The following is a 57,671-nucleotide window of genomic DNA, read 5'->3' as shown; positions in this document are numbered from 1 at the left end:
GACACTTTGAACACTTCGTCTTTTACCACCTCGCCCCGCATCCTCGACATCGGTACAGGCTCCGGCTGCATTCCCATCACCCTGGCAAAAAAACAACCCCGTGCTGAACTTTGGGGCCTGGATGTAAGCGCAGCTGCCCTCGCGCTCGCCCAGGAAAATGCTCGACTCAACCAGGTGCAAGTCCATTGGCTCGAAGCCGATATTTTGCAGGAACCCCATTGGCCTCAACATTTTCCGAATCACCCTGCTTTCGACATCATCATCAGCAACCCACCTTATATTCCTGAACAAGAGCAGGAATTGATGCCCGCTCAGGTCACTCAATTTGAACCCCATCTGGCCTTATTTGTGTCCGACGATGATCCCCTGGTTTTTTACCGCCAGATCGCTCGTTTTGCGCAGCAATACCTGCGTGTAAATGGCTACCTGTTTTTTGAATGCAATGAATACAATGCCAAAGCGGTGCTTGCTTTATTAGTGGAAACTGGCTGGAAACAGGTTGAATTGCGCGAAGATTTGAGTGGAAAAGAACGGATGGTTCGGGCTGTTTTTGCTTAGGGCAAGTTTATTGAGCCTATAATTCCTCACTGAAAATCACCAGATTATCAGCATTAAAGTCATTGCCTTAGCCTGCTTCACCTGGTTACCTTGTTGACATTTCAACAAGCCTGTCCGATGATGCAAACACTGAGCGTAGACCACCGCAATCACCAGTACCAACTCCTCCAGCAGCGGTTTGTGGAGCAGTATTCACCTATTTTCACCAATGACCTGGCCGAAAAAACGGTGGTGGTCATCCCCAGTTTGACGCTGGATCAAAAAATTCTGGAAGCCTTACAAGGCGCTCAATTTTACGAAGAAAGGCTCCTGTGTTTGCTGATGCTTTTGCGCATGCCGCGCACCCGGGTAGTTTATGTAACCAGCATGCCCATCGACGAAATCATCATTGACTATTACCTGCATTTGTTGCCGGGCGTCACTGGCTTTCATGCCCGGCAGCGGCTTACCTTGCTCAGTTGTTATGATACCAGTCTGTGTTCCTTGACTGAAAAAATCCTGGCTCGCCCTCGGCTGATCCAGCGGATCAAGGCAAACATCAAAGGCTCGGAGTTGGCCCATTTGGTCTGTTTCAACGAGACGGAATACGAACAACAACTGGCCCTGGCTTTAGACATTCCCGTGTATGGCTGCGATCCCGCTTTGTTGTACCTGGGCACCAAAACGGGGAGCCGGCTGATTTTTAAAGAACTGAACCTCAACTTGCCTTTCGGGATTGAAAACCTCCATTCCGAAGCGGAAATCGCCAGTGCATTGCTGCAACTCAAACGCAACAACCCTAATTTGCAAAAAGCCGTCATCAAGATGAACGATGGTTTTTCGGGGGATGGGAACGCCATTTTTCGTTTTCCAAAATATGTGCTGGATGCGACCAACTCATTGGCGATGATTCAAGAACTTTTGCCCCAACAAACCACGGTGGTAGCGGAAGGCCTGGACTACGCCAACTTTATCCAAAAATTCCAAAGCATGGGAGGCATTGTAGAGGAATTCATTGAGGGACAAATTAAAGAATCGCCCTCGGTTCAATTGCGGATCAACCCACTGGGAGAAAGTGAAGTCATCTCTACCCACGATCAGGTCTTGGGCGGGGAAAGTGGGCAGGTTTTCCTGGGTGCAACCTTTCCCGCAAATCCAGAGTACACTTACGAGATTGCGGCCATCGGCAAAAAGGTAGCCGATGCTTTGCAGCAACAAGGCGTGTTGGGGCGTTTCGGCATTGATTTCATCTCCGTAAAAGAAGGCAATACCTGGAAACACTACGCCATCGAAATCAACTTGCGCAAGGGAGGAACCACCCATCCTTTTTTGATGCTACAATTTTTGACGGACGGAGTATTTGATTGGCAAAAAGGTACCTATCAAATGCCAAATGGGCAAACCCGCTATTACTTTGCTTCGGATAATGTGGTCAATGAAAAATACAAAGGGCTATGCCCCCAAGACTTGATCGATATCGCCCATTGTAACCGCATCCAATATGATGGGGCTACGCAGTGTGGCGTTACGTTCCACATGATTGGGGCGCTGTCTCAATACGGAAAACTGGGCATGGTCTGCATCGGACGATCCATCGCCGAAGCCCAGGCGTATTTTGCCAAAACCATTGACATTCTGGATCAAGAAAGTGCTCGATTATAATTAATTGAGGGTCCTGGCAATTTTTTCAATGTTCAAAGAATTGGCCATGGCATTAAATATACGAAAATAAGTGCCTTCTTTTTCATACAATTCTTCATGCAAGCCTTGTTCTGCCACTTCTCCATTGTCCATTACAATGATGGTGTCGGCATCGATGATTTGGGAGATGCTGTGCGAAATGATGATGACAGTGCGGTCTTTTTTGATGGCATCCAGGCTTTTTTTGATCTGTTCGGTGGCTATGGCGTCCAGATTGGCGGTAGGTTCGTCTAAAAAAATGATGGCCGGGTCCTTTAAAAAAAGCCGGGCAATGGCGATTCTTTGTTGCTGTCCGCCCGATAGTAGGTTCGCATTGGATTCATAACCCTGTGGCAGTTGGATAACTTGATCGTGGATGTAGGCTTGGCGCGCGGCAGCTTCCACTTCCTCCATACTGGCCGCTAAATTGCCATAGCGAATGTTTTCCGCAATACTGCCTTTAAAAATGTGATTTTTTTGCAAAACCAACCCCACTTTGTGCCGTAGCGTAGGGGTATGATAAGCTTGCAGCGGAACCCCGTCCAATAAAATTTCACCAGAAGTGGGCTCGTAGAATTTATCCAATAAATTGATCAAGGTACTTTTGCCCGCTCCGCTCAAGCCCACCAGCGCTGTTATTTTGTTGGGCTGAATGCGCATGCTTACATTTTTCAGGGCCTGAGTACCATTGGGGTAGAAAAAATCGACGTTTTTGACTTCGATTTCCCCTTTGAAATGAGTGGGGATGTAATCGCCACTGGGTTCTTTTTCCTGATCAGCTTCCAGAATGTCAAAATAACCTTCCGAATTGATCAGCGCATCATTGACTTCGTCGTAAATGCGGTGCAACTGCCGGATTGGGGCCGAAACGTTGTTGAACAACAAAACATGAAACATGATGGCCCCAATGGTCATGCTGCCATTCAACACAAAATATGCGGTCAGAATGATGATGAAAACAATGCCATTTTGTTCCACAAAACTTTTGATGCTATCGAAGACAAAACTCAATTGCCGGGTTTGCATTTGATTTTCGGTCATGTCAAATTGCATGGCTTTGTGCTTTTCTGCTTCCAATGGTTCGCGTACAAAGGACTTGATTACGGTGATGGATTCGATCAGGCCAATGATGCCATTGTTTTTGTTTTCCCGGTAGGTACGCATCCTGCGGCGGAACCCACTGAGTTTTTTTGCCTGCAACTGACTGATGTAAAAATAGATCGGCAGGATGCCCAAACCCACGAGTCCTACGTAAAAATTGGCATTGAACATAAAAACCAGCGCAACCATCGAATTGGCGAACAAAGGCAGGATGTCGATGAAAAAATTTTGCACCAGGCGGGTTAAACTGCTGATGCCTAAGTCGATGCGGGTTTGGAGTTTTCCACTTTCATTTTCAGTGGAGGTGTAAAAAGCCATACGATAAGAAAGGATTTTTTCAACGATGACCTGCGACAAATCTCTAGAAACAAAAATGCGCAGTTTTTCTCCGTAAAACTTTTGCCCAAACTGCACCAGGGAATTGACCAACTCTTTGCCAATCAGTACAATGCTGATGAAGGTGAGCAACTGCACGCCGTCTTTTAAGGTTTTATGGGCCAGAAGTAAGGCATTGACTTGATCTACGGTGTAGCGCAACACCCAGGCATTAACCTGTGCCGCCAATGAACCTATCGCCGTGAACAAAAAAGTAGCCCATAGTAATTTCTGGTAAGGCTTGACAAAAGGATAAAGGTGTTGGAATAGACTAGAAACACTCATAGAGTTGGGTTTTGAACTATATTCTAAACACTACTTCAACAGTTTTTGCCAACAATAATGCGCCACGGCAATGTCTTCAATCGCCAAGCCCAGGGATTTAAACAGCGTCTTGCATGATTTATCAACCAGCCCTGGTTTGGTCAATGCCTCATGAATATCCCCTTTGATCAAAGGTCTAACTTTGGATTTGTCACCTACGGCCAGGATCAAATCGCCCGCTTCATTACCCGCCGACTCGTAATTGTCAACAAATACATCGGAGTCAAAAATGACTTCGGGGGCCAATTCCCGATAGTTGGGTGTGCTGGCCCCGACGGCATTGACGTGTGCACCCGCTTTTAACCAGGGATTAAAAACCAAGGGTTCGGAGGAAGAAGTGAGGGTACAAACGATGTCGGCCTCTCTCACCGCAGTTTCTGCGCTGGGACAGGCGATGAAGTCGATGTCGTGATGAGCAGATTGCTCTTGAACAAAGCGCTCAACGTTGGCTGGATTTTTACTCCAAACCTGTACCCGTTTTATGGGGCGAACCAAGCGAATGGCTTCCAAGTGGGTAATCGCTTGAGTGCCCGTGCCAATCAGGCATAAGGTCTCCGCTTCATCCATTGCGAGCAGATCCGTCATCAAGGCGCTGACAGCGGCTGTGCGGATGGCTGTTACTTCATCGGCATCCAGACTCAGCAAGAGCACTCCGTTTTCAGCATCAAACAAGTGAATGATGCCCTGGTGTGAACTCAGTCCTTTTTCGTAATTTTGCAAATACACGCTGATGACCTTGATGCCCATCACGCCGTAAGGTCGAATGTAAGCAGGCATCATGCCGAGGATGCCTCCATTGGGCAGGATCATCTTGGGGCGTAAGGGATTGATGAGGTCTTTTGCTGGGTCTAAGTTGAACAAATTGCGCATGACTGCAATACATTCGGACATAGGCAGGAGCGCTTTTATCTGCGGTTGGTCTAAGTACTTCATGGACTAAAATTACGGAATAATCCTGAAGGTGGGCTTTATGCTTTAGCTTAAATGTTTCTGTTACACATTAGACAAATGCCTAGTCGGTGGAAATAAACGTATACCAAAGCGGCATTTTTATTGCCACAAAGAAAAAAAAGAGGACACAAAGGGCACAAAGTTAGACGTTGACGACGCTTCGCTTTGAGTTCCTTGTGTCCTCTTTTTTCTTTGTGCTAAAAAAGTATAAAATTATCCAGCTTAGTGCCCTGCCTTCACGGCCACATCGCGGTCAAAGTCCAATCCCTGATTTTTCAGGACGGTTTGTACCCGAACACCAAAGAATAGCAGGTAAGCAAAGCAAAGCAATGGAACGGCGTAAGACAACTGGATGCCGATCGAAGGCACATCCGCCAGCGCCCCTTGAGTAACCGGAACCACCGCGCCGCCCAAAATCATCATGATCAGGTAAGCTGAACCTTGATTGGTGTATTTGCCCAAACCAGCAGTGGCCAGCGAAAAGATGCAAGGCCAAAGTACGGAGCAAAACAAACCCCCACTGATGAAGGCGAACAACGCTACTTGCCCAGACGTGAGCATACCCACAATCATGGCCACCCCGCCCAACAAGGAGAAGAGCACCATCGTGCGAATGGGCTTTTCTTGCGCTGCAAAAAACGCGGCAATGATGATCAATACACAGAATGAATAAGTATAAAGTGGAGAAACATCCGATCCACGCAGCCAATTGACAAACAAGACCACTCCGAAGGCCACAAAAGGCGTAACGAAGGTCAAGAGGGTTTTTACCGCAGGTTTGAAGTTAAAATTGCTCAAAGCCGCCGTCCAACGCCCCATCATCATACTGCCCCAAAACAAGGAGATGTATTCAGAAATTTGGGAAGAATCGAGGTTTTGGGTCTTTTTCAAATATTCGCCCAGGTTGCTGCCAATGGTCACCTCCGCACCTACGTAACAAAAAATGGCGATCATCCCCATTACCAACTGTGGGTATTTTAACACCCCGAAACCAATTTGCACGTCTTCATCATTGGTGATGGTCGGCAATTTAGAAAAACGGAAAAACAGGGCAAAAAGGATAAAAATCACCCCAATCACGAGGAAGGGCATTTTTACTGCTTCAATCCCCACTCCTTCAGGCGCTGCATCTCCAACCGAGCCAAAAATGACAAAACTGATCAACACGGGGCCGATGGTTGTCCCCAGGTTGTTGACCGCGCCACCCAGGTTGATGCGGTGTGCGCCCGTAGCGGGATCACCTAAGGCAATCATAAAGGGCTGGGTAGAAGTTTGTTGCAATGAAAATCCAAGGCCAACGACAAACAAGCCGCCCAAAAGCAGGGGGAAAGATTGCAATGAAGCAGCAGGAATAAATAGTAAGGTACCTACTGCAGAAATGATGAAACCGTACATGATCCCTTGACGGTAACCAATGCGGTTGAGGATATCACCCTTGAGCGCGGCAGAAACCAAAAAATAGAGGATTGAACCTACAAAATAAGCGGCATAAAAGGCAAAATCCACCAATTGGGACTGCCATTGCTGTAAGTTGAACTGCTCTTTGAACATCGGAATCAGGATGCCATTAGACGCAGCGATAAAACCCCAAAAGAACCACACGCTCATTAGGGTATACAACGCAGTACGGTTGTTCATTGTGTTGCTATTTTTTTGACCAATAATCCAATACCAAAACTTTGTCCAAATGAGGTTTTAAAACCTCCACAAAAGCTTTGTGCGCAGGGTGCGGGAGATAGACTTCCCGGTCTGCTTCCGAAGCAAAAGTGACGAAAAAACAGTGGGTAAACCCTTGGTTGAGGTTTTCTGGACTGTTGTTCGTGCCCCATTCAAAGCTTTTGACTGCTTTGATCTGCTTGGGCAGGGCCCGAAAGGCGTCCTCCACTTGTTTGACTTCGGCTGGACTACTGCTGTCCTTGAATTTGAACAATACTGCGTGACGTAGGAGCATCTTTTTTCCTGCATTAGGTGATTGGGCCTGCACGGCGGCAGTGAGCCCACAAAGTAGGAAGGCGATCGTTAGTAAGGTAGGTTTCATATTCAAAAATTTGTGAAAAGGTTGAGGAAGGTTGAGGTAGGTTGAGAAGGTTTAGTGTCGATTCCGCCTAAGTCGCTGCGGTAGCCTAAACCTTCTCAACCTTCCTAAACTTTCCTCAACCTCATTAAAGCATTGAAATTGGACTCGGAATGACCCGATAATCTTCGTTAAAGGTAGCCAAATATGCCATATCTGCATCCGTGATGGAAAAATCAAAAAGATCAAAATTACCATTTTTCCAACCCCAGCAACTTTTTGCCTAATGAACTTAATTCCGCAGTCTGGTAACGGGTTTGTTCCCATTTGCGCGGGTCACCCGGGAAAGCGTAACCTTCGGGCGCAATGCGATCCCGCCAGGAGTTGAGGCGCCAGTTCAGGAGGGTTTGATCCTCTTCCTGGGCCGGCATCATGGAAATGTATTGGGCGATGCGCACCTTGTCTTTGCTCAGGTTGGGGCGGATGCCGTGGGCCAGACTGGAGTTGAAGATCAACAAATCGCCCACTTCCATTTTTACTTTCACCAGTTCAAAACCCGTCACATCCGGTTTGAAGTGATCGCGATCCGCGGGTTGGCTCAGTTTCCAGGTATCATAAGTGCGGAACAATTCCGGCACACCTTGAAAGCCCCCCATGTTTTCATCGGTTTGGTCGGCCAGGGCCAATACTCCCTGTACATTTTGGGGTTTGGTCTCGGGGTCGTAATCCCAGTGGATAAAACCTTTGAACTCGTGCCCGGGGCGAGAAGGGAAATTCAAGTTGGCTCGGTCGATGGTCACCCAGAGTTTTTCACTGCCCCAAATGTCTACAAAAGCGTTGTACAAACGTTCGGATTGGCGATTGTCCCAGAGGTATTGGTGGTTGTAAATTTCCACCATGCCGCTGTTGGTCAATTCTTTCATTCGCATTTCAGCGCGGGCGGGGGCATACCAGGTTTCTGGCTCATTAGGAACTTTTTCTTCAAATTCCCAGAGCAGTGCCGCCATTTTTGCACAGTTTTCCTTTGGCACCGCATTTTTGACTACGATGTAGCCATTATGCTGCCAAAACTGCCAGTCTTCTTCCGATAGTACACGTAGCGGCTGCCCATTGGAACGATCACTAAGTCTGGCTTGGCTACTTTTGGCAGTGGAAGGATTGCCGGGGATATCTTCATGGTTGTGGTCGAAGGCCCTGGTTGGCGTCATTGTGGGTGCCATGGTAGGTGTTTCAGGTTGCATGGTATTGGATTTGGTGGTGAAAAAGGAACTTTTAATTGGGTTGAGGAAGGTTGAGGAGGTTGAGAAGGTTTAGGCTACCGCAGTGACTTAGACAAGGGATTGTCAAAATCGCTGCGGTAGCCTAAACCTTCTAAACCTTCCTAAACTTCCTCAACTAACATTACAAAATTACCCACGAAACAGAGCGTTTTCTACCCCTTCAATTGCATTTTTTTGTTCCCCATTGACCTGATTGGACTAAGAAATCAATTTGAAAAGTTATTTTTGAACAAAAAAGCATGAAAATCCAGTTTGAAGACATTCGACCAGATACGGATCGTTCTTTCCGGATTTTGCTCACTCCACGTTTGCACAACACCTTTTTGTGGCATTACCATCCCGAGTACGAACTGGTTTACATCGAAGGAGCCAACGGCACTCGGCACATCGGGGACCACATCTCACGTTATGAGGGCAGCGATTTGGTTTTTATTGGCCCCAATGTGCCACACCTTAATTTTGACTATGGTGTAGAGCATGAACATTACAAAATTGTGATCCAACTCAAGGAGGATTTTTTGGGCAAAAACTTCTTTCAGGCACCAGAGTTGAGCGATGTACGGCGTTTGTTTGAGCAGGGTAGGGAAGGGGTATCTTTTTTGGAGCAGACGAAAACGCAAATTGGTCAGCGCCTCAAACACTTAGCCAGCCTCAGCCATTTCCAACAACTAATGGAGTTACTGGATATTTTTCAAACTTTGGCATTGAGTACCGACGCTCAAAAACTGGGTGCAACGCCCATCCAAAACGAGCAATATTTTCAGGATCAGCAACGCTTAAAGCGGATTTATCATTTTGTAGAAAAACACCATCGGGACAAAATCAGGATGGAAGAAATAGTCGCGTTGACCAACTTGTCCAATGCCGCATTTTGCCGCTATTTTAAAAAAATGACGGGCATGACCTTCACTGAATTTTTGAATCAATACCGCATCAACACGGCTAAGCGCCTATTGCTAAAGCATTGCAATGTATCGGAAGCTTGTTATGAAAGTGGTTTTGAAAACTTATCCCATTTTAACAAGACCTTTAAAAAGTTGACTGGTGAAAACCCGAAGGATTTTCGTAAACGGCATCTTTCGCCCCTCTAGATTGCATTTTTCCCCTAAATCGCAACATTTATCTGGTATTGACTTTTATAATTAAGTACCTTTAAAGCTGTTTTACACCCAAAATTCATCACAATGGCTGTTTATAACCTAAATGTCAATGGGAAAAAAGTAACGGTGGATGTTGAGCCAGACATGCCTTTGCTATGGGTCCTGCGCGATTTTGCAGGGCTGAAAGGGACCAAGTTTGGTTGTGGCATGGCGCTTTGTGGCGCTTGCACCGTCCACTTGAATGGCCAACCCATTCGTTCCTGTCAAACCCCTGTATCCTCTCTGGCTAAAAGTGCCAAACTCACCACGATTGAAGGCATTTCAGATGGAGTTACCCTCCACGCTGTACAACAGGCCTGGATCGAAGAGCAAGTGCCCCAATGTGGCTATTGCCAATCCGGCCAGATCATGTCAGCAGTAGCCTTGCTCAAAACTACGCCCGATCCAAGCGATGAAGACATCAACAGCGCCATGAGCGGCAACCTTTGCCGCTGTGGCACCTACGACCGCATCCGTAAAGCGATCCACCGTGCAGCTGATTTGTCCAAAACCAGCGGTGGTGGCAGCCAAAAAGTAGGTAAAGCCGGTGGCAAATAATCCTCACCTCAACTATTAAGAGCTTATGACACCAAATAATAATAGTCGTCGCGAATTTTTGAGGCTTAGCAGTTTGTCCGGTTTGGGGCTGATGCTGGGGGTCTCGTCCTTCGCCAAAAATGCTTCGATCGTCAAGTTGACGGAAGAAGCCCTACAACTCGAAATCAACCCTTTTATCATCATCGATAATTTGGGCAACATCACTTTGGTCAATCCTCGTCCAGACATGGGCCAGGGCTCAACCCAGGCCGTGCCTTCCCTTTTGGCGGAAGAACTGGAAGTGAGTTTGGAAAAAGTCAAACTCATTCAGTCTGACGGAAAATCCAAATACGGCAGCCAAACTTCTGGCGGTAGCAGTAGTGTACGCGAATTGTGGGAACCCCTGCGCAAAGCGGGCGCTGCTGCCAAAGAGATGCTTACGGAAACCGCTGCCAAACGGTGGGGGGTATCCGTCGATAAGTGTTACGCCGAAGATGCTCGCATTCACCAGCGGAACAGTGATAAAAGTTTCTCCTACGGTGAATTGGCCGACGAAGCTTCCAAATTGCCCATTCCCAAGAATCCTAAACTGAAGGATCCAAAGGATTTTAAAATCATTGGCAAAACCAAACCACGCCTGGATGTACCCGATCGGGTGACGGGTAAGGCCGTTTTTGGGATGGACGTAGATGTACCCGGCATGGTTTACGCAGCCATCCTGCATGCGCCCGCCATCCATGGCAAGATCGTCTCCATCGACGATGCTGCTGCCAAAAAAATTCCCGGGGTCATCAAGGTCATGAAGGCCGAGCGCCCGATGCCGCACCGAACTTCTGAAGCAGTTGCAGTCATTGCGACCAACTGGTGGGCCGCACTCAAAGGCAAAAAAGCCCTGAATGTAACCTGGGACAACAGTGGTCTGGATAAAATGACCACCGACAGTTATTTCGCCAAAAGTTATGAAGCCGCCAAAGCGGAGGGCATCAACTTTGAAGAAAAGGGGGATATCGATCAAGCTTTGGCTCATGCGGAGAAGACTCTGGAGGCGGTGTATGAAACACCCTTCCTGGCGCATGCTCCGATCGAGCCTGAAAACGCAATTGCCCACGTCAAAGAGAATGGCGAGGTGGAAATTTGGGCACCGATTCAAGGGCCAGACTGGGCACTGAGAGATGTGGCTGGTTACCTTAAAGTGAAACCCGAACAGATCAAAATCAACGTCTTTCTGCTCGGTGGTGCCTTTGGCCGCAAAGCTTATCACGACTTTTTGCTGGAAGCCTGCTTCTTGTCAAAAGAATTGAAAAAGCCCGTCAAGGTCATCTGGACCCGTGAAGATGACATTAGCCAGGGGCCATACCGCCCGGGGATGCTGAGCGCTATGCGTGGCGCGGTGAATGGCAAAAGAATCGCTGCCTTCCACCACCATGCCATCGGAGAATCCATCAACCGCCAGGTATTCAATGGTTTGAAAGACCATGAAGTGGATGACTGGATCACCGGTGAATTGAGTGCTGAAAACCACAAGTACAACCTGCCAGTGTGGAAACTGAGTTGGAGCAACGTCAAAACCGACATTCCCATCGTGTGGTGGCGCTCGGTGTATGCTTCCAATTTTGCCTTTGGTCAGGAGTGTTTTATGGACGAATTAGCCCATGCTGCTGGCGTGGATCCCATTGAGGCACGCCAAGGCATACTTCAAGATGCTCGCTTTAAAAAGGTACTGGAAGTGATCTCTGAAAAGGCCAACTGGAAGGAAAAACTGCCAGCGGGTCAAGGCAAAGGCGTTGCCGTATTCAAAAGTTTTGGTAGCATCAGCGCTTGTTGTGTGACCGTTTCCAAACAGAGCGACGGCAGTGTCAAAATTGATAAAGTAGTATCGGTCATCGACTGCGGCTGGCACGTGAACCCTGACAACGTCAAGGCACAAACCGAAGGCAACATCGTGATGGGTTTAACTGCGGCCATCAAACCCGGCATCACTTATGCAGGTGGCATGGCCCAACAGTCCAATTTCCACGATTACCCCATCATGCGCATCAATGAAGCACCAGAAATGGACATCCACATTGTCAACAGTGGAGAAGTTCCCGGTGGGGTAGGTGAGCCTGGATTGCCACCAGTAGCGCCTGCGTTGGCCAATGCCATTTTTGCGGCTACGGGCAAACGTTTGCGCAAGTTGCCGATTGATTTGAATGAGGTGTAAATAATAGAACAAGAACGGAAAGAGTTAGAAGCTTTCCGTTCTTTCTTTTTATCAAGATAGGTCTTAATTTTCCCCCACCTTCTTCTTGCCCGTCGGATTACTCCGATCATAAATGGCGTTCTTTTTGGCGTTCAGCGGTGTTGGCGTTGGCGCTTCATCTAAGATTTGCGTTTCCAACTTATCGAAATACGCCAATTTTCCCTGTTCAATTTTGAAACCTTCGTAGGTGCCATCGGGGACATTCACTGGTCCGGATTTAGCCGTGCCATTAAAAGGGATGAGGTGATCGTAAATGATCATGCCCATGGCTTCGTCCCAGTTCATTTTTACACTGGTTTCGGCGCTGTATTCCAGCAGCAGACGGTTTACTGGCCCTTCATTGTTCATTGTTTTAGGGAAAACGGGTGCACCAAACACGACTTGATCGTCTTTAAAGGTCAAGACATCAATCACTTTACGGCGTTTGAAAAAGGAATAGGTATCCAGGCCAAAAAGCAAATACTTGGGCCCGGTGGGGTCTTTGAGTTTCAGGATGTTGTAATAAATCACCCCGTACCAGTTGTCTGGCCCGTTGACTGCCTGCTGTACGTCTTCAATTTTAGCCGAGCGATCCACCAGCGGATACATCTTTAACTCGGGGCTGTTCATTTGAATGACCCCGTAATAATGATAGGTATTGTCGTCGACAAAGAGCTGCCAGGTAAAAATACGGAAGGTACTGTCCGGCGCGTATTGGATGGAAATCGGCTTGAGCCGTGAAAATTTGTATTGGTAGGAATTGGTAACTTTTAGTGCCTTTTTGAGGGTCAGGATCATCTTCCGGGTAGCCGCAAAACGACTCTCGGGCAATGAATCATTGATGATCAGAAAGGAAAGTACACCCAGGGTGTCTTCGTAGAGCTTAAGTTCCTTTTGAGCCGTACTGCTCAGTTTGACTTTGTTTTGGGCTTGGCCAAAAACTGGAATCAATAGGCTGAAAACGAGCAAGAAAAACAGATTACGCATGGCTTGAATTGATGGTTCTTTTGCCTTATTAACGACAGAAGTACATTTCATTATTGCAAAATCAAGCGCTTATTTAGTTTAACACTAAGTTAAAAAAAAGCGCTTCAGCCGAATGGGCTGAAGCGCGCTCAACAAACACTTAGTAACTTATGAATACAAAACGCTAGGTCAGTAAACAACTAGACCATTATTATTTTAAGTACCAGATCACAATTAATCAATGTTATTTGAAGGGCAAATTTCAACCCATACTGCGTTAAAAAGCCTCGCCGTAGCCCTGCTATGGCTGCGTTTTTTGCCTTGTCTGGATTGAAATTTGCTCCTTCAAATAAACATCATTAATTGTGATCTGGTACTTAGTCTAAAATGCATATTCGTTTGCGTCAATCAATACATCTGCGACCATCCGGCGCAGGGTTTTGACATTTTGAGCAGGATACTTCGTAAAGCGTTTCAAGCCCATTAACATGGTGCGAAGTAAGTCTCCTTCGGCAAAAGAAGCCAGCGCATCGGTGCCATTTTTGTTCATGCGCAGCGTAGCATCATGGATGAACACTCTCAAGATGGCGTCGTATACCTCCTGCTTTACTTTGCCCGTCATACCCGCCAGTTTTTCAACCCGCAGCAACAGTGACTCCGCCAAGAATAAATCGGACAACATATCAGCTACGTTCATGATGATTTCCTGCTCGTTTTTCAGGTCGAGTTTGCCTTCCATTTGCAATTTTGCAGCAGCACCGGCCACCATCAATACGGCTTTTTTGAAGTCTTTGACAGCCTTGCGCTCTTCGGCGTAAGGGCCTTCCTCCTTATCAAAACCGGGCATGGAAGCCAACTCTTTTTGTACCTCCCAGGCTGGTCCAACGATGTCGAGGGTACCTTTCATCGCGCGTTTGAGCAGCATGTCGATGCTCAGTAGGCGATTGATCTCGTTGGTGCCTTCGTAGATGCGGTTGATGCGCGCATCGCGGTAAGCGCGTGCAGCGGTGCCTTCTTCGGAAAAGCCCATTCCGCCGTGTACTTGCAGGGTTTCATCCACTACAAAATCCAGGGCTTCGGAACCGGTTACTTTTAGAATAGAACATTCGATGGCGTATTCTTCGGCAGCTTTGAGTTTGGACTGGGCGAAATCCGCTCCTTTGGCTTCGTACTCTTGTTTTTTCAGTTCCAGCAAGTTGGAAACCCGATAGAGAGCAGACTCGGTGGAAAAAATGCGGATGCTTTGTTCCGCCAATTTGTGCTGGATGGCCCCAAAACTGGCAATCGGCACTCCAAACTGGATGCGCTCATTGGCATAACGAACTGCGGTAGTTACGCTGTATTTTGCACCGCCCAAGCTGAGTGAGCACAATTTGAAACGCCCAATGTTCAGGGCGTTGAAAGCGATCAGGTGGCCCTTGCCGATTTGACCCAAAACATTGTCGACAGATACTGGTGTATTTTCAAAAAACACCTGACGGGTCGAAGAACCCTTGATGCCCAATTTCTTTTCTTCCGCACCCAGGGTCAAACCTGCGGAATCCCGCTCTACGATAAACCCGGTGAATTTATCGCCATCAATTTTGGCAAAAACGATGAACAGGTCGGCAAATCCCGCATTGGAGATCCACATTTTTTGACCATTGAGCAGGTAGTTTTTGCCATCGGCGCTGAGATCAGCGCGGGTTTTGGCAGCTAGTGCATCCGAACCAGAACCTGGCTCGGTAAGACAATAGGCTGCTTTGAGTTCGCCGTTGATCAGACGAGGCAGGTATTTCTGTTTTTGTGCTTCAGTACCAAAATACAAGATGGGCAACATGCCGATGCCGATATGGGCCGCAAAAGAAACGGTAAATGCTCCAGCTGGGCCAAGTGCATCACCAATCAGGGTGTTGGTATTGGTATCCAATTCCAGCCCGCCATAGATTTCGGGCATATGTGTACCCAGAAGTCCTAATTCGGCCATTTTTTCCAACAAACGTGGCGCGAGGTTGTCCTCCTGGTTTTCGATTTTTTCAATGTTGGGGAAAATTTCATTGTGCAGGAAATCCCGAACGGTCTCGTGGATCATCCGTTGCTCCTCGTTCAATTCTTCGGGGATAAAAATGTCTTCGGCCAGGGAGTCTTTGATTAAAAATTCACCTCCCTGTAGCGCGGTTTTGCTCATCACAGCTTCCATAAGTATATTGTGTTTGTTCGTTCAATGAAAGAATTAGCGAAAATTCGCTACAAAAATAAGCGCAAGTTTTGGATTTGTAAAGCCTTACAATGATTTTTTAGCGAATTTTCGCTAAAAATATTTTTTCAGCTAAAAAATTAAAGGAACTTTAAGTGCGTTTAATCGATTCAAAACAATCCAGTCATGAGAAAACACCTTATCCCTATGGCCATTGGCCTCAGCTTTTGTACTTTCCTTCAGGCTCAGGTAATGGGCAATTATGCTGAACAAAAAAAGCAAAGCAATGAGTACCAGCAGGTACAATCGAACGCGAATCTCAATGCCCAGTACCGCTCCATTCCCCGCAGTGCCAAATTGCAGGACGACAACAGCATTGAAATCACCATCAATACCATGTCCAATCAGCGAGCCAGTTCTTATACGGCAGTGTTCACCATGTTGCAAGTAGCTAAAACAGCCGATGAAACGAATACTTTACTCAACAATCGTTTGAATAATTTCCTGAACGACCTCAAAAATCTGGGCATTTTAGAAACGGATGTGTACGTCGATATGGTCAATTTTTTGCCCAAGTACGAGTATGATGTGAGCAAAAAGATGTTTTCCAAAAAGACCCTCACCGAGATCCCCAAAGGTTTTGAATTGCAAAAAAACATCCACATTCGGTATACCAAACCTTCCATTTTGGACCAGATCGTTACGGCTGCCGCCAAGCAGGAAATTTATGACATCGTGAAAGTGGATTACTTCATCAAAGACCAGCAGCAAGTGTATCAGGAACTGCGCACCCTGTCCTTTGATTACCTCAAAGACATCAAGGAATCCTACGCCAAAATGGGCATTAAACTGGATTCGGCTTATACTATCACAGCGGAGAATGCTTGGGTGGCTTACCCCACTAACCGTTACGAGAGCTACCAGGCGTTTAGTACCCAATCCCTGGATGCTTCGGAAAAAAACAACTCGGTGGTACAGCCAGCAGATAAACCTACGCTGCGCTTCTACAACGCTGTAGCTGCGAATGATTATGACATCGTGGTCAATCCAGAAATTTTGGAGCCAGCGGTACAGTTTTCGTACAACCTTGCGGTGCGGTTTAAAATGCCGGAGGCTAAGCCGAAGGTGAAAACTGAAGTGAAAAAGGAGTTCATTTTGGTGACCCCGACTGGGGAAGTGAAGAGTTTGAAAATCGAATAATAATGCTTGTCTTAGGTGTACCTTAAGTGTCTGAGGTTTCTTAGGTGGTGAAAGTATGTTTTTTTTACACCTAAGAAACCTCAGACACTTAAGATACACCTAAGGTTAGAAGTTCATTTTGCTCAAATTCACAAATGAATTATAAAAAGTCACCTCTAGCGTAAGCTTCAAATACCTTTCCAGACAAAAATGTTCCACGCCAGATTTTTGCCCAGCCTATCTTGGTTGTAGCACACCAAGCTTTTCGTCGAACATATCGTTAAACCCATCTTAAAGTGTTTGCTTCCTGCCATCCTTTTTTCTTTTTTTCGGTTCCTTTAAAAAACCTCGTTGTATATGCAGAAATTTACCCTTTTCCTCCTATTTACCCTGGGTTGTACTGGATTGTTCGCTCAATTGTCGGGCAAGTTGACGGATACCGAAGGAGCCCCTTTACCATTTGCGAGTATTTACATCAAAGGCAGCACCAATGGCACCACCAGCAACGTCAATGGGGAATACAGCCTGAGCCTCAGTTCTGGCAGTTATGAAGTGATCTTCCAATACATTGGTTACGAATCAAAAACGATCCGGGTGAACATGACCCGGGAGCCACAAAAACTCAATGTATCACTCAATGAAGCGGCAATAGAACTCAGTGAATTTGTGGTGCGTTCCAATGCTGAAGACCCTGCCTATCCCATTATTCGGGCCGCCATCAAAAAACGGGAATTTTACCGCGATCAGGTGGAAGAATACCGTTGTGATGCTTATGTGAAAGGCAATATTGGTTTTGACAAAACGCCTAAAAAGATCATGGGCCAGGAAATTGGGACCATGGGTGGGCTTTTGGACAGCACCGGTAAAGGCATCATTTACCTTTCGGAATCGCGCTCGACCTTGTTTTTCCGTCAACCCGCCCAATACCGCGAGGAGATGATTTATTCCAAAGTTGCGGGCAATGACCAGGGTTTTGGTTTCAATCGGGCGCAGGATATGGATTTCAGCCCCTACGATCCTTATTCCAATTTGGGCCGTCGCATCGTTTCCCCCATTGCCGACAATGCCTTTTTTTACTACAAATACAAACTCATCGGCACCATCACCGACGATCAAGGGCAGGTGATCAATAAAATTCAGGTCATTCCCAAACGCAGCGAAGACCCCGTTTACCGTGGGTACATTTACATCGTAGACCAGGATTGGGCGGTGCAGTCGGTGGATTATATATTGCTACAATCAGCCATCAAACAGCCAGGCCTGGATTCCTTGTGGATCAAACAACTCTTTTTTCCAGTTCCCAATGTAGAAGATGTATGGCGGACCTTTTCGGTCAACATCCGTTTTAAGGCTGGAGCCCTGGGTTTTAAACTGGTGGGTAGTTTTAACTCAGTTTTGAGCAACTACGACATCAAGCCAGCTTTAGATAAAAAGTTTTTTGGCAAAGAAGTATTCATCGTCAAAGAAGGGGCCAACGATCAATCGCAGGCATTTTGGGATACCCTTCGACCAATCCCCCTTACCGCCGAGGAATCGCGGGACTACGTCAAAAAAGACAGCCTACAAACCATCTGGAAATCCAAGCCTTACAAAGATTCTATCGACAAGAAAAACAACAAATTTACTATCCTGAAACTCTTCACGGGCTACAGTTACAACCGCTCGTTTTATCGGGAGTATTTTAGTGTGGGCTCACCCCTTGGCACCATTCAGTACAATACCGTGCAGGGCTACAATGCGGCGCTCAAGCTCGGTTACAACAAGGATTACGACGAATACAACATGAAATGGTACCGTTTGAACGGAGAACTGAGTTATGGGTTTTCCGAAAAGAAGCTGCGCGTTTGGGGGAGTTACCTGCGGCAATTGGAAGGTACGCGGCGCACACAGATATCGCTCAGTGGCGGACAACAGGTGGCACAGTTCAATGCAGCTGAACCGATCACACCCATGGTCAATTCGGTTTATTCTTTACTGGCCCGCCACAACTACATGAAATTATACGATAAGGTTTCAGCACGTTTTGGTTTTAGCCGCGAGCTTGCCAATGGCCTTCGGATGAACACCGCCTTGGAATGGGCCAATCGCAGCAGTTTGCAAAATACCAGTGATCAGAGTTGGTACCAACGCGATGCGCCGGAACGCCGTGCTTTTACGCCCAATCTGCCCACGGCGGCTCCCCGCAGTTTTGACCAAAGCCGAGCGCTGAGCTTTGACCTTAATATTAGTTACCGCCCTGGCCAGAAATACTATGTGTATCCTGGTCGTAAGTACGCGGCTGAAAACAAAGCCCCAGAGTTTTTTCTCAATTATCGACTTGGCGCTGGTGATGTCAACTATCAGTTGCTCAGCGTCGCCATCGAAGAAGATGAGCTGCCACTGGGGGCCTGGGGCTTTTCCCAATTCAGGGTTCAGGCAGGTACGTTTTTACAACGCAATGAGCTGGAATTTATGGACTTCATGCACTTCAACGGCAACCAAACCATTCTGGGTGATCAGGATCGCTACATGAACAGCTTTTTGCTTTTGCCTTACTATGATTACTCTACGGATCGATCCTATTTCCAGGCGCACTGGCAGCATCATTTCGAGGGGGCTATCCTGGATTGGATTCCGCTGGTCAAAAAACTTGGTTGGAAATTGGTCTTGAGCGGTCATTTGTTGCAAGTAGAGCAAAAGAAAAACTACCTGGAATTGGCTGCGGGTATTGAAAATGTAGGTTTTGGGGTATTCCGCTTGTTCCGATTTGACATGGCCGTTTCGCGGCAGGCAGGCGGGAAATGGAATGTGGGGCCAGTATTTGGGATTAGTTTGTAGTTTTTATTTTTTTATTAAAAAAAATGTTGTAATTTTGAAAACAACTTGATCGGTCACTGAGCGAAGCCGAAGTGCCGATCAAGTTGTTTTCAAAATTACAACATGCCAGAAACGCCCTACTTCAAAGGCCGCGGAGCCCAAATCAATACGCCCAATCCGTACCACAAACTCGTGTACGATAGCGCGCCAATTCCTGCGGAAGAATGGGAGGAAAACCTGCAATTGCCCACCGAGTACATCGAAGTATACCCCAAAACCATCCTCAACAAGGTCGAAAGTGAAGATGTAGGCATGGGCTTTTCGCTCAATCCCTACCAAGGTTGCGAACATGGCTGCATTTATTGTTATGCCCGCAACACCCATACTTATTGGGGCTACAGCGCCGGAATGGATTTTGAGCAAAAAATACTGGTCAAAAAGGATGTGCCACGCTTATTGACCGAAGCCATCCGCAAAGCTACCTGGAAGGCGGTACCGCTCATGTTGTCTGGCAATACTGACTGTTATCAACCCGCCGAACGAGAATATAAAATCACTCGCCAAATTTTGGAAGTGCTTTGGAAATACCGCCACCCGGTAGGTATGATCACCAAAAATAGCCTCATTTTGCGGGATTTGGACCTCTTGAAAAAACTGGCTTCGGAAAATTTGGTACATGTATGCCTGTCGATTACCACCCTGGATGAAGACCTGCGCAGGGTACTGGAACCGAGGACGGCTTCGGTGAACAGTCGATTCAAAACCCTAAAAACGCTGGCTGATAACGGCATTCCGGTGATGGCCATGTTGGCCCCAATTATTCCGGGATTGAATGACCATGAATTGCTGCCGATGGCGGAAAAAGCGGCGAAAATGGGGGCGGGTGCCATCGGTTATCAGGTGGTTCGCCTCAATGGGGATGTTGGCCCCATCTTTGAAGACTGGATCCACAAAGCCCTGCCGGATCGGGCCGAACGGGTGCTCAACCGCATTCGTGATTGCCACAATGGCCAACTCAACGACAGCCGCCCGGGTGTCCGCATGCGGGGCGAAGGCAAGATTGCAGACATCATTGCGCAGCAGTACCAATTGGCGAAAAAGTTGTATTTCAAGGACAAAAAACTGCCTGCTTACAACCTGGAGCTGCACCAACAATTCAAAAATGGACAGTTGAGTTTGTTTTAAAAAAGACTTAACTTGTGCTGATAAATTCCGAACCATGACGATTGCGGCAAGTCAAATTTTCACCATCGAGGAATACCTGGAGTTAGAAGCACACAGTCTATCTAAGCACGAGTACCACAATGGAAAAATAGTTGAAATGTCTGGAGGAACGGTTGTACACAACCAGTTGGGAGGTAAGGTTATCACCCAATTGAACAATGTAATAGATGCTCATGACGCTCCCTTTCAGGTGTACAGCAGTGATATGAAAATCCGCATTGAATCAAACAATCGCTTTGTCTATCCCGATGCTGTGGTCGTAACACTTAATCCTGAATTTTATAAAAAACGCAGGGATATCATCACCAATCCTTTGCTGATTGTGGAGGTGTCTTCTAATAGCTCAGCCGCATTCGATCTGGGGGATAAATTCAATATGTATCGAAGTCTTTCGGCATTTCAAGAATACCTGATTGTGAGTCAGGAAAAGTACCATGTGTCTCGTTTTTACCGTGAATCAGCGGACCTGTGGCGTACTTCTGATTATTACAACCTGGAAGACATGATTCCCTTACAATCTATGGGTCTGGAAATCCCGATGTTGGGCATTTACAAAGGAGTAGATTTGAATCCTTAATTATCCCTCAAGCCTTGCCATGGCCTCCCCGGCAATCCAACCGCCTGTCCAGGCAGCCTGAAAATTAAAACCGCCCGTAATTGCATCAATATTCAGCACTTCGCCAGCAAAAAACAGCCCTGGAAACAACTTGCTTTCGAAGGTTTTAAAATCCACCTCTTTCAAATCTACGCCACCTGCCGTCACAAACTCTTCTTTAAAAATACTTTTACCATTGACTTGAAAACGCCCTTGCGTCAATTCCTCAGCTAAGGCTTGAATTTCTTTTTTACTCAAATCCGCCCAACGTTTGTCCTCGCGAATGCCTGCGGCTTGCACCAGACGTTTCCATAGGCGGTTGGCCAGACCGAATTGGGGATTGGCCATTACCATTTTGCGGCCATCCTCTTGTTTTAAGGCTTCCAGGTCTTCGCGGGTACTTTCCGTTTTAGCCATGATCCAGTTGACGCGGACTGTAAAACGGTAGTTCAGTGCGGCCAATTCGCGGGCACCCCAGGCTGACAATTTCAGAATAGCGGGTCCACTTAAACCCCAATGGGTGATCAGCAAAGGGCCGGAACTACGCAACTTTTGCCCTTCTATTTGTACTTCGGCCAGTGGAACGGATACGCCCAAAAGGTCACTCAATCGGGCATCTTTGATGTTGAAAGTGAATAGAGACGGAACTGGGGGTACAATTTGGTGTCCCAGTTTTGCCAACATATCCCACATGCTTGGCGAACTGCCCGTAGCCAGCATCACTTTGTGCGCGTGCAGGGTTTGGTTGTTGGTTTCAATGACCCAGGTTTTGCCTGCCTGGGTGGGCGCTTTGATGTTTTTGAGCGGGGTATTGGTGTACACTTTCACCCCGGCTTTACGTGCAGCGCTCCAGAGGCAATCGATCACAGTTTGGGAGTCGTCGCTGGTGGGGAACATGCGGCCATCTTCTTCAATTTTGGTGGGCACACCTCTTTTTTCAAACCAGTCGATGGTATCGCCACAGGCAAAACGATTGAAGGGGCCGAGTAGTTCTTTTTCGCCACGTGGGTAAAATTTGCTGAGTTCTCGCGGGACAAAACAAGCGTGGGTCAAGTTGCAACGCCCACCACCGGATACTTTTACTTTGCCCAGCACATCCTTGCTTTTTTCCAAAATGACGACCTGCGCGCTTGGATCGCATTCGGCTGCTCGAATGGCCGTAAAGAACCCGGCAGCGCCGCCACCGATGATGATGATCGTTTGACTCATGTAAGAAATGGAAAATGTTGGGGTAAAAGTAGGCACAATTTATCACATAGGGTTTATTCGAAGAGGTGAAACCAAAGCGACGACATTTTTTTTCACAAAGAAAACACAAGGGGGCACAAAGGACACAAAGTTGGACGTTGACGACGCTTCGCTTTGAGTTCTTTGTGCCCCCCTTTGTGTCCTTTGTGCTAATAAGTCGCTTTAGCAGCCTTAGTTAGGCACTTTAGCCGGATTCAGCAGGTCATAAAACTGATCCAGCTTAGGCATGATGATGATGCGGGTACGGCGGTTGGTAGAACGGCCTTCCTCGGTAGTGTTGGTAGCCAAGGCATTGAATTCACCACGACCAGCGGCGATCAATTTGTTCGGGTCAACTTTGTGGACAACCTGCAGGGTCCGAACTACGGCAGTAGCGCGTTTTACGCTCAGGTCCCAGTTGTCGTCGATACAAGCGGTTTTGATGGGCTTGTTGTCGGTGTACCCTTCAACCATTACTTCCAAATCAGGGCGAGATTGGAGGATTTTGGCAATTTTACCCAATACTTCATTGGCCTTGGTGGTCATGGTTGCGCTACCGGATTGGAAAAGCATTTTGTCGGACAAGTTGACAAACACTACGGTTTTATCCACTTTTACGTCTACATCTTTGTCATCCAAGCCCTCTTTCAGTACCCCTTTCAGGTTGACGGCGAGGGCCAGGTTGATGGAGTCAGCACGGGTACGGGCCGCTTGTAGCAAGTGGATGTACTTGTCCTTTTTCTCCAGCTGTGACAAAGTTTCTTTGATGTTGTCGTTGGCTGAAGAAGAGATTTTGGTTAAGTCAGTTACCGTATTCAGTTGTTTTTCCCGTTGAGACTTCAGGTCGGCGATTTGCGCTTTGAGGTCATTGATTTGCTCCTCGCGCAATTGCATGGAGCTCTGGTTGGTACGGATGTCACCGCCCAGTCTTTCTTTTTCCCTTTCGCAAGCGGCCAAACGGCTCATGTACTCATTGAGGCTGACGCCCAATTTGCCCAGGTCTTTATTCGCGGCATCCAGCTGGGTTTTTAAGTCGGCTTGCATGGCGAGGTACTCTTTTTTCATGACACAGGAAGAAAATGTCAGGCAGAGGAAGCAAATGAAAGCAAGATTTGTTGCTGTCGATCTCATCGTTGTATAGTTTATTGAATAAGTTGAAATCGTGGATTAAAATACCAACTTCCCCAAAGACAAAAAGTTTTTGCTTTGGTAAAGTGATTTTAGTCGGCTTGTTGCGTGAGAGTCGGAGTGGTGAAGATAAGGCTGAGTTGTGGAACGGGCAAATAATTTGCGAGGAGGTGTAGAAAATTAGCGGTTTTTCTTTAATAACTCGTTCTTTTTGTGGTCTTGCACTTTCGTTCTCGTTCCTTACCTTTGAAATCACGATTTGTTAAAAATTTACTTGCATATGGATTTTATCACTTTCCAAACTTCACTCCAGTCGGCTACACCACCTAGTTTTTCCAATCTATTGCTCTTGGCCTTATGGCACGAAGGCCGTGGCGATTGGGAGGCTTCGCACAACATCGCCCAGGATGTACATTCCAAAGAAGGTTCCTGGGTACACGCCTATTTGCACCGCAAAGAAGGCGACATCTGGAATGCTGACTATTGGTACAATCGGGCGGGGCGAAAGCGGCCACCGTATGGTTTGGAGCAGGAATGGCAGGAAATGGTGGAGTGGTTTTTGGAGCACTAATTTTTTAAATAAACATTCGGCACATTTCTAACCACCTCCTCTATTCCATACGCCGCTTTCATCAATATCCCTACCACCTCGGCAATCGTCTCCTCATCCCGATGCATCTGTGGCAATAGCCCCATCATCGCATAACTGATCGGGTTGACCGCAGGAATCAAGGTTTCCCAGGGGGAGCCTTGGCCCCAAATCAGCCCTTTGACTTGATACTGCAAATTTGCTCCGGCATTCAACAGCAGTTCAAAAACCGCCTTGGACTGGTGGCCATTTTGATTGACGGTGTGAAAAATTGGTGTTTGGCCCCCCAAACCATGCTCATCAAGGCCAGCAGGTGTATCTACACTAAGCCCAGCTTCGATCAACACCTTTGCACAAGCCAGGAGATTGTATTCGGCGCAGAGGTGCAATAAACTAGCTTCGAGCAAGGGCGTATAGGCACAACGTAGGGTGTGTTTTTTATGCAACAAGCCTGGATCGTTTTGTAACATTTGTGCTAAACCCACTGCATCATCTTGTAAAATGACGGGCAAAAGGGAGTCTTCCAGAGCTAACCCAGCGTCCACAAACGCTTTTGCACAAGCCGTAAAACGGGCCCCACGCGTGTATTCGCTGGTGAGCTCAAAGATTAAGGGTTCACCACGGAACAGGCTGTTTGGGTCTAACCCGTTTTTGAAGCTGTTTTGGATGGACATTACATCGTGAAGCTCGATGTAACCTACAAAGTCATCTATACTTGCCATGATGTAAAGCTATGTTGGGATAAAAAATAAGGGCATAAGGAAATTCAAGACTTTTAAATCTTGTTTGCTTTCCTTATGCCCTTTTGATCAATTGGTTTGGCTACAAATATAGTTGTAAAGCATTTTAAAATCAAATTTTTTATTTTATCACCCCTAGCTCACCCCCCACACTCGTAAACGCCGCTACCGCCTTTTCCAAATGCTCCAATTCATGCGCAGCCGACAGCTGCACCCGAATCCGCGCCTTTCCGTGCGGCACCACCGGATAAAAGAAGCCAATCACATAAATGCCTTCTTCCAAGAGCCTTGCCGCGAATTGTTGCGCTAGTTTGGCGTCGTACAGCATGATGGGCACTATCGGGTGCTCTCCAGGTAGGATGTCAAAGCCCGCAGCGGTCATGGCAGTGCGGAAATATTTGGTATTGGCCTCCAGTTTGTCGCGCAGCTCGGTAGAGGAACTTAGCAGATCCAGTACCTTAATCGAAGCTCCTGCGATGGACGGTGCCAGGGTATTGGAAAACAAATAAGGCCGGGAACGCTGGCGCAGCAGCTCTACGATCTCTTTGCGTGCAGCCGTAAAACCGCCCGATGCACCACCCAGCGCCTTGCCCAGGGTACCCGTGATGATGTCGACGCGGCCCATCACGTTGCGGTATTCGTGGGTGCCTCGGCCGGTTTTGCCCAAAAAGCCGGTGGCGTGGCATTCATCGATCATGACCATGGCGTTGTGTTTTTCGGCTAGGTCACAAATTTTATCCAATTGACCAATCGTGCCATCCATGGAAAAACAACCATCGGTAGAAATCAGGATACGACGGGCACCTGCACTTTTTTGGAGTTTGTCCTCCAGGTCGTTCATGTCGTTGTGGCGGTAGCGATGGCGTTCGGCCTTGCATAGCCGGATGCCATCGATGATGGAGGCATGGTTCAGCTCGTCGGAAATGATGGCGTCTTCAGCACCCAGCAGGGGTTCAAACAAACCACCATTGGCGTCGAAGGCAGCGGCGTAAAGGATAGTATCCTCCATACCCAGGAATTGAGAGATTTTTTGCTCCAATTCCTTGTGGATGTCCTGAGTGCCACAGATGAAACGCACGGAAGACATCCCAAAACCGTGGGTATCGATGGATTCCTTGGCGGCTTTGATCACTTCGGGGTGCGCAGATAGCCCCAGATAGTTGTTGGCACAAAAATTGAGCACTTCACTGCCGGTATTGAGGGCTATTTCGGCCCCTTGAGGACTGGTGATGATGCGCTCGGATTTGTAAAGGCCCGCGTCGCGCAGGTCTTGTATTTCTTGTTCCAGGCTGGTTTGAGCAGTGTACATGGTTGAAATGTTGAGGGTTGAAAGGTTGAAGAGTAGTAGAAAAGTCGAGGTGTGAAAAGATCAAATTTGGGCGACCAAATTTTTCAATTTTTCAATCTGCAACATTTCAGCTAAATGGCTCAGCATGTCCGTAGTCATGCGAGCCAAATCGAATTGAGGTTGCCAGTTCCAGTCATGACGGGCCTGTTGATCGTCGATGCTTTGTGGCCAGGAATCGGCGATGGCCTGGCGGAAATCGGGGGCGTAATGGATTTTAAAATCGGGGTGATGTTTTTGGATTTCGGCACTGATCTCGGCAGGAGTGAAGGATACCCCAGCCAGGTTATAGCTGGTACGCACGCTGAGTTTGTCACTGGTCGTATCCATGAGTTGCAACACGCCTTGAATGGCATCATCCATATACAACATCGGCAGGCGGGTGTCGGCTTGTAAAAAGCAGCTAAAATCCTCACCCAGAATGGCCTTGTGGTAAATGTCAACCGCGTAATCGGTAGTGCCGCCGCCCGGGAGCGATTGGTAGCCGATGATGCCGGGGAAGCGCACCGAACGTACATCGAGGCCGTATTTCAGGAAATAATACTGGCACCAGTTTTCACCCGCTGCTTTGCTGATGCCGTATACGGTAGTAGGTTGGGTGATGGTCTCCTGTGGAGTGTTGACTTTGGGGGTATTGGGCCCAAATGCCGCGATGGAGCTCGGGAAAAACACCTTGAGTTTGCGCTCTTTGGCAGCGTCCAGCACGTTGAAGAGGCTGTCCATGTTGATGTCCCAGGCTATTTTGGGGTTTTGTTCCCCACGAGCAGACAGGATGGCAGCCAGGTGGTAAATTTCCGTGACCCGGTAACGATTCACCAATTCGTGTAAACGATTGCCGTTCAGCACATCCAGCAACTCGAAGGGGCCATCGCCCAATTCGGTGCTACGGATGTCGGTAGCAATTACCGAGTTGGGACCATAAGTATCGCGCAGTGTTTTGGTCAATACCGAGCCGATCTGCCCTCCGGCCCCGGTAATCAGGATGGTTTTTTTGGTCATTTTTGGTTAGGCTACAAAGTAATGGAGCAAAGTAACGCAGAAAAATTAACTTCCCGATTTGGGTTTTGAATAGGAAGTCGAACGGTTCATTTCAAGTGAGTTTCCTATTCAAAAGCCTCAAAAAAAATCAGGAAGTAATTTTTGCGTCATACAAAGGTATAATGTGGAAGGCTTTATGGCAAGTCTTGGAGGAGGGTATATTCCTGATTTTCGACATCAATTTTGCAAATATAACTCGCCCCCCCATTGCTCATCATCAGGTGGGGTACGCGCAATTGCATGTTGTACACGGCCATTTGGTGAAAAACATTGGCATCGAGGGGGATTTCGGGGGCTTTACACTCGATCAGCAGGAAGGGTTGCATGTCTAGGTCGTACACGAGGATGTCACAACGTTTGGCCAAGCCGTTGACTTTGATGCCGCGCTCAATGGCGATACGGTTGCGGTTGTAGCCTTTGTTTTGGAGGAGGTATTGGACGATGAGTTGGCGGACAAATTCTTCGGGTTGCAGCACCATCCATTTTTTGCGGATGGGATCAAAGATGTAGCGCTTTTGATCTTGAGTTTTGATTTGTAGGGTATCGGTGTAGGTCAAGAAGTCCATTCTGGCGCTGTTTAACACGAAAATATTTTGGACATAGGCTTTTCCAAGAGCGGCATTTTTTATCACAAAGAAAACACAAAGGGGCACAGAGGACACAAAAATTCGTCAACGTCTAACTTTGTGTCCTCTGTGCCCCTTTGTGTTTTCTTTGTGATAAAAAGTCGCTCTTGGCTCTACAGTAATGAATAATTGCTGCTGGCCTTAAAATCTTTATTGATTTTTGGGTTACTGCACCACCGCTTGTCTGGTTGCAAACTGCCCATCCACCTGCAAACGTACGAAATAAAGCCCTTTGCTGCTCAATTGTTGGCGATTCAGTTGGAACTGATGCTTGCCAGCAGGCAAATTGCCGCTGAAAATGGTAGCGACCACTTGGCCTTTGATGTCAAAAGCTTGCACCAATACGTTTTTGCCCGCCTTAGGTAGGCTGAACTCCAGGTTGGCTTTTTCCTGAACGATATTAGGACTGATGGTATATCCGGCTTTCAAGGCTTGGTTTTCCACCACACTCGTCGTTACATTGCTGACCTGATCCGTCCAGTTGGCATTGACCATGCTGTAGGTGGTTTCCCCGGTTTTTTGCCACAGGATGCTGGCAATGATGATATTGGCGGAGTTGATTTTGGTAGCCAAGGTGGTTTTTGTAGAGATCGTTTTGAAAAAGCCACTTGACATGGTGCCAGAACCCACCTCAAAGCCAAATTCACTGGTGCCAAAATGGGTGCGCAGCACGTTGAGGTGATCCGCCATTGAACCCCGATTGGATTGTTGTTCGATGACCGATTTTTCAATCAGATAGATTCCTGTGAAGTAATTACCCGTAGCCGTTTTAAAAAACTCCGTTTTGGCCGTCACTTCCAAATCGCGGGTAGTAGGATTGAACTTGACCGCCAAGCCCGTTTGGGCAACTGGTGTAGCTACGGCAAAATTATCCACGGCCTTTTGCATGTCAGCTCCGGTAGTTCCATCACCCTCCCCAATCAACTTGGTATTGAAAAAGAAATAAGGCTGATAAAAAACGGGCTCGTAGGCATTCAACACCTTCTCCGCAGTTGCGCTGTACAAACGGCTGCTGGTGCTGCGATGCGCCACCATAACCAATGACTTCGAACTGAGGTCACTAACCATGGTTTTATAAGTATCCCAGGCCATACTGCCACAAAACGGACACCAGGTGGCCGCGAGCTTGGTCACTACACCCTTTTGGGTTTTGGGAACGGTAATATTGGTCGTCTGACTGCTTGCTACAGTGGCGATACTCAGAAAAATGAGCGAGTAAATGATCTGTTTCATAATCGGTGGGTTGATTTTTGCTTTTCCAAAATTAGTTTATTCTTTTGATAAATCAAGCTCGGGTATAAGTTGAAATTGGGCGAAGTGGGTGGTGTCCTCCCGAATTTTGAAGCGATCGTCCACCCGAAAACCGAGTACCCAAATGATCCGTCCGTCGCCATTTACCAGCAGCCAAATGCGATCTTTGGCAAAACGATCGATCTTTTCATCGGTGAAATAATCCTGAATTTTCTTAGGTTTTCCGGACATTCCCAGGGGGTAAAACACATCACCTGCACGCCAGTGCCGTAGCTCCAGGGGGAAGCTCAATTCGGCAGCATCCACCCAGGCAATATCGGGTTGATGAGGGATTGATATTGGGCCTTTTGTATATGTAGAAATTGTTATTTTTTGTCCGTGCAGCGACAGGCTAAACGCCTCTACTGGCCACAGTTGAGGGGGGGCAGGACTGGTATTTTGGGTTTCGATTATTAAGGTACCCTGGTGGATGAGTGCTTTATGGCTTTTGCTCAAAAATAACTTGCCTTGCTTTTGCTCCAAAACCGACGCATGTATGCCGCTGATTTGTTCCGCCACGAATCCAAATCCTTGCAACCAGTGAAACAACAAAGTTAATAAGGCTGGATGGCCTTGGATAGAGCTGAGTTGTAGGGTATGGCGGAGGGGCTCGGTATGCCATATTTTGGCCTTGATTTGTGCGGCCTCTTGTTCAAACCAAGTGTTAATCTGTTGCCAATAAACGAGATTGCGGCTCACGGTTTGTTCAAAAGAGGGATTCAATTTTTGCAGGTTCGGGACCACTTGGTGTCGAATCCAGTTTCGGGCATAGCCCGATTCAGCATTGCTGGAGTCTTCGCGGTGAACCAACTCCTCCTGGGTGTAGTAGGCGTCGATTGTAGTGCGGGTGGCAAACAACAAGGGGCGAATTACCCGACCATTCACTGCTGGAATGCCCAGCATACCTTTGATGCCGCTGCCTTTGGTGAAGTTGTAGAGGATGGTTTCTACCGAATCATTCAGGTGGTGGGCGGTGACGATATAGTCGAATCCTTGTTCTTGACGGATTTTTTCAAGCCAGCTGTAACGCATGGTGCGGGCGGCCATTTGGGTAGACAATTGTTGCTCGGCAGCATAAACTTTTGTATCCACCGCCGTAGTAAAACAGGCTACGTCGCAGCGTTGGGCGAAGGCTTGTACAAAACGTTCGTCTCCATCCGATGATTCGCCGCGCAATTGAAAGTTCATGTGGGCAATGCCAAAAGGAATGCCAGAACAATAAAACAGATCTCCCAAAACAATGGAATCCTTCCCGCCACTGGCGGCTAGTAAAAAGCGGTAATTGCCGGGGTTGTCCTGAAGCAAATGTGATAAATATTCCTGAAATGCTTTTAACATGGTCCATCAATTGTACAGAATTGTGCAAAGGTCGTCACTGAAATTGATTTTGAAAAAAAAATTACAATCCAATCCTGAACTAGCCCCAAACGCTTTTGTTATGTTTGTCGAGCCCAACACCAGTACAAAAAGGAAGATTGACTATGAGAAGAAGAGCCATTGTGTGGTTTCGGCAGGATTTGCGCTTGCACGACAACGAATCCCTTCAAGACGCATTGCGCAATGCCTATGAGGTGATCCCGGTATTCGTTTTTGACGAGCGGGTTTTTAAAGGCCAAACGAGTTTCGGGTTCCCTAAAACGGGTAAATACCGCGCGAAATTTATTCTAGAAAGTGTGGCCGATTTGCGCCAATCTTTACGTCGACTCAATTGTGAATTGATTGTAAGGGTGGGCAAACCCGAAGAGGTACTTTTCGATCTAGCGGCAGAGTGCAAAACTGGCTGGATTTTTTGCAACCGGGAACGCACCACAGAAGAGGTGCAGGTGCAAGATACGCTTGAACAAAGATTGTGGAGCATTGGCCAGGAGATGCGCTACAATCGTGGTAAAATGTTGTACTACACGGCCGATTTGCCCTTTCCGGTGCAACATACCCCGGATGTATTTACCCAATTTCGCAAAGAAGTAGAACGAATTGTACCGGTGCGTGAGCCTTTGACTCGGCCCGATAAAACCTTCAATCCCTGGAGTGTCGAATTGGAAGCTGGGGATATTCCGACTTTGGCTGATTTTGGCCACGAGGAGTTTGAACTGGACTCCCGAGCGGCTTTAACCATTAAAGGTGGGGAAACCGAAGGTTTGAAACGATTAAAATACTACCTCTGGGAAAGCAACTTAATCAAAGAGTACAAAGAAACACGCAACGGATTGCTGGGCGGCGATTATTCCTCCAAGTTCAGTCCCTGGTTGGCGCAAGGTTGCCTTTCTCCCAAAATGATTTACCACGAGCTGAAACGCTACGAAGCCGAACGAGGTGCCAATGAATCGACTTATTGGTTGTTTTTTGAACTCTTGTGGCGGGACTTCTTCCGCTTTATGGCCAAAAAACACGGCAGCAAAATTTTCCAGATTGGCGGAACCCGAGGTGTTGCCGATCCCAAATGGAAAAATGACCAAGCCTTGCTGAATACCTGGATCGAAGGAAAAACGGGTATCCCTTTCGTTGATGCCAATATGCGGGAACTCAAACACACGGGCTTCATGTCCAACCGGGGCCGCCAAAATGTAGCCAGCTACTTGGTCAAAGACCTGCATGTGAACTGGCAAATGGGTGCGGAATATTTCGAATCGGTACTCGTCGATTACGATGTGTGCAGCAACTGGGGCAATTGGAATTATGTGGCTGGCGTAGGTTCTGATCCGCGCGAAGACCGCTATTTCAATATGGAAACCCAGGCCAAACGTTATGATCCAAATGGGGAGTATGTGCGGCATTGGTTGCCGGAGGTGGCGTATTCGCCAGTATAGATCTGTGTAAAAAACCAATGCGACATGGCAGATATTATTGGTTACTTCGGCGTAGGGCTCATCCTGCTGGCTTACTTCCTCAATTTGTTCAACAAAATTGACAACGACAGCCGAGGGTACATGTGGATGAATTTGATCGGAGCTGGTCTGGCTTGTGTGTCCTCGGTGCTGATCAAATCGATTCCATTTACGATTTTGGAAGGGACTTGGGCGTTGGTTTCTTTGGTGGCGTTGGTAAGGAAAAAGAAATGAGGAATTAGAGGTATACTAAACCATAATGACGGAATCTAGGGATATTTAATTTATGGTCTCAAAATTGTTGATACCCGATTAGCCAGACTGAGCCGACTAGCGGCACTAGCCGCTTAACGTCTGTAGCAGTCAGACACAGCGAGGTATTTAAGGTGCGTAGCACCGAAACAAAGGATGAAATGTTCCGGTGCTACGCACCTTAAATACCCATCTCCGTTCCCCTATCTACAGACGTTAGGCGGCTAGCGCCGCTGGACGTAAGCAAAAATTATTACGATTGATTTCTCTACTTGCTTGGAATTATTGATCGAAATACTGAATCTTATTTATCAATTAGACTTCCATCGCTCCAACCCATCACCACTTCATCAACATCACCGCCGCAACCGTCTCAATCCCCTCCCACAAACACCCAATCCGCAGGTTTTCATTCTCCCCGTGTTGGTTATTGTCGTAATTCACCACTGGAATCGTGATTGGCGGCACACTCAAGACCTCTTCGAACAAATAAAGCGGCAAACTCCCGCCCGCCGAAGGCATCAGCACAATCTCCTGAGTGCTAGTCCCACGCACCGCTTTGATTACAGCTTGTGAAATGGGCAAATCCATCGAGGTGCGTTGAGCATTGTAGCCTTCCCCATGGCGGATCACCGCAATGTTGGCGTGTTGCAGGCGTTCCTCCTCGGTGGGTTCACTATCCAGCACGTAATAACCCTGCTTTTTGACGTGGTCGATTACCTTTTGAATCTGCCGCTTGGTGTCGTTGCCTTTCACCAGCCGCAAATCCAGGGTAACCGTCGCCAAAGTTGGGATGATGTTGCTGGCCAGTCGGCCCACGTTGGCACTTTCAATGCCGTTGATGTTCAGGGTGGGTAGGGTAGTGATGGATTCCAGGTAGCTCCGTTGCGGATTTTCTGAGGCGGCGAACGCCAATTCTTTTTGCATGATGGGCGCAGGATCGGGGATCGCTGTCAAAGCCTGGCGTTCACTTTTACTCAAGGGAATCACATCGTCGTAAAAACCTTTGATCAGCACTTTGCCTTTGTTGTCTTTCATCGAAGCCAGGAGGTGTACCAGTTTCAGGGCCGGGTTGGGTGCCCAGTTGCCATAATTGCCACTGTGCAGCGGGCGTTTGGCCCCAAATACGGTCAGGTTCATGTTCACATCCCCTCGTACCCCAAAGGTGATTTGTTTGCGCCCCGAGGCGTGCATGGGGCCATCCACGATGATCCAGGCATCGGCTTTCAGCAAGTCTTTGTTGGCGGCTAAAATGGCCCCCAGGTTGGTTGAACCCCGTTCTTCTTCGCCCTCAAAAAAGAACTTGAGGTTGATGCCGGGATTTAAGCCGCTGCGGCGAATGGCATCGTAGGCATTGAGGAGGGTAAATACCCCGGCTTTGTCGTCGGCGGTGGCCCGGCCATAGAGTCTCCAATCGTCGTTCAAAGGGCTATTTGCGGGGGGCAAATCAAGAAATTTTCCTCCCTTATCCAATGCTGAGGTGGCCAATTGCGGTTTGAATGGTGATAAACCTTCCGCCCATTTGGCCGGATTGACGGGCTGGCCATCGTAATGGGCGTAAAACACCAGGGTGCGGGTAGCGCCAGGACTGAGGATTTCGCCATAAACCGCGGGGATCGCTCCGGGTACATTGGCTTCGATGGTGCGGGCGTTGCTGATGCCACGTTTTTTCATCATCTCCACGATGAAGGTGGCGTTTTGGCGCAGTTGCTCCGGGTCGTTCCAGGTGTTGGGCAGGGTGCAAAACTGGACGTACTCGTTGAGGAGTTCGTGGTGGCGGTTTTGGTGGCTGGCGCGGATTTTTTGGATGTCCTCATTTTGCCCAAAAGCAAATAACCCCAAGCCAACAAAGAATACTATAAAAATCAGTTTTTTCATTTTGTTTGATTGTTTGATGGAACATGCACAGCCTGCCAAATGAAGTATCCCTTAGGTGACTCTTTGGTGTCTAAAGTTTCTTAGGTGGTGAAATTTTGCCCCGCTACGCGAGGCTTTGTTTTTTTCACCACCTAAGAAACTTTAGACACCAAAGAGTCACCTAAGAAGAGCGAGCGCTATTGCTTAATACTCTTATAAATCGCATCCCCAATCCCCGTCCGAATGTTCAAACTACTCACTTTCCCATTGTCCCGCGTCGGATACACCCGGTTGCACAAGAACACGTACACCGTTTGCGTCTTCGGATCAATCCAGGTAAAAGGCCCCGTAAAACCCGAGTGCCCGTAACTATCTGGCGAAGCCAAACGCGGCCCATTGCTGACACTGGGGTTCAAATCCAGTTTGTCAAAAGCAATGCCCCGGCGGTTGTTCAACTCCGGGAACTGATAACGCGTGCAAGAATCCATCACTTCTGGTTTGATGAATTGTTTGCCGCCATAATAGCCTTTTTGCAAGTACAATTGCATCAATTTCATCAGGTCGTTGGCGCTGCCGAACAAACCAGCGTGCCCCGATACACCGTTCAATTGCGCGGCAGCCTCATCGTGCACCCGACCGTGTACGAGGGTGTTGCGGAAAAGGCTATCGATTTCCGTGGGGGCGATGCGGCTTTTATCATAAAAACGCAGTGGATTGTATGTCAAGGTATTCGCCCCAATGGCGTGGTAGGTTTGTTTCAGGAAACTTTCCCATTCCATGCCCGCGATTCGCCCCATCATGGTTGGGTAAAGCATGTAGTGCAAATCGCTGTATACATACCCCTGCTCGGGTTTGATGGGCGAATTTTTGATGGCATCAAAAATGCTTTGCTCGTAGTTTTTGCGCAGCCAGAGCTTCTCCGTGATTTGGATCGGATATTCCTCAGCTGCTGTTTCGGAATAAACGCCCGGTTTCCAGGTTTTTGAAGATGCGTTGATGCATGCTCGCCACATGGCCTTGTCGGTCCGAATGGCGGTCAAAATTTTTCGATCCAGTTTCTTTTTGCCGCCAAACAAGCGCTGGAAGAAATTCAGGCGGAGTTGCGCTGCATACTTTTCGCGGTAAGCCAGGCTATTTTTGATCGTTTGGACTGAATCAATGTCGGATGTCCAAAACGGGATAAATGGGCGGAGGCCAGCCCGGTGGGTCAGCATGTTGCGGAAGGTGAGGTTGGCCTTGTTGGAGTTGGCAAATTCCGGGTAATAATCGGCAAAAGTTTTGTCCAGGTCAAATTTGTCTGCACTCATCAGTTCCATAACGGCCAGGGCGGAGGTGCTGATTTTGGTGACGGAAGCAAGGTCATAAAGGTCAGAGAGTTGCACGGCTCCGTTTATGGCGCCTTTACCATTGGAGAGGATGGTACCTGTACTGTTGTTCAGCACCACCTTTTCGTCCATTACATCGTTTTTGTTGCTGACCTGAAAGCTGATGCCCTGGGTAGTAGTGCTTCGGGCTTTGGTGGCGGCTTCATAAGTATGGTAACCGTAATTTTTTTGGTAAATGACCCGGCCATCCTTGGCAATTTGTACCACTGCACCGGGATAGGCTTTTTCGCGCAAGCCCAGGTTGATGATCGAGTCCACGCGCCCAATCAATTCTTTGCTATTAATGCCGACCATCTCCGGAATGCCGTAAGACAATCGTCCAATGGCCGGACTGGTGATGCCCATGGCCAGTGGGAATTTTTCGTTGACCGTCACTGGCAATCTACCTTTGAATGGAATGGCGCCAAACACCGCTTGCGCAGCGGCGTCTTCCAGGTAATTGGTGAATTGGTAAGCCATCACCACCGCCTTGGCATTGTCCAGTGCGGGGATTTTATCCAAAGTATAAGGGTTGCCAAACAGCACCACGATGCCCTTGCCGCTCCCGCACAGAACGTTCAAGGCTTTGAGGTTGCTCTCCGTCAAGCCGTATTTGGCACCGGGGCGGATGTTTTGCAGATGCACTCCGATCACAAGGACATCGTGGTTCTGAGTCGCTTTTTGTATGTTCAAAATGCTGGTATCATTCGCATTGATGGGGATCAAAAAATGGTCGACATTGGTGTAATTGCTGGCCATTTTTTGGAAAGCCGTGGTTTGGCTGGCGTCGATGGAGACGATGGCAATTTTTTGGGTCAAATCGCGGATGGGCAAGGCCTCATTTTGATTTTTGATCAAAGTCAGGGCTGCTTCGGCCATTTGCCGATTCAACAAGTCCGACTCGATGGTATTCAGGTCTTGAACCAGGTTTTTGAGTTGGATGGGTCGGTATTTGTCGAGCCCAACCCAGGATTTGGCCATCAGGATGCGGCGCACTCGCTGAGTCAGGTCCGCTTCTTTCAACAAACCATCAGCAACGGCTTTTTTGATGGCTTTGAAAGCATTGGGTACGTCTTCAAAGGTCTCGATCAGTTCATTGCCCGCCAATACGGCTTTGACCAGCGCTTCTCCATTGGGGAAATATTTCACTGCACCCTGCATGTCCATGGCATCTGTGAACACGAGGCCCTGGAAACCCAGGTCTTTGCGCAACAAATCCGTCACGATGCGGGAGGAGAGGGTAGAGGCCAGGTTTTTGGTGGAATCCAGCGCGGGAATGCTCAAGTGGGCGGTCATGATGCCGGATAGCCCATTTTTGATCAGTTCCTGATAGGGGTAAAGCTCCAGTTCTTGCAGTTGCTGCTTGCTTTTGTTGATCAGGGGTAAGTCGTAGTGAGAGTCGACTCCGGTATCGCCATGGCCGGGGAAGTGTTTGGCACTGGCCAAAATGCGTTGGCTTTGCATGCCGCGCATGTAGGCGAGGGCTTTGCGGGTGACGTTGTATTTGTCTTCGCCGAAGGAGCGGAAATTGATGACCGGGTTGTTCGGGTTGTTGTTGATGTCGACCACCGGGGCGTAATTGACGTGGACGCCCATCCTTTTGCACTGGCGGCCAATCTCGCGACCCATGGCTTCGACCAGCCCTTCGTTCAGCTGCATGGCCCCCAGGGTCATTTGGTAGGGAAAACGCACTGTGCTGTCCAGACGCATGGCCAGGCCCCATTCCAGGTCTTCGCCGATGAGCAGGGGGATTTTGGAAGCGGCCTGGAGTTCGTTGGTGATGCGGGCTTGTACGCTGGGTTGGCCGGCAAAAAAAACGATGCCGCCCAGGTGGTATTCCTTCACCCAATTCAACAGTTTTTGTGGGTCATAACCCCGGCCGCTGGTATTGCCCCGAGGCATGAACAGCTGACCGATCTTTTGGTCGAGACTCATGGTAGCAAGGGTACTGTCGACCCAACGGGCATTGTGGACGCTCAGGAATTCGGGGGCTTTTTGGCCGGAAAGGACGCTAGCCAGCAACAGGCAGCCAATGCTCAGGATAATGCGCATGATGGAAGAATGGTTTGGTTGTTGAAATGGTGGGGCGGTCTTGGTAGAGATAACTATTTGCTGGCGATAAATTATTTGATTTCGGTCAAAATTAGTGATTTTTTATGATTTGAGCTCACATCACCCAATTCTGAAAAAAGAAGAAGAATTTTAGGTGCCAACCAGCGGCGTAGCCGCGCAATGTCATTAGAAAAAAGGTAAAATGTCAGGTCAAAGGTATGCTCCACCTCCATCCAAAATCCGTGCATTGCCCCTAGTGACGTTTCGCGGCTATGCCGCTGGTCGGTTTCCTGAAATTCATACAATGAGCCCAAAATTAAGTGAAAAGCGAATAGCAGGAGCTGAAATCAGCTCTTCACTTTTCACTTTTCACTCTTCACTCTTCACTTTTCACTCTTCACTTACTCCACTTCCCACTCATGCACCCCTGCCGACACCCTCTCCTTCAACTGCATTTCAATCTTCAGCGCCGTTGTTTTCACCGCATCAAATTTCACCTCATTCCAGGCATCCTTGGTGGTGGTATAAGATAGGCTGGTCGTGACTGGTTTCCATTCCCCATTGTCGAGGTACAGCACCCGCCAGGATAGCGGTACCCGGCAACCGCCGCCCGTAGCACCATCGTCAAACCAATAGACCCGCACTTTGCTGACCTGCTGTGCATCCGGGAAGGTGTATTGCAACCACTCCTGCGTGCCAAAATGAGGCCACCAATGCACGAAGGTACTTTCGCCATCCCCCGAAGTTTTGGGCGCAGATTGGTCGCTGGCGGCGGTCAGCGCACCTTTGAGTTCGGGCGAAGCAGTCAATTTACTTTTGGTCGCCAGGGTAGGTTGGGCGATGGACTTGGCCACGCTGACCTCGTGAGGCAGCCAAACCAACATGTTGTCGCGGCCCCGGTTGGCCCAGGTGTAGTAAGGAATGGCTTTGAGCGATATGGGTTTTAGTTCGGCGCTGGTTTCGCTGAGTTTTTTGGTCAGCAATTGACCTTCAAATTGCAAAGTAGCCTGACCGCCCAACAGACCTGGTTCAAACTGGCGGCTGATCTTGGCGTCTTTGCTCACCAGCATATTCAAAACCCGATCATCGGCCTGATCCCGGCCTTCGATGCAGTACACAAAAGGGCCACTTTTCAGGGCGTAGCGTTTTTCATCTGCTTTCACCAGGGGGTGAGCGGCTACCCGTTGTACGTCCATGGGCAGTTCAAATTCTAGCACATCGCCTTTTCTCCAGCTGCGTTTGATCGTGGCATAACCACCGCTGATGCTGGCCGGGAACACCACGCCATTCACCTTGAAGACAATGCTTTGGATTTTGGCATCCACAAAATTGTATAAGCCCAAAGGGATGGCTTCGCCACGCGCCCAACCGGGAATACGTACCTTGAGCGTGAAGGCATTCGTTTGGGCAGGATTGACCCGCACTTTGATCAGCCCATTGCTGGGGTATTCACTTTCTTGTTGGATGTCAACTTTGATTTTTTTCTTGCCTTTTTTCGTTTCAAAACTGGTTTGGCTGGCCGCAAATAGATTCAGGTAGAGTTCATTATCTTTTTGGGCATAAAACAAACCAGCAAGTGAACTGTAAAAACGCACCAGATTAGGAGGGCAACAAGCACAGCTGAACCACTCGGTACGGGCTACATTTTTGCGGCTTTCCAGCGGATTGGGGTAAAAAAAATGGTCGCCAGACAAGGACATGCCCGCATTCAGGGCATTGTACAAGGTCAGTTCCATCACATCCAAGTAGCGGGTGTCGCCAGTGAGTTGAAAGAGTTTATGGCTCCAGTTGACAAAAGCAACGGAGGAACAAGTTTCACAATACGCGCTGTAATTCGGCAAATCGTAAGCCCCACCAAAACCTTCGTTGCTGCCCGTGGCACCTACGCCGCCAGTGATGTAGATTTGTTTGCTCACGATGTCTTCCCACACGGCTTTTAGGGCAGTACTGTATTCATCGGTGCTGGTCAGCGCGCTGATGTCGGTGACGGCAGCGTACATGTAGGCCAGGCGTACGGCGTGACCTTGGGCGTCGCGTTGGTCTTTGACTTTGAGGTGGTTTTGGCTGTATGGCTCACCGTATCCGCGTACATCGATGAAAAATTTGGCCAAATCCAGCCAGCGTTTTTCACCCGTGGTTTGGTACAATCTGACCAAACCGAGTTCGATTTCCTGGTGTCCGGGTGCCTTTTGCAATTTGCCAGGGCCGAATGACTGGTCCACCAGATTGGCATTTTTGAGGGCAATGTCCAGCAGGTTACGCTTCCCGGTAGCCTCATACCAGGCTACTGCCGCTTCATACAAGTGACCTGCGTTATAGAGTTCGTGGCTGAGGTCGTCTTCTTTGGCCCAGCGGGGGCCACTCAGCCAGCTCAGATTGGCGCCACGAACATCTACGTCGGCGACCAAGTTTGGATTTTTGCGGCGCTCAACGATGGTGCGAAAGGTATAGAGGTAGCCATCGGGTTCTTGTGCTGCGCCAATGATGGTGATGAGGCTGTCTACTTTGGCTTGCAGTTTTGGATCAGCTTTGTTCTGCAAGGCATAAGCAACACCCTCGATCAATTTGTACAAATCGGTATCGTCAAATGGGAATACCGAGCATACCCGGTCAGGATTGTTGGAGGCGGCCACCTCAAAGTTTTTCACCCGTCCCGTTTCCTGGTTTTTGCGAAAAACGTGTGGAATGGTGGAGTTGCGCACTACTTCGATGCGTGGTGCCCAAAGTTTGTCTTGCAGCTTGACTTGGTGAAACGGGATGGCTTGGATAGGGTAGTGGTGGGCATGGTCATGTTGGGCAATCAGACCGCTTACGCAGATCGTGAGCAGGAGGGTATACAAGAAGGTTTTCATGGTTAGCAGCGATACGGTTTATGGTTATCGATGGGGCTAAGTTAGGAAACTTCGATAATTGTGAAAGCGACAATTATAAAAGATGTGGTATCCCTTTGTTGGCCCAAAGCTACTAAGGTGCCCCTTGGGTGTCTCAGGTTTCTTAGGTGGTGAAAAAATAAACACCTGCGAAGCAGGTAAAAACTTTACCACCTAAGAAACCTGAGACACTTAAGGAAACACCTCAGTTACCTTGCCCAAAAATTTTAAAATTTTATCCTAGGTTTTTGTTGACCAAAATCATCACATTCCCTGAAATACCTCTTTTTCCATCTCAAATTCTTGCCTTTTTTTTAACCTTGCAAACAAACCAAATTGCAAGTCCTACTCGCTTATGAAAACCGACATCGAAATCGCCCAATCTGCTACCCTGCGCCCGATTGCCCAATTGGCCACCGAATTAGGCATCAATGAAGAACAAGTCGTTCCCTATGGCCGCTTCAAAGCCAAAATACCGTACGAAAATATTGACGAAGCCAAAGTAGCCCAAAGTAAACTCATTCTGGTAACCGCCATTACCCCAACCAAAGCGGGGATTGGCAAAACCACGGTGGGGATCGCCCTCGCCCAAGGCTTGCACAAACTGGGCAAAAATGCCATTCTGGCGCTGCGTGAACCCTCCCTGGGCCCTTGTTTTGGCATGAAAGGGGGGGCTTGTGGAGGAGGTTACTCCCAAGTACTGCCGATGGAAGACATCAACTTGCACTTTACAGGCGATTTCCACGCCATCACCAGTGCCAATAACATGATTGCTGCTTTGTTGGACAACTACCAGTACCAGAATAAGGGGACCGACAAAGCCCTGAAACAAATCACCTGGCGACGGGTATTGGATGTCAATGACCGTTCCTTGCGCTACATCGTTTCTGGATTGAATGGTACGAACAATGGCATTCCGCAGGAGACGGGTTTTGACATCACCGCTGCTTCGGAGATCATGGCGGTGTTTTGTTTGGCAACGAGTCTGGAGGATTTGCGCCAGCGTATTGACCAAATCATTTTGGGGTATACGGTTCAGAATAAACCCTTCACCATTGCAGATTTAGGGGTGGGCGGCGCCATTACGGTTTTACTGAAAGATGCCCTTGATCCCAATTTGGTACAAACCCTTGAAGGGGGCGCGGCATTTATCCACGGCGGCCCTTTTGCTAACATCGCTCACGGTTGCAACTCGGTTTTGGCCACCAAAATGGCGATGACTTATGGTGACTATGTGATCACGGAAGCGGGTTTTGGTGCGGATCTGGGTGCGGAAAAATTTCTGAACATCAAATGCCGCAAGGCTGGTTTAAAGCCCAGTGCAACGGTCTTGATTGCGACCTCCCAAGCGCTCAAACTACACGGAGGCGTTCCGCTGGAGGCTATCAAACAACCCAATCTAAAAGGTTTGCAGGAAGGGTTAAAAAACCTGGAGCGGCACCTGGAAAATCTGCAAAACTTTGGACAAAGTGTGGTAGTGACCTTTAATCAATACCATTTTGATACGAGTGAAGAAATGGATTTTACCGCCGAGTGGTGCCGAGCGCGTGGCGCTGATTTTGCGCCCAATAACGGTTTTGCCGAGGGTGGGGAAGGGGCTAAACCTTTGGCGCAAAAGTTGATTGAGGTGGTGGAAAAGCGACCTTCACAGGCAATTGCACATACTTACGCACTGGAAGACAAAATTCCAGAAAAACTGCATAAAATTGTCACCCAAATTTATCGGGGCAGGGGAGTGGACTTGGGGAAAAATGCCCAGACGGCTTTGAAAAAGATCGAATCGCTGGGCTTGACCCATTTACCCGTTTGTATCGCCAAAACCCAATATTCCTTCAGCGATGACCCCAATCAAATCGGTCTGGCGACGGATTTTACCCTGCACATTGAAAACCTGATCATCAACCGGGGTGCGGGCTTCATCGTGGCCGTAGCCGGAGAAATGATGCGCATGCCTGGACTACCCAAGGATCCGCAGGCTTTGCACATTGATATTGTGGATGGAAAAATTACGGGATTGAGCTAATCACCCTTTTTTCAGAACCTCATCAACAGTCATTACAAAATCGGATAAGACGGGGGCAGCCGAGCAACGCATTTCACCCGAAAGCACCGTCATGGTTCGCAAGTCACCACCTGTGAAAACATGTATTTCTTCGGTAAGGGGTAAAATATGCCAAACTACCTGGACTTCGGCTGCGCGATAGTCCTTCATCTTCAGGAATACTCGATTGACCGCATCGTGAGTTGAAATGATTTCAATCACAAACATAGGAACTGGCCGGACTCCTTCTGCTGCTGCTTCAATTTGAGCGGAACTAAAAAAGGCAATATCTGGTCGACGATGTTTGCTTAAAAAAAACACATCACCTTCCGTAATTAATGCCCCATCTACTAATCCCTGAGCCTTTAATTGGTAGAAGAATTCCTGTAAATTTTGAATGATGTAGAATTGAGTGTAATCCACAGTGCGCTTGGTTTTTTCAACTACACCATCCAGCCATTCATATTTATAACCATCTTCACGCGTGAGGTATTTGCGCTGGAATTTTTCCCAAGAGATGCCTTCATCTTTGGTTTGATTTGCTTTTATTGCTGTATGTGTAGCACTACTGTTGGTCATTTATGGTTCTTTACTTGATAAACAAAAATAGTCATTTTTATTCAACGAAGCAATCTAGGCTTTTTGTGGACAAAGTTTGCATGGGATAAAAAAACGCTTAACTTTGTGTTTCAAAGTACTTCAAAATGACCCAACCGCAGCACCAACAATCTTTGGATACCCTCAAAGAGATCCGTTCCTTGATGGAGCGCTCATCTCGTTTTATTTCACTCAGTGGGCTGTCTGGGGTCAGCGCTGGGATATTCGCGTTGATTGGAGCGGCTTTGGCGGGGCTTTATTTGGGGCGTTTTGACCGCCATGAGTTGAGTTACGAGCACCTTGCTGAACTAGAACGCTGGGGCCTCAAAGCGGGGGTGTTTTTTGCTTTGGATGCCCTCTTTGTTTTGGTTTTTGCTATTTTATCGGCCATTTATTTCACTACTCGTGAGGCCAAGAAAAAAGGGCAAAAAATCTGGGATTCCCTGACGCGCCGTTTGATTTTAAGTTTGGCAGTTCCAGTAGTGGTTGGGGGAATTTTTGTCCTGGCTTTGTTGTACCATGGACTTGTGGGTTTGGTGGCACCTAGCACCCTGGTGTTTTATGGCTTGGGCTTGGTCAATGCCAGTAAATACACCCTGGACGATGTGCGACAACTGGGGTATGCGGAAATTATCCTCGGACTGATCACCTGTTTTAACGTAGGTTATGGACTGGAGAGCTGGGCCCTGGGTTTTGGAGGTTTGCACATTGCCTATGGCCTGTACATGTACTACAAATACGAACGCGCTTAGCAGTGGGGCAAAATGAACACTTATTTTTTCATCGCCCCTTAACGAGAAAAGCATGAAAGTACTCATTGAAGGTTTGAGCGATACATTTGACAATCGGGTGCGGCTGGGGGTGATGTCCATGCTTATGGTCAACGATTGGGTGGAGTTTACAACTTTCAAAACGATGCTGGATTTGACTGATGGGCGTTTGGCGAGCCACCTCAAAGTGCTAGAGGCGGAGGCTTACATTGAAGTGCAAAAGCAGTTCATCGGGCGCAAGCCGAATACTTCTTACCGGGCAACGGCATTGGGTAAGAAGGCCTTTAATGACCATTTGGATGCCCTGGAAAAATTGCTCAATCTGCGCAACCAAAATGGGCCAGCAGCAGTCGAAAAAAAGGAAGAGTAAGGGGCGATAAAAAATGAATTGTTCATTTTGCCAAAGGATTAGATGAGTAAACGTTTCATTTCAAGTGTCTTATCTAATCCTTTGGCTCAAGAAAAATGAACATTTATTTTTGCCCCACTACTAAGAGCGCCAATTTTTTTTGACCTAAACTTTGAAATTCAAAGTACTTTAAAAATATGAAGAATCTAATGATCAATGAAAACCTGAGTTGGCCAGTGCGCAGCCTCAATGGCCAATTGTGGATCACCCTTCTGCTGGGTGGGGGCGCGAGTTGGTACACGCTGTTGTTCTGGAAAGCACAGTTGGGCCTCAACGCGCTGTTGTTCTCCGGCTTTTTGTTGCTGGCGGTGTGGTTGTTGTACCCGGAAATGAGGTCAGCCCGACGCATTTGGCTGGCGATGGCCGGTGTGCTGCTGAGCGCCATCGCCGTGGTGTGGCAACACTCCGTTTTAGCCCAGTTGACGCATGTGGTGTCGATTTTTCTGCTGCTGGGGTTTGCCCAAGCGCGTGAGTTGCGTTTTTTGGGTTTTGCCATGATCTTGGCCATTAGTAGTTTGCTGAGTATTCCGGTGACCTGGTGGCGACGCTGGGAGAAGCAATACGAAGCTACTTTTCGCAGCCTGGGCACCTGGACTTATTTGGCCATCCTGCCACTGTGTTTGTTGAGCTTGTTTTTCACCATTTATTACTTTGCCAATGCTGAGTTTTCGGGTTTGGTGGATACCTTCCTGAGCTGGTTGCCGAAGATCAGCCCCTGGAAAAGCCTCGCATTATTTATACAAGGTTTATTGTTGATCAGTGTATTGATTTGGTCTTCGGTATGGACGCCCGATTTGCTGGAACAAGAGCAGCGCTATTCCCTTTGGAAAGTGCACAAAAGACCCAGGCTAAAAGCGTTTATCCCAACCCTGGCCTTGCGCCGACATTATTATTCTGGCGTATTGAGTTTTGGGCTGTTGAATGCCCTGTTGCTGGTGGTGAACATTACCGACATCAAAGGGGTTTGGCTCAATCGTTACCAGCACAGCGCAGCAGAGTTGAGTGAATTTGTGCACCAGGGTACTTATTTGTTGATTGCCGCCTTGGCCTTGGCAATGGGGGTCATCGCCTTTTTTTTCCGGGGAAACCTGCATTTTTTGCAAAAAAATCAAAGCTTAAAAATTCTGGCTTACACCTGGATCGTCCAGAACACCATTCTGGCCTTGTCCGTAGCCTGGCGCAATTACCACTACATTGCTGAATATGGCCTGGCGTACAAACGATTGGGCGTATTGTGGTTTTTGATTTTGGTCATTTTGGGGCTGTATTCGCTGTATGTTATGATTCAGGAGCGGCGCTCTTTGTACTACCTTTGGGTGGTCAACGCCTGGTTTTTGTACGCCAGTTTGTTGCTCACGAGTATGGTCAATTGGGATGTGCTCATTACGCGGTACAACCTGCATCAGGCGCGGCATGCTACGATTGACAGTGCGTTTTTGTTGCTGGAAGTTTCGGATAAAAATTTGCCTTTGTTGTTGAATGAACATGATCTGCTACAACGGCGAAGTAACCTGGATCCTCGTTTGGTGGATCGGAAATTGCAGGCTAAAATTAAACGTTTTGAACAACGACAGGCCAAGTTGGATTGGCGGGGTTGGAACTGGGCGGATGTCAAAACGGCCAGGGTACTTTAATTTTTTTTCGAAGGCGTAAAATCTTAAGCTGAAGTAGCTAAGCCTAATTAATGCATAACGCAGCTTCGCTGCTTGGATATAACCACGACGGCCAACGAAACGACGACACGACGAATGGCTACCGCCACATCCCAACGCCAAGCGTTGGGGACACTCAGCGCGCAGCGCTGAGGACGTCGTGTCGTCGTTACGTTGTCGTCGTCGTGTTGAAAAGGTTTGGCGAAGCCGAATCCATTATCGTAGTATTTATGCCTATTAGATGTAGAGATAAACAGTATAAAATGCACTAAATTCTATACAAACTGGCTATTTTTGTAGCAAAAAGCTGTCACCCTTTGAGCCAACTTCGCTACTTCGTTCTGCACAAACCTTATGGTTACCTGAGTCAATTCACCCCGGAAGAAGCTGGGCAATTGACCCTGGCCGATTTGGGCCCTTTTCCGCCGGATGTTTATCCCATTGGCCGCCTGGATCAGGACAGCGAAGGGCTATTGTTGCTGAGCAATGATGCTAAACTCAACGTGAAATTGCTCGACCCACGCCATGCCCATTGGCGAACTTATTGGGTGCAGGTAGAAGGGAATCCAAGCGCCGAAGCCCTCCAACAACTCCGCAACGGCGTTGACATCCGCATCAACAAAAAAACATACCACACCATTCCCGCCCAGGCGCAGGTGGTGCAACCTCAAACCAACATCGCAGAACGCAATCCACCCATCCGCTACCGGGCGAATATTCCTGAGACTTGGCTTGAACTGTCTTTGCAGGAGGGAAAAAACCGGCAAGTGCGGCGCATGTGCGCCAAAGTAGGATTCCCGGTACTGCGTTTGTTGCGCGTAAAAATTGAAAACCTTGCCTTGGGTGAAATACCGCTGGGTGCCCACCAGGAATACAGTCAATCGGAAATTTATCAGGCCTTAAAAATCAAATAAGCCCATGTTTTTGAGAATTGAAACCCTACCCAGTAAAAAATTAGTGGGGAAGCAGCTTCCCATGAGTTTTAGCCAGGATCGCACGGGGATGTTGTGGGGCAGCTTTATGCCACTCCGAAGACACATCCTCAATAAGTTAGACAACAATTTATACTCCATGCAAATTTTCAAGTCGCCGCCAAGTTTCCAGGAGGATGTTGAATTTGTAAAATGGGCGGCAGTGGAGGTGACGGATTTTGAGGTGATTCCAGACGGGATGGAGACGTATGTCCTGAATGGTGGTTTGTATGCCGTATTCCAGCACATTGGTCAGGCGAGTGCCTTTCAAAAAACATTTCACTATATTTTTCAGGAATGGATGCCAAATTCAGGATACGTACTTGACCATCGTGAGCATTTTGAATTATTGGGGGAAAAATACAAAAACAATGATCCGGAGTCAGAGGAGGAGGTTTGGATACCGATTAAAACGAAAGTTTAAATGGGGTTAAATCGTCACTTTGGATAATTCGGAATGTTCAAGCCCAAAACAATATCGTGCTTGGCCACCCACAACCCATTCCCGTTTTTCACCAAGTTCAAAATGCCATTTCCCCCACGATTTTGATGGCCTTTGCGCCGTTCGGGCGTCATGAAGGGATCATCGTCGAACAAAAATTCATCAATGTAATAAGGCTCTTTCAACTTGGGTTCTTTGATGGTTACGTGGATATGGGCAAGGAAATCCGTGCCAGGATAAGATGCTGGGCGAATGGTATAAATGGCATACTGCCCATTCTGGTCACTTTTTACCCAGCCCCGCAGGTACCCATGGCGCTCAGCTCTCTTGGGCACAGATGCGTTGGGGGTGTAATGCCCTTTGGTATCGGTGTGGTAATAATAAACAACTACGTTTGGGGCAGGTGTTTTGCCATCTTGCTGGTAAACGATGCCTTTTATCAGGATTTTGCTGGTTCCCTTTTCCTCCCAACCTGCGCTGGTATCTATGCTGTTCATGGCTTTGGGGATACCCGAAAACAACAAGTTGCAACCTTCACAAGGGCCGCCAACTTTAGGCCTGGCTTTGGTTTGCGCCTGTGTAGCAATATTGATGCTTAAAAAAGCCAATAAACAGAAGTAGAAGATATTGCGCATGATGAGGTGTTTTTAGGAAGGACAAGCCCCCAGTCAAATCGTTGCAAACTATGCTCTATCAATGGGCAAAATCCACTTCAAAATTCCCTTTGATCCGCTCCATCGGTGGATTGTAATAGCCGTATTTGATCTCCGGAAATTCTTCCTTGATCAACTCCATCAGCTGCTTGATCCCCAGGATTTCCCCCGAGTCCGGCAAATTGATGCGGCCCAGGTACCAGTCGGGGTCAATGTTGAAGTTGCGCCACTGGATCATTTTCAGGCCGGTGTCTTTGATGAAAGCGCGCAGGGCTTCGTATTCCTCCACCGAGTCGGTTTGACCGGGGAAGGCAAAGTAGTTGATGCTCGTCCAACCGCCGTAACGGTTCACAATTTTGATCGATTCCGCCAGGGCGTCAAAATCGTAGTTGTTGGGGCGGTAATAAGGCGTGTAGATGTGGCGTTGCAAGGAGTTGGTGCTGACCCGGATGCTGTTCAGGCCCACTTTGCATAAGGCTTCTACAGCATCGGGCTTGCTGCCGTTGGTATTGATGTTAATAGAACCCTTATCGGTGAACTTGCGGATTTCAATGATGGCATCCCGAATGGTCTCCCACATCAGCAGGGGTTCTCCTTCGCAACCTTGCCCGAAACTGATCAGCGGATAAGGTGCTGATTCGAGGTGGGGCACGGTAAATTCGATGATTTCCTGTGGGGTAGGTTTGAACTGCAAACGATCCTGGTTCGACACCACCGTTTCATCCTCAGGTTGCTCCGAAATACATCCGATGCAATTCGCATTGCAAGCCGGAGAAACCGGAACCGGGCATTCCCAGCGGCCCATGAAGTAGTTGCGGGCAGCAGGACAAGTATAGGTCAAAGCGCAATTTTCGGCCAGGTGCTCCACGAGGCGATTGTGCGGATAGGCTTTCCGCAGTTCATTTACCCCTTGTTGCACCACATTGTGGTCAAAACCCGCACATTCCTGGCGAATGTCGCTTTCAACGCGAACCGCAGGCACAAAAAACTTGCCGCGATACCAACCCACGGCAGTGTAACAAAACAGCGAAAGAGTAGGGGCTTCAGGCTGGTTTTCGTATGCGGCCAGGTACAAACCGGTATGAGCAGGTGGCACGAAGGCTGCGACAGCAAAACCCAGGTCGCAGAGGCGCATTTCCCCGGTTTTGACATCAATGCCCAGTGGGATGCGATTGGGCAAGTTGTATAAAGAGCCTCCATCGGGCAGTTCAATCCAGTCCTCATCGGGAATGGGGTCACAATACCATCCCGAACGGCCAACGGCGTATAAGCTCTTGTCCTCAAAAACGTTCCCTTCAGTATCTGCGTATAGCACGTATGGCGAGTGCTTGAGTGTCATGTTGTTTTGTTTAAGGGCGCAAAGATAGTGAAAAAATGGCACATCGTTGGGGCAACCCTCGCGGTTGCCCCAACGATGTGATGGTTATCACAGACATGGGGAAACCGCAAGGGTTGCCCTACACCGGCATCACTTCCCGATCTTCCTCCGCCCACATCACCACCTTCCCATTCCGCACCCTTACCCATTTCCAGGCAAAACCCTGCCCACACTTCACCTCAAACCGTACCTTCCAATGCGGATAATCCTGTGGATCAGCGGCCAGGCCTTTGCTCCAGTCCCAGTTGCCCAGCTCCGGCAAACTACCCGTTACATAGATTGCTTCACCGTATTCAGCAGGTATGTACATGCTCAGTTCTATAGAGGTCGTTTTGCTGGACTCCAGGAGCAACGCTGGTTTTAACCAATACACCCCATAAGGCCCAATCAACAAATGATCATTGACAAAACTTAAACCTTGTTGGCGCAGCGCATTGTAATAGATGCCATTTTGCCATTCTGCGGGTAAGCCCGAAATGCTCAAGTGCTGCGGGTTACGGCTCAAATTGGCGACCAGGAGCATTTTTTGCCCCTCGTAATTGCGTTCACAAACGAAGAGGGAATCATTGTCGACAATGATGATTTGGTCATAAGAGCGCCCATGCAGCGCTGGGTTTTCCCTCCGGGTTTCGATGTAGCGACGGTGCATCGAAAAAACCCGTTCTTCCGGCGTACCAGCCTCGTGAATCCGGGCGGCTTTGGCCCAGTTCATCGGAGGGCGGTGCACCCAGCGGTTGTCGCCTGCCTTCAAGGGATCGAGCAAGTAGTGGTAATCATTCAGCTGGGCCACCTCGTCACCAGAGAAAATCAAGGGGATTCCTTTCATAAAAAAGATTACCCCGTTCAATACCTCCAGGCGTTTGATGGCCAGGTCGATTTTTATTGAATCCGCTTCAACCAGGGCTTTTTGCAAACCGGTCAGTGCAGCGGCGGTACCCGAGGTACGCGCTTCGCCAGTTTGGCGGTCGCGTTGAAAAACGTAACCTTCGGAGTAACTTTGTGGTAGTACTCCGGCATAAAAATCGGTGCAAAAGTTGCGGGTTCCCCGGCCACTTTGCCCCACCGCAGCAGCATTTTCATCCGAAATTCCCCAACCAATGTCGTCGTGGCAACGGATGTAATTGATCCAGGTGGCTTCCTTGGGGATGGGAGGGAGTTGTGACAAAGTATTGCGCAACAACTGGGTGTTTTCAGAAGCCAAGGCATGCCAAAGGTGATTCATCATTGTGGCATTGTAGCCGATCTCACAAGCTTTGCCTTCCAGTCCACCACTGCCCAGGTAACGAATGATGTCGTCAGGAGCAACGATGGCTTCGGATTTAAACAACATGCCCGGTGCCACCATGCGCACCAGGGCGCGGTAAGCGGCCAGAATATGGATGGCTTCCTGTTGGTTTTGGCAGTTGGTGCCCCTATTTTTCCACAAAAAAGGTACCGCATCCAGCCGTAAAACGTCTACACCCACATTGGCCAGAAATAGCATTTCTTCTAACATGGCCTCAAACACGTTGGGATTGCGATAGTTGAGATCGAGTTGAAAATCGTAAAAAGTGGTCCAGGCCCATTTTTGGATTTCAGGCTGCCAGGTGAAGTTGCCGGGGGCAAAATCGGGGAAAACCTCGGGCAAGGTTTTTTCGTAGGCATCGGGCAAGGTTCTATCTTCAAAGAGTAGGTAAAAATCCTGAAAAAAAGGATCCCCTTGCAAGGCAGCCTGTGCCCACTGGTGCTCACGGGCGGTATGGTTCATCACGTAGTCGATCACCAGCATCATACCTTCCTCGTGCAGGCGGGTAGCGAGTTCGCGCAGTTGCGTCATGGTGCCCAAGCGGGAGTTGACTTCCCGGTAATTGGCCACGGCGTAGCCCCCGTCATTGGGGCCAGAGCGAGGCTGGAGCAGGGGCATCAGGTGCAAATAGGTAATGCCCAATTCCTTAAAATAATCAATGCGGTCAATCAGTCCCTGAAGGTTGCCGGCAAACAAATCCACATACAGCATCATGCCGACGTGTTGGGGTTGCTGAAACCAATCGGCTTTCCATTCCCGGTCTGCGTCAATTTGTTGGAGTGCGGCAGGACGTTCCTTGTCCACCTGGGCAAGGATGTCCATCAAGCGTTGAATTTGTGCTTGACTGGCGTCAGGATACAATACGCGGTAGTTGCTCAGGAAATCGTCCATGTACAGACGAGTCCTGCGCTCAATTGTTTTTGCTAGTTTCATACATTATTACAATACAACCCAGATGGGCCAACAAAATTAATAACCCGACTGAGTTGTGGAAATTTTTTTGAATCATTTGTGTACAGAATTTTCTTTGGCAAATTTTGAAAATAAAGCCAGTGAAGCAGTTTTTGGTCGATAGTATGGTTTTTATGCGCCTAAATACCTTCCCTCATTGTAGATTTATGCCCTTATTCAATTTTTAGCCAATACCATATGACTCGTCGTTTACCCGCAGAATGGGAACCCCAAAGTGCCGTGCAATTCACCTTTCCACATGCTGAAACGGATTGGGCAAATAGTATGGAAGAGGTGTTGCCCTGTTTTGTGGAAGCCATTGAAATCATCAGTCGTTACGAAAAAGTGCTGGTGGTATGCCGGGATCAAAACGAGGTTCGACCCCATTTGAAAAATGCTGTACAGGAAAATTTGATCCTCGTGGATATTCCCAGCAATGATACCTGGGCCCGCGATCACGGCGGCATCACTATTTTTGAGGACAGCAAGCCCCTAATTTTGGATTTTGTATTCACGGGTTGGGGCTTGAAATTTCCAGCTTTTTTGGACAACCTTATCACGGGGCGATTGCAGCAGCAGGGGATTTTTAAAGCGCCGCTTCAACATGGAGGCTTGGCGCTGGAAGGAGGGGGAATCGAAAGCGACGGGCAGGGCACTTTGCTCACCACTTCAGAGTGTCTGTTGTCACCCAACCGCAATCCACATTTGGATCAAGCGGCTACGGAAGTTAAACTAAAGGAACTTTTCGGCCTGGAACGAGTGCTTTGGTTGCACCACGGATACTTGGCTGGCGATGATACCGATTCACACATTGATACCCTGGCGCGTTTTTGCAGTGTAGATACCATTGCTTATGTGCAGTGTCTGGATACCCATGATGAGCATTATGAAGCTCTGCGAGCAATGGAAAAAGAATTACAAGCCTTTACTACGGTAGAGGGCAAACCCTACCAACTGATTCCGCTGCCCATGGCCACGGCTTGTTTTGCTGAAGATGGCCACCGCCTGCCCGCTACTTACGCCAATTTTTTGATCATCAATCAGGCTGTTTTGGTGCCTACTTATCAGGTGCCGGAGGATAAACTGGCATTGGTACAAATTCAAAAAGCATTCCCTAACCATGCAGTGATTGGGATCAATTGTCGGGCTTTGATCGAGCAGCATGGGTCTTTGCATTGCATCAGCATGCAATATCCTGCAAATTGCATATAATCCATCAATTCCGCACACAACGGCAGGAAAGTGCATATGCCCGCTCAGCAATTGCTTTAAAGGTCCGTTTTTCCCGGCCTAAAAAGACGATTTCATAGGACTCCAAGCCATTGGCTGGGCTGCCCGTCCAGTATGCAGCATCAAAATAAACTCCAATGTAACCTCCTTCGGGAGTGAAATACCCACCGCCACGGGCTTCCAGGCCACTTTTTCCACCTTTGAGCAGAGCGTGGAAAACTTTGGTGCTGCCTTTGTCCAAATTGCCCTCGGGGTCGTAGTTGAGGCATAATGTTTCCCATTCCTCCAGACTGGGGAGTCGCCACCCTTCCCCCAATCGTGCGCAGGCATCTTGTGCGCCGAGCCAGTTATACAATTTGCCGAACCGATCGCAATAAGCTTTGCTGTCTAAAAAACAGAAAGAAGCTTCATTGATGTTCAAATTGAGGTTATCGGCCAGCCAGGTAAGCCCTCCGATTTGAATGCTGCGATAGCTATGCCCCTCCGCATCAACTACTTTACCGTAGTTTAAGCTAGTCAAACGTTTTTGCTCATTGTGGTAAACCTTGGCAGAAATGCGCAAACGATTGACGTTGAAGCCCTCCGCTTTGGCTAGCCCACCTTCCGGGTATTGTTTGAGGTATTCTGCATAAACAGCAGGATCACGAAGTTTTTTAGCAGCAGACCACAAAGCCAATTCATGTTGAGGGTGTTTAGGGAAATCGGCAGCAAAATCAAGGTACAAGGCTGGGTCATTTTTCAATTTGGCCCGCCGCCAACTGGCTTGCTCGAGATAGGGACCTTTTGGATAATTTTGGATGTACTGGTCGTAACCTTCCGCTGAGTTGACCAAAGTGCGGGTGATGAACCACTGGCTTTGACTAGGAAAACTCAAGAGCAAAACGATGAACCCCAAAAGAATACCGAGCCAGAGTACGAGGGGACGTTTCGAAACATGTTCAATGCTGGGCATAGTTGTTTTTTGATTAGGAAATTAGTACAAAACCCGAGCAGCAGGAACTTTTTTTAGACTAAATTCCTTTTCTCCTTGTTTTTTCCCAGGAAAAGCTGCTAAAACTAAACCCCAGTGTGTATTTTTGTTCCCCGCTAGGAGGTGTGCCAGAGTGGTTGATCGGGCTTGACTCGAAATCAAGTGTACTCGCGAGGGTACCGGGGGTTCGAATCCCTCCTCCTCCGCTAAGCCGTCGAAAACCCTTGATTTTATTGGGTTTTTGGCGGCTTTTTTGTTTGTGTACTTGACTGACTGAAACAACTCAAAAAAGATCAAGGAAACACCAGAGGCATGATCAGCGTTGTGAAAGGTAGCGCCTAAGCTGGCGATAGAAAAGTAGACAACCATGAACACGACCAAAGAGCCAAAAAAATACCCAAGCTGGATCCTATATGTACTGATAGCACTAGCACTAATCCTTACCTTTTTTTACCTCAGACCAAACAAACCAAGTCAGAACATTCCTACCCCAGAAGTCACATTCGATACCACCAGTACTTCAAGGCTCAAAAAAGCTTATGATGAAGAAGCCAAGCAGATAGAAGCAGAAAAAGCGGCCAAGCAGTTGAAAGAGATGGCGGAATACATCGAATTTTTCGGCAAAAATTGGGAAACGCTAATCCATGCAACGCTCGTTAAAGGGGAAAGACGTGGATTGGGGGGTATGAAAGGATTGGTAGTGGAAGTGAGCAATGATTCAAAATTAATTGTAGATGAGGTTCTCGTAGATGTCTACTATATCCAAAGCAATGGAGACGTTTATAAAACGGAACAACTGAGGTTGGCAAGTTTTGATCCAGGTGAAAAAAAGCAAAAAGTAGCACCCGATAGTGAAAGGGGGCGGAGTGTTAAAATGAAGGTGGTTGGGGTAAAAACCGAGGATACCGGTTTTTTGACGAATAAGAATTAATTTTATATCCCAAAAGGCTACGCTTATTTTTTAATTTCACCACCATTTTTATACAACTCCACTTTAGTCCTGCCTCCGGTGATGCTACAGGAGAAAACCAGCTCATCTGCTGTGGGCTGGTAGTCATATTCGACCTCTTTACACAATTTTCCATCGGTGCAGATGTAGCGAAACCAGTTATCGCTTACATTGTCCGGCATGCTTTCGAAAAGGTAATAGCCCGTTACTAGGTTTTGATAGGCAGAAACGTCCATGTTGCTTTTTTTGAAGATTGATTGATGATAAAAATTGCATTAAGTTAATCTTTTTATGTTTATGCTACCTATTCTGCTCACTTTTTCGCGCCTTATGGTTACATTTACCTACCACAATAACCTGTAAACCCATGCCATGCGGACGATTTTTACCACCTTCCTTATCGTTTCAAGCGTATATTTTTGTGCGGCTCAGGTAAAGGTAGACGCCATCACCCACGTCACCGTCCTGCCCATGACCTCGGAGGAGGTGCTCAAGGACTACACGGTACTGCTCAAAGATGGTAAAGTGTTCAAAATGGGGCCTTCTAGCAAATTGAAAGTCAAGAAAAAAAATCAGGTGATTGATGGAACCGGAAAATACCTGATGCCTGGTTTGACAGAAATGCATGCACATATTCCAACCCCTGAAAATGGGGACGATACCTGGGTGCGTCAAGTCCTGTTTCTGTACGTGGCCAATGGGGTGACTACCATTCGCGGCATGCTGGGTGATCCATACCATTTGACTCTGCGGAAAAACGTGGCTAATGAAATGCTCATTGGGCCCCGCATTTTCACCTCTAGCCCTTCGATGAATGGCAACACCATTAAAACACCCCAGGAAGCCCGCGAAAAAGTAATCCAGTACAAAAAAGACGGTTATGATTTTTTGAAGATTCATCCTGGCGTAAAACGGGAAGTATTTGATACCATGGTCAAAACGGCCCAAAGCCTAAATTTGCCTTTTTCCGGCCACGTTCCGGTAGAAGTGGGGATTCGGCACGCATTGGCTTCAAAATATGCCTCGGTAGATCATTTGGATGGCTACCTGGAGGGAACGGTTTCAGCAGAAGCTTTGGCTCAAAATCCCAACGGAGGCTTTTTTGGGTATAGCTACGTTCCCCAGGCCGATGAAAAAGGATTGGCTGCCCTGGCTGCTGAATCCAAAAAACAAGGGGTCTGGGTGGTGCCTACCCAAAGTTTGTTCACCCGTTGGTTTTCACCCACCGATGCCAATGCGCTGGCCAATGAGCCCGAGATGCAGTACATGCCGTCCAAAACATTGTTTCAATGGCGGCAAAACAAAAGCAACCTGACTGGAGCGAATTATGGAGAAGTGTTGTGGCAACGCTTTATTTTATTCCGTCACAAAATCTTGCAAAGTTTGTACAAAGCTGATGTTGATTTTTTGTTGGGATCGGATGCTCCCCAGGTGTTCAATGTACCGGGATTTTCTTTGCGGCATGAGTTGAAAAGTATGGCCGACGCCAATTTGCCAGCTTACGTTATTTTGCGGAGCGGGACGGCCAATCCAGCGCGCTTTTTTGGACAAAGTGGGATGTTTGGCACTATCGAGGCAGGGGCTTCAGCTGATTTTATTTTGCTGGAGGCCAATCCGATGGAAAACCTGGAGAATACCTGGAAACAAGTTGGCGTGATGCTGCGGGGTAAGTGGTTGTCGAAGGCGTTTATTGATGCAGAATTGAAGAAAATCGCGGAGAAGAACAAGTCTTAAAACCACTATTTTGGAATTTCATAATAGATGCCCCAAAGCGACATTTTTTAGCACAAAGGACACAAAGACAGCACAAAGATCACAAAGTTAGACGTTGACGACGCTTCGCTTAATTATTCCTTTAACGAAGACAGTCGAGCGTGTTTCAATAACTGAGGTACCAAAGTCTGATTGTCGTCCTGTATCACAATGATCTCCGCTTGCCCATAAAACAACTCTCGCTGCTCCAACCGTTCCGCAATGTAAACTTCCAATTCCAGTTCATTGAATCCTCGAATCAGTGGCCGGTGTTCCTGGCCTTTTTTCAGGCGTTTGGCCAGTAAGGGTACACTAGCTTTGAGGTAAATGCTCAAGCCGTTGGTATTGATCCAGTCCATGTTTTGGTGAAAACAAGGCGTGCCGCCCCCACAAGAAATTACCGCTGGATCATCGGCCAGGGTTGCCCGGAGCAATTGGGCTTCGAGGGTGCGAAAATAATTTTCTCCCTCCGATTCAAAAACCTGTGCAATGCTGCGTTTTTCAGTTTGTTCAATCCGTTCATCCAAATCTACAAATGGCAGGTGTAAGGCCGCCGCCAATTGCTGACCCGTAAACGATTTGCCAGAACCCATAAAACCGATCAGGTAAATATTCATTGGCATTTTGCTTTTAAAGCCAGGGTTTGTTAATTTCGCCCCGCAAAGCTCTTAAAAAAACAGTTCCATGCGTTACATTTCACTGTTCATTTTTCTGTTCTTGCTGTCCGCTTGCCAAAACAACACCCAGGAGGATCAACGGGCCGTGGAAGAAATAACCGACCCTGAACTGATTTACAATTCAGAGATCATCCGCAACCCCGTATCGGCTCGCCCCGAACCGATAGATACGGTGAACGTGGCCAAAATGACCTTTAAAGAGCACCATTTTGATTTTGGCGAAGCACCTGAGGGGAAGATTGTTGTGCACGAATACGAGTTTACCAATACCGGGAAAGTGCCGCTGGTGATCACCAACGGGCATTCTACCTGTGGCTGTACTGTGCCCGAGTGGCCCAAAGAAGCCATCAAACCGGGAGAGAAGGGCACAATCAAGGTCAAATTTGACACCAATGGGAAAGCTGGGCCACAAGCTAAACCCATCACCATTGTGGCAAACACTTACCCCTCACAAACCATGCTGGAATTGGTAGGTATTGTGGGCGCTCGAAATTAACACTCAACAGTAACTATTTAGCAGCCGCCTTCGGCGGCTGCTAAATATGAAAATAAAAAGTATCTTAGGGCATCAAAAACATTGAGTTGGAGCTACCAAAAACAGTCGAAGGCTGCCACGTTGTGATCAATCAACTGCTGTTGATTATCG

General features: G+C 48.0%; 47 protein-coding genes and 1 tRNA gene (1 of these 48 running past the window's edge). 23 read left to right on the top strand and 25 right to left on the bottom strand.

Annotation, left to right across the window (positions count from 1 at the left end; all coding sequences use genetic code 11):
• Nucleotides 1-558: the 3' portion of a peptide chain release factor N(5)-glutamine methyltransferase gene (gene prmC, locus ACEW9O_RS24860; protein ID WP_373552928.1), read on the top strand. The gene continues 300 nt to the left of window position 1, outside the view; only the last 558 of its 858 coding nucleotides appear in the window; the start codon falls outside the window, past its left edge; it ends in the stop codon at nucleotides 556-558.
• A 117-nt stretch (nucleotides 559-675) separates the two neighbouring features.
• Complete coding sequence (locus ACEW9O_RS24855; protein WP_373552927.1) at nucleotides 676-2,199, top strand: ATP-grasp domain-containing protein; 1,524 nt, start codon at nucleotides 676-678, stop codon at nucleotides 2,197-2,199.
• Here ACEW9O_RS24855 and ACEW9O_RS24850 read toward each other — a convergent pair whose 3' ends face one another.
• The 5 genes from ACEW9O_RS24850 to ACEW9O_RS24830 form a co-directional block, all read right to left on the bottom strand.
• Nucleotides 2,200-3,978 (bottom strand): ABC transporter ATP-binding protein, encoded by a 1,779-nt coding sequence (locus ACEW9O_RS24850; RefSeq protein WP_373552926.1) that lies wholly within the window; start codon nucleotides 3,976-3,978, stop codon nucleotides 2,200-2,202.
• A gap of 30 nt (nucleotides 3,979-4,008) precedes the next feature.
• Nucleotides 4,009-4,950, bottom strand: coding sequence for an ornithine cyclodeaminase family protein (locus ACEW9O_RS24845; protein ID WP_373552925.1), 942 nt, complete (start codon nucleotides 4,948-4,950; stop codon nucleotides 4,009-4,011).
• 240 nt (nucleotides 4,951-5,190) lie between these two features.
• Nucleotides 5,191-6,606 carry an MFS transporter gene (locus ACEW9O_RS24840; protein WP_373552924.1) on the bottom strand — a complete coding sequence of 472 codons (1,416 nt, stop codon included), beginning with the start codon at nucleotides 6,604-6,606 and terminating at the stop codon, nucleotides 5,191-5,193.
• A gap of 7 nt (nucleotides 6,607-6,613) precedes the next feature.
• Nucleotides 6,614-7,006: a Dabb family protein gene (locus ACEW9O_RS24835; protein ID WP_373552923.1), complete on the bottom strand. Its 393-nt coding sequence runs from the start codon at nucleotides 7,004-7,006 to the stop codon at nucleotides 6,614-6,616.
• Nucleotides 7,007-7,233: 227 nt separating this feature from the next.
• Complete coding sequence (locus ACEW9O_RS24830) at nucleotides 7,234-8,223, bottom strand: phytanoyl-CoA dioxygenase family protein (RefSeq protein ID WP_373552922.1); 990 nt, start codon at nucleotides 8,221-8,223, stop codon at nucleotides 7,234-7,236.
• A 278-nt stretch (nucleotides 8,224-8,501) separates the two neighbouring features.
• On the opposite strand from ACEW9O_RS24830, the gene ACEW9O_RS24825 reads away from it, so the two are divergent.
• The 3 genes from ACEW9O_RS24825 to ACEW9O_RS24815 all read left to right on the top strand — a co-directional run bounded on the left by ACEW9O_RS24825 (nucleotide 8,502) and on the right by ACEW9O_RS24815 (nucleotide 12,141).
• Nucleotides 8,502-9,353, top strand: a complete 852-nt coding sequence (locus ACEW9O_RS24825) for a helix-turn-helix transcriptional regulator (RefSeq protein WP_373552921.1) — start codon at nucleotides 8,502-8,504, stop codon at nucleotides 9,351-9,353.
• A 93-nt stretch (nucleotides 9,354-9,446) separates the two neighbouring features.
• Nucleotides 9,447-9,959, top strand: a complete 513-nt coding sequence (locus ACEW9O_RS24820) for a (2Fe-2S)-binding protein (protein WP_373552920.1) — start codon at nucleotides 9,447-9,449, stop codon at nucleotides 9,957-9,959.
• A 25-nt stretch (nucleotides 9,960-9,984) separates the two neighbouring features.
• Nucleotides 9,985-12,141 (top strand): molybdopterin cofactor-binding domain-containing protein, encoded by a 2,157-nt coding sequence (locus tag ACEW9O_RS24815; RefSeq protein ID WP_373552919.1) that lies wholly within the window; start codon nucleotides 9,985-9,987, stop codon nucleotides 12,139-12,141.
• A 63-nt stretch (nucleotides 12,142-12,204) separates the two neighbouring features.
• Here ACEW9O_RS24815 and ACEW9O_RS24810 read toward each other — a convergent pair whose 3' ends face one another.
• Together ACEW9O_RS24810 and ACEW9O_RS24805 are read right to left on the bottom strand one after the other, a co-directional pair.
• Nucleotides 12,205-13,146, bottom strand: coding sequence for a hypothetical protein (locus ACEW9O_RS24810; RefSeq protein ID WP_373552918.1), 942 nt, complete (start codon nucleotides 13,144-13,146; stop codon nucleotides 12,205-12,207).
• A gap of 361 nt (nucleotides 13,147-13,507) precedes the next feature.
• The gene (locus ACEW9O_RS24805; RefSeq protein WP_373552917.1) at nucleotides 13,508-15,304 is read right to left on the bottom strand and encodes an acyl-CoA dehydrogenase family protein; all 1,797 of its coding nucleotides are present in this window, start codon (nucleotides 15,302-15,304) and stop codon (nucleotides 13,508-13,510) included.
• Between the two features lie 183 nt (nucleotides 15,305-15,487).
• On the opposite strand from ACEW9O_RS24805, the gene ACEW9O_RS24800 reads away from it, so the two are divergent.
• The 4 genes from ACEW9O_RS24800 to ACEW9O_RS24785 all read left to right on the top strand — a co-directional run bounded on the left by ACEW9O_RS24800 (nucleotide 15,488) and on the right by ACEW9O_RS24785 (nucleotide 21,077).
• Complete coding sequence (locus ACEW9O_RS24800) at nucleotides 15,488-16,501, top strand: SIMPL domain-containing protein (RefSeq protein ID WP_373552916.1); 1,014 nt, start codon at nucleotides 15,488-15,490, stop codon at nucleotides 16,499-16,501.
• A gap of 336 nt (nucleotides 16,502-16,837) precedes the next feature.
• Nucleotides 16,838-19,297: a DUF5686 and carboxypeptidase regulatory-like domain-containing protein gene (locus ACEW9O_RS24795; RefSeq protein ID WP_373552915.1), complete on the top strand. Its 2,460-nt coding sequence runs from the start codon at nucleotides 16,838-16,840 to the stop codon at nucleotides 19,295-19,297.
• A 102-nt stretch (nucleotides 19,298-19,399) separates the two neighbouring features.
• Nucleotides 19,400-20,461: a PA0069 family radical SAM protein gene (locus ACEW9O_RS24790; protein WP_373552914.1), complete on the top strand. Its 1,062-nt coding sequence runs from the start codon at nucleotides 19,400-19,402 to the stop codon at nucleotides 20,459-20,461.
• A gap of 34 nt (nucleotides 20,462-20,495) precedes the next feature.
• A complete protein-coding gene (locus ACEW9O_RS24785; protein ID WP_373552913.1) occupies nucleotides 20,496-21,077 on the top strand; it encodes a Uma2 family endonuclease in 582 nt (193 codons plus the stop codon).
• Here the strand turns inward: ACEW9O_RS24785 and ACEW9O_RS24780 are convergent, their stop codons facing one another.
• Both ACEW9O_RS24780 and ACEW9O_RS24775 read right to left on the bottom strand, forming a co-directional pair.
• On the bottom strand, nucleotides 21,078-22,304 hold the full coding sequence (locus tag ACEW9O_RS24780) for an NAD(P)/FAD-dependent oxidoreductase (RefSeq protein WP_373552912.1): 1,227 nt from the start codon (nucleotides 22,302-22,304) through the stop codon (nucleotides 21,078-21,080).
• Between the two features lie 210 nt (nucleotides 22,305-22,514).
• On the bottom strand, nucleotides 22,515-23,387 hold the full coding sequence (locus ACEW9O_RS24775) for an OmpA family protein (RefSeq protein ID WP_373552911.1): 873 nt from the start codon (nucleotides 23,385-23,387) through the stop codon (nucleotides 22,515-22,517).
• A gap of 343 nt (nucleotides 23,388-23,730) precedes the next feature.
• Here ACEW9O_RS24775 and ACEW9O_RS24770 point away from each other — a divergent pair, with 343 nt between their 5' ends.
• On the top strand, nucleotides 23,731-24,021 hold the full coding sequence (locus ACEW9O_RS24770) for a hypothetical protein (RefSeq protein ID WP_373552910.1): 291 nt from the start codon (nucleotides 23,731-23,733) through the stop codon (nucleotides 24,019-24,021).
• Here the strand turns inward: ACEW9O_RS24770 and ACEW9O_RS24765 are convergent.
• The 6 genes from ACEW9O_RS24765 to tilS all read right to left on the bottom strand — a co-directional run bounded on the left by ACEW9O_RS24765 (nucleotide 24,018) and on the right by tilS (nucleotide 30,416).
• Nucleotides 24,018-24,761 (bottom strand): ankyrin repeat domain-containing protein, encoded by a 744-nt coding sequence (locus ACEW9O_RS24765; protein WP_373552909.1) that lies wholly within the window; start codon nucleotides 24,759-24,761, stop codon nucleotides 24,018-24,020. The genes ACEW9O_RS24770 and ACEW9O_RS24765 overlap by 4 nt on opposite strands.
• Before the next feature lie 139 nt (nucleotides 24,762-24,900).
• A complete protein-coding gene (kbl, locus tag ACEW9O_RS24760; protein ID WP_373552908.1) occupies nucleotides 24,901-26,088 on the bottom strand; it encodes a glycine C-acetyltransferase in 1,188 nt (395 codons plus the stop codon).
• Nucleotides 26,089-26,148: 60 nt separating this feature from the next.
• Nucleotides 26,149-27,123, bottom strand: a complete 975-nt coding sequence (locus ACEW9O_RS24755) for an NAD-dependent epimerase/dehydratase family protein (protein ID WP_373552907.1) — start codon at nucleotides 27,121-27,123, stop codon at nucleotides 26,149-26,151.
• A gap of 173 nt (nucleotides 27,124-27,296) precedes the next feature.
• Complete coding sequence (locus tag ACEW9O_RS24750) at nucleotides 27,297-27,728, bottom strand: type I restriction enzyme HsdR N-terminal domain-containing protein (RefSeq protein ID WP_373552906.1); 432 nt, start codon at nucleotides 27,726-27,728, stop codon at nucleotides 27,297-27,299.
• A gap of 225 nt (nucleotides 27,729-27,953) precedes the next feature.
• The gene (locus ACEW9O_RS24745) at nucleotides 27,954-29,021 is read right to left on the bottom strand and encodes a T9SS type A sorting domain-containing protein (protein ID WP_373552905.1); all 1,068 of its coding nucleotides are present in this window, start codon (nucleotides 29,019-29,021) and stop codon (nucleotides 27,954-27,956) included.
• Nucleotides 29,022-29,057: 36 nt separating this feature from the next.
• Nucleotides 29,058-30,416, bottom strand: coding sequence for a tRNA lysidine(34) synthetase TilS (tilS, locus tag ACEW9O_RS24740; RefSeq protein WP_373552904.1), 1,359 nt, complete (start codon nucleotides 30,414-30,416; stop codon nucleotides 29,058-29,060).
• A gap of 143 nt (nucleotides 30,417-30,559) precedes the next feature.
• On the opposite strand from tilS, the gene ACEW9O_RS24735 reads away from it, so the two are divergent.
• Entirely contained in the window at nucleotides 30,560-31,885 is a 1,326-nt protein-coding gene (locus tag ACEW9O_RS24735) for a DASH family cryptochrome (RefSeq protein WP_373552903.1), read from the top strand.
• Nucleotides 31,886-31,909: 24 nt separating this feature from the next.
• Complete coding sequence (locus tag ACEW9O_RS24730) at nucleotides 31,910-32,137, top strand: hypothetical protein (protein WP_373552902.1); 228 nt, start codon at nucleotides 31,910-31,912, stop codon at nucleotides 32,135-32,137.
• A gap of 357 nt (nucleotides 32,138-32,494) precedes the next feature.
• Here ACEW9O_RS24730 and ACEW9O_RS24725 read toward each other — a convergent pair whose 3' ends face one another.
• The 3 genes from ACEW9O_RS24725 to ACEW9O_RS24715 form a co-directional block, all read right to left on the bottom strand.
• Nucleotides 32,495-34,033 (bottom strand): M20/M25/M40 family metallo-hydrolase, encoded by a 1,539-nt coding sequence (locus ACEW9O_RS24725; RefSeq protein ID WP_373552901.1) that lies wholly within the window; start codon nucleotides 34,031-34,033, stop codon nucleotides 32,495-32,497.
• Between the two features lie 176 nt (nucleotides 34,034-34,209).
• Entirely contained in the window at nucleotides 34,210-37,428 is a 3,219-nt protein-coding gene (locus ACEW9O_RS24720; RefSeq protein ID WP_373552900.1) for a glycoside hydrolase family 3 N-terminal domain-containing protein, read from the bottom strand.
• A 401-nt stretch (nucleotides 37,429-37,829) separates the two neighbouring features.
• On the bottom strand, nucleotides 37,830-40,280 hold the full coding sequence (locus tag ACEW9O_RS24715) for a glycoside hydrolase family 127 protein (protein WP_373552899.1): 2,451 nt from the start codon (nucleotides 40,278-40,280) through the stop codon (nucleotides 37,830-37,832).
• Between the two features lie 373 nt (nucleotides 40,281-40,653).
• Here ACEW9O_RS24715 and ACEW9O_RS24710 point away from each other — a divergent pair, with 373 nt between their 5' ends.
• On the top strand, nucleotides 40,654-42,321 hold the full coding sequence (locus ACEW9O_RS24710) for a formate--tetrahydrofolate ligase (protein ID WP_373552898.1): 1,668 nt from the start codon (nucleotides 40,654-40,656) through the stop codon (nucleotides 42,319-42,321).
• Here ACEW9O_RS24710 and ACEW9O_RS24705 read toward each other — a convergent pair whose 3' ends face one another.
• Nucleotides 42,322-42,918 carry a Uma2 family endonuclease gene (locus ACEW9O_RS24705; protein WP_373552897.1) on the bottom strand — a complete coding sequence of 199 codons (597 nt, stop codon included), beginning with the start codon at nucleotides 42,916-42,918 and terminating at the stop codon, nucleotides 42,322-42,324.
• A gap of 125 nt (nucleotides 42,919-43,043) precedes the next feature.
• Between ACEW9O_RS24705 and ACEW9O_RS24700 the strand changes: the two genes are divergently transcribed.
• The 5 genes from ACEW9O_RS24700 (at nucleotide 43,044) to ACEW9O_RS24680 (ending at nucleotide 47,162) form a co-directional block, all read left to right on the top strand.
• Nucleotides 43,044-43,688: a hypothetical protein gene (locus ACEW9O_RS24700; protein WP_373552896.1), complete on the top strand. Its 645-nt coding sequence runs from the start codon at nucleotides 43,044-43,046 to the stop codon at nucleotides 43,686-43,688.
• A gap of 52 nt (nucleotides 43,689-43,740) precedes the next feature.
• On the top strand, nucleotides 43,741-44,076 hold the full coding sequence (locus tag ACEW9O_RS24695) for a winged helix-turn-helix domain-containing protein (RefSeq protein ID WP_373552895.1): 336 nt from the start codon (nucleotides 43,741-43,743) through the stop codon (nucleotides 44,074-44,076).
• A 176-nt stretch (nucleotides 44,077-44,252) separates the two neighbouring features.
• A complete protein-coding gene (locus ACEW9O_RS24690; protein WP_373552894.1) occupies nucleotides 44,253-45,749 on the top strand; it encodes a DUF4173 domain-containing protein in 1,497 nt (498 codons plus the stop codon).
• 335 nt (nucleotides 45,750-46,084) lie between these two features.
• Complete coding sequence (locus ACEW9O_RS24685; RefSeq protein WP_373552893.1) at nucleotides 46,085-46,681, top strand: pseudouridine synthase; 597 nt, start codon at nucleotides 46,085-46,087, stop codon at nucleotides 46,679-46,681.
• Between the two features lie 4 nt (nucleotides 46,682-46,685).
• A complete protein-coding gene (locus ACEW9O_RS24680; RefSeq protein ID WP_373552892.1) occupies nucleotides 46,686-47,162 on the top strand; it encodes a GyrI-like domain-containing protein in 477 nt (158 codons plus the stop codon).
• Nucleotides 47,163-47,176: 14 nt separating this feature from the next.
• On the opposite strand, the gene ACEW9O_RS24675 is transcribed toward ACEW9O_RS24680, so the two are convergent.
• The 3 genes from ACEW9O_RS24675 to ACEW9O_RS24665 form a co-directional block, all read right to left on the bottom strand.
• Nucleotides 47,177-47,815, bottom strand: a complete 639-nt coding sequence (locus tag ACEW9O_RS24675) for an intradiol ring-cleavage dioxygenase (RefSeq protein ID WP_373552891.1) — start codon at nucleotides 47,813-47,815, stop codon at nucleotides 47,177-47,179.
• Nucleotides 47,816-47,873: 58 nt separating this feature from the next.
• Nucleotides 47,874-49,172, bottom strand: a complete 1,299-nt coding sequence (locus ACEW9O_RS24670; protein ID WP_373552890.1) for a radical SAM protein — start codon at nucleotides 49,170-49,172, stop codon at nucleotides 47,874-47,876.
• A 118-nt stretch (nucleotides 49,173-49,290) separates the two neighbouring features.
• Complete coding sequence (locus ACEW9O_RS24665) at nucleotides 49,291-51,429, bottom strand: alpha-amylase family glycosyl hydrolase (protein ID WP_373552889.1); 2,139 nt, start codon at nucleotides 51,427-51,429, stop codon at nucleotides 49,291-49,293.
• 216 nt (nucleotides 51,430-51,645) lie between these two features.
• Between ACEW9O_RS24665 and ACEW9O_RS24660 the strand changes: the two genes are divergently transcribed.
• A complete protein-coding gene (locus tag ACEW9O_RS24660) occupies nucleotides 51,646-52,659 on the top strand; it encodes an agmatine/peptidylarginine deiminase (protein WP_373552888.1) in 1,014 nt (337 codons plus the stop codon).
• A gap of 4 nt (nucleotides 52,660-52,663) precedes the next feature.
• Here the strand turns inward: ACEW9O_RS24660 and ACEW9O_RS24655 are convergent, their stop codons facing one another.
• Nucleotides 52,664-53,629, bottom strand: a complete 966-nt coding sequence (locus ACEW9O_RS24655) for an FISUMP domain-containing protein (protein WP_373552887.1) — start codon at nucleotides 53,627-53,629, stop codon at nucleotides 52,664-52,666.
• A gap of 137 nt (nucleotides 53,630-53,766) precedes the next feature.
• Here ACEW9O_RS24655 and ACEW9O_RS24650 point away from each other — a divergent pair.
• Nucleotides 53,767-53,853, top strand: a tRNA-Ser gene (locus ACEW9O_RS24650).
• Nucleotides 53,854-54,014: 161 nt separating this feature from the next.
• The gene (locus tag ACEW9O_RS24645; RefSeq protein ID WP_373552886.1) at nucleotides 54,015-54,578 is read left to right on the top strand and encodes a hypothetical protein; all 564 of its coding nucleotides are present in this window, start codon (nucleotides 54,015-54,017) and stop codon (nucleotides 54,576-54,578) included.
• A 23-nt stretch (nucleotides 54,579-54,601) separates the two neighbouring features.
• Here the strand turns inward: ACEW9O_RS24645 and ACEW9O_RS24640 are convergent, their stop codons facing one another.
• Nucleotides 54,602-54,832: a hypothetical protein gene (locus ACEW9O_RS24640; protein WP_373552885.1), complete on the bottom strand. Its 231-nt coding sequence runs from the start codon at nucleotides 54,830-54,832 to the stop codon at nucleotides 54,602-54,604.
• Between the two features lie 136 nt (nucleotides 54,833-54,968).
• Here ACEW9O_RS24640 and ACEW9O_RS24635 point away from each other — a divergent pair, with 136 nt between their 5' ends.
• Nucleotides 54,969-56,330 (top strand): amidohydrolase family protein, encoded by a 1,362-nt coding sequence (locus tag ACEW9O_RS24635; protein ID WP_373552884.1) that lies wholly within the window; start codon nucleotides 54,969-54,971, stop codon nucleotides 56,328-56,330.
• A 113-nt stretch (nucleotides 56,331-56,443) separates the two neighbouring features.
• On the opposite strand, the gene ACEW9O_RS24630 is transcribed toward ACEW9O_RS24635, so the two are convergent.
• On the bottom strand, nucleotides 56,444-56,965 hold the full coding sequence (locus tag ACEW9O_RS24630; protein WP_373552883.1) for a shikimate kinase: 522 nt from the start codon (nucleotides 56,963-56,965) through the stop codon (nucleotides 56,444-56,446).
• A 67-nt stretch (nucleotides 56,966-57,032) separates the two neighbouring features.
• Between ACEW9O_RS24630 and ACEW9O_RS24625 the strand changes: the two genes are divergently transcribed.
• Nucleotides 57,033-57,521: a DUF1573 domain-containing protein gene (locus ACEW9O_RS24625; RefSeq protein WP_373552882.1), complete on the top strand. Its 489-nt coding sequence runs from the start codon at nucleotides 57,033-57,035 to the stop codon at nucleotides 57,519-57,521.
• Nucleotides 57,522-57,671 lie beyond the last annotated feature (150 nt).

This window comes from Haliscomenobacter sp. (genome assembly GCF_041740695.1).
In the GTDB taxonomy this organism is placed as follows: Bacteria; Bacteroidota; Bacteroidia; order Chitinophagales; family Saprospiraceae; genus Haliscomenobacter.
This window is presented reverse-complemented; position numbering and strand designations above follow the sequence as displayed.

Coding starts and splice junctions, on each gene's coding strand:
- ACEW9O_RS24625 (WP_373552882.1), top strand. CDS start 57,033: ATGCGTTACATTTCACTGTTCATTTTTCTGTTCTTGCTGTCCGCTTGC.
- kbl (WP_373552908.1), bottom strand. CDS start 26,088: ATGTACACTGCTCAAACCAGCCTGGAACAAGAAATACAAGACCTGCGC.
- tilS (WP_373552904.1), bottom strand. CDS start 30,416: ATGTTAAAAGCATTTCAGGAATATTTATCACATTTGCTTCAGGACAAC.
- ACEW9O_RS24820 (WP_373552920.1), top strand. CDS start 9,447: ATGGCTGTTTATAACCTAAATGTCAATGGGAAAAAAGTAACGGTGGAT.
- ACEW9O_RS24640 (WP_373552885.1), bottom strand. CDS start 54,832: ATGGACGTTTCTGCCTATCAAAACCTAGTAACGGGCTATTACCTTTTC.
- ACEW9O_RS24630 (WP_373552883.1), bottom strand. CDS start 56,965: ATGAATATTTACCTGATCGGTTTTATGGGTTCTGGCAAATCGTTTACG.
- ACEW9O_RS24720 (WP_373552900.1), bottom strand. CDS start 37,428: ATGCGCATTATCCTGAGCATTGGCTGCCTGTTGCTGGCTAGCGTCCTT.
- ACEW9O_RS24745 (WP_373552905.1), bottom strand. CDS start 29,021: ATGAAACAGATCATTTACTCGCTCATTTTTCTGAGTATCGCCACTGTA.
- ACEW9O_RS24715 (WP_373552899.1), bottom strand. CDS start 40,280: ATGAAAACCTTCTTGTATACCCTCCTGCTCACGATCTGCGTAAGCGGT.
- ACEW9O_RS24750 (WP_373552906.1), bottom strand. CDS start 27,728: ATGGACTTCTTGACCTACACCGATACCCTACAAATCAAAACTCAAGAT.
- ACEW9O_RS24840 (WP_373552924.1), bottom strand. CDS start 6,606: ATGAACAACCGTACTGCGTTGTATACCCTAATGAGCGTGTGGTTCTTT.
- ACEW9O_RS24805 (WP_373552917.1), bottom strand. CDS start 15,304: ATGGAAGCTGTGATGAGCAAAACCGCGCTACAGGGAGGTGAATTTTTA.
- ACEW9O_RS24680 (WP_373552892.1), top strand. CDS start 46,686: ATGTTTTTGAGAATTGAAACCCTACCCAGTAAAAAATTAGTGGGGAAG.
- ACEW9O_RS24850 (WP_373552926.1), bottom strand. CDS start 3,978: ATGAGTGTTTCTAGTCTATTCCAACACCTTTATCCTTTTGTCAAGCCT.
- ACEW9O_RS24645 (WP_373552886.1), top strand. CDS start 54,015: ATGAACACGACCAAAGAGCCAAAAAAATACCCAAGCTGGATCCTATAT.
- ACEW9O_RS24730 (WP_373552902.1), top strand. CDS start 31,910: ATGGCAGATATTATTGGTTACTTCGGCGTAGGGCTCATCCTGCTGGCT.
- ACEW9O_RS24755 (WP_373552907.1), bottom strand. CDS start 27,123: ATGACCAAAAAAACCATCCTGATTACCGGGGCCGGAGGGCAGATCGGC.
- ACEW9O_RS24705 (WP_373552897.1), bottom strand. CDS start 42,918: ATGACCAACAGTAGTGCTACACATACAGCAATAAAAGCAAATCAAACC.
- ACEW9O_RS24825 (WP_373552921.1), top strand. CDS start 8,502: ATGAAAATCCAGTTTGAAGACATTCGACCAGATACGGATCGTTCTTTC.
- ACEW9O_RS24635 (WP_373552884.1), top strand. CDS start 54,969: ATGCGGACGATTTTTACCACCTTCCTTATCGTTTCAAGCGTATATTTT.
- ACEW9O_RS24675 (WP_373552891.1), bottom strand. CDS start 47,815: ATGCGCAATATCTTCTACTTCTGTTTATTGGCTTTTTTAAGCATCAAT.
- ACEW9O_RS24800 (WP_373552916.1), top strand. CDS start 15,488: ATGAGAAAACACCTTATCCCTATGGCCATTGGCCTCAGCTTTTGTACT.
- ACEW9O_RS24775 (WP_373552911.1), bottom strand. CDS start 23,387: ATGAAAAAAGAGTACCTCGCCATGCAAGCCGACTTAAAAACCCAGCTG.
- ACEW9O_RS24810 (WP_373552918.1), bottom strand. CDS start 13,146: ATGCGTAATCTGTTTTTCTTGCTCGTTTTCAGCCTATTGATTCCAGTT.
- ACEW9O_RS24655 (WP_373552887.1), bottom strand. CDS start 53,629: ATGCCCAGCATTGAACATGTTTCGAAACGTCCCCTCGTACTCTGGCTC.
- ACEW9O_RS24855 (WP_373552927.1), top strand. CDS start 676: ATGATGCAAACACTGAGCGTAGACCACCGCAATCACCAGTACCAACTC.
- ACEW9O_RS24700 (WP_373552896.1), top strand. CDS start 43,044: ATGACCCAACCGCAGCACCAACAATCTTTGGATACCCTCAAAGAGATC.
- ACEW9O_RS24665 (WP_373552889.1), bottom strand. CDS start 51,429: ATGAAACTAGCAAAAACAATTGAGCGCAGGACTCGTCTGTACATGGAC.
- ACEW9O_RS24790 (WP_373552914.1), top strand. CDS start 19,400: ATGCCAGAAACGCCCTACTTCAAAGGCCGCGGAGCCCAAATCAATACG.
- ACEW9O_RS24785 (WP_373552913.1), top strand. CDS start 20,496: ATGACGATTGCGGCAAGTCAAATTTTCACCATCGAGGAATACCTGGAG.
- ACEW9O_RS24830 (WP_373552922.1), bottom strand. CDS start 8,223: ATGCAACCTGAAACACCTACCATGGCACCCACAATGACGCCAACCAGG.
- ACEW9O_RS24835 (WP_373552923.1), bottom strand. CDS start 7,006: ATGAAACCTACCTTACTAACGATCGCCTTCCTACTTTGTGGGCTCACT.
- ACEW9O_RS24690 (WP_373552894.1), top strand. CDS start 44,253: ATGAAGAATCTAATGATCAATGAAAACCTGAGTTGGCCAGTGCGCAGC.
- ACEW9O_RS24780 (WP_373552912.1), bottom strand. CDS start 22,304: ATGAGTCAAACGATCATCATCATCGGTGGCGGCGCTGCCGGGTTCTTT.
- ACEW9O_RS24695 (WP_373552895.1), top strand. CDS start 43,741: ATGAAAGTACTCATTGAAGGTTTGAGCGATACATTTGACAATCGGGTG.
- ACEW9O_RS24725 (WP_373552901.1), bottom strand. CDS start 34,033: ATGAAAAAACTGATTTTTATAGTATTCTTTGTTGGCTTGGGGTTATTT.
- ACEW9O_RS24670 (WP_373552890.1), bottom strand. CDS start 49,172: ATGACACTCAAGCACTCGCCATACGTGCTATACGCAGATACTGAAGGG.
- ACEW9O_RS24660 (WP_373552888.1), top strand. CDS start 51,646: ATGACTCGTCGTTTACCCGCAGAATGGGAACCCCAAAGTGCCGTGCAA.
- ACEW9O_RS24710 (WP_373552898.1), top strand. CDS start 40,654: ATGAAAACCGACATCGAAATCGCCCAATCTGCTACCCTGCGCCCGATT.
- ACEW9O_RS24845 (WP_373552925.1), bottom strand. CDS start 4,950: ATGAAGTACTTAGACCAACCGCAGATAAAAGCGCTCCTGCCTATGTCC.
- ACEW9O_RS24795 (WP_373552915.1), top strand. CDS start 16,838: ATGCAGAAATTTACCCTTTTCCTCCTATTTACCCTGGGTTGTACTGGA.
- ACEW9O_RS24735 (WP_373552903.1), top strand. CDS start 30,560: ATGAGAAGAAGAGCCATTGTGTGGTTTCGGCAGGATTTGCGCTTGCAC.
- ACEW9O_RS24770 (WP_373552910.1), top strand. CDS start 23,731: ATGGATTTTATCACTTTCCAAACTTCACTCCAGTCGGCTACACCACCT.
- ACEW9O_RS24815 (WP_373552919.1), top strand. CDS start 9,985: ATGACACCAAATAATAATAGTCGTCGCGAATTTTTGAGGCTTAGCAGT.
- ACEW9O_RS24765 (WP_373552909.1), bottom strand. CDS start 24,761: ATGGCAAGTATAGATGACTTTGTAGGTTACATCGAGCTTCACGATGTA.